The following is a 57671-nucleotide window of genomic DNA, read 5'->3' as shown; positions in this document are numbered from 1 at the left end:
CAGGAGACGGTTTTGCGGTCGGCGTTGTAAGCGGAATGCTGGAAGGACTGGAGTTGTCTGACTGCATTGCTAGAGGAGCTGCAATTGGTGCTCTGGCAGTTATGTCCCCAGGAGACAATGATGGTTTGCCAAACCGAGAAGAACTGCGGCAATTCATGAAACGGGAGCCAATTGGCTGATATGAAGACCTTCCGCTTGGAAGGTCTTCATATCAACCAGTATAACCTAAGGCGTGAGAAATCGCTTGGCTGCAGTTTTTCATCTTTTTGATCAACTCGTCATTCACACGCTCCATCGTCACACGGTTACTCGGACCGGAAATGCTAAAGCTCGCTACGATGCGGTGTTCATGGCTGTAAATCGGGGCTGCGATACACCGGATGCCTTCTTCATTCTCGATGTCATCAAGCGCATAGCCTTGCTGCCGTACTCTTATCACTTCTTCTTTAAGTGCTTCTTTTGAAGTGATGGTACGGGGTGTTCGTACTGAAAATGTTGTAGCATCAGCAATTTCATCCAATCGTGCAGGGGTCATACCGGACAAAAGCACCTTACCGACAGCTGTACAGTACATGGGTGCTCTGTTGCCAATCCGGGAGTACATGCGAATGGTTTGATTGCTTTCTAGCTTATCAATATAAACAATCTCACCTTTATCTTCCAAGCAAAGATGCACGGTCTCATTCACGTCAGTGCATAGCTGCTTTAGAAATGGTTTTGCTACAGTAGCAATATTATTGTTATTCAAAACACTGCGTGCGACATACAGTGTCTGCAAGCCAATTTTGTAACGGTCATTTTCCAGATCCTTTGCCACATAATTCAAATTAACAAGTGTAGCAAGAAGCCGATGTGTGGTGCTCTTTGATAAATCTACAAGTTTAGAAAGCTTGGCAATAGTCAGACCGTCAGGATAATCAGAAAGCGTATTCAAAATAGTTAAAGCGCGTTCTAGTGATTGCACATTAGACATAGGTATTACTCCGTTTCTATTGCGATCATTACTTATATCTTATGATACGGGAACGGTTAACGTTTGTAAAACGCCTTATATAAAATAGGAGGAATACAAATGGAAAAAGCAAGTGTTCTAACCAAGCTCAGCGAACAAGGAATTGTAGCTGTTGTTCGCGCTGATTCGCCAGAAGAGGCAATTCAGATCTCAGAAGCCTGTATCGAAGGTGGTATTACAGGAATTGAAGTGACGTTTACAGTCCGTGATGCAGATCAGGTGATAAAAGAACTTTCTTCGCAATATAAAGCGAATGATAATGTCATAATCGGAGCGGGAACAGTGCTGGATAGTACAACAGCTCGTCTGGCGATCCTGGCAGGAGCTCGCTTTATCGTCAGCCCGGCCTTCGATGCCGAAACAGCCAGGATGTGCAACCTCTACCAAGTTCCTTACTTGCCAGGCTGTATGACAATTGCTGAAATCAAACACGCAATGGAGGCGGGAGTGGATATTGTGAAGCTTTTCCCTGGAAGTGTTTACGGACCAAGCTTTATTAAGGCTGTTAAAGCTCCATTGCCACAAGTTAATATAATGCCTACAGGTGGAGTGGACTTGGATAATATTGGACTGTGGCTGCAAAACGGGGCAGTGGCAGTTGGGGTTGGCGGGAATCTTGTGGCACCAGCAGCAACAGGTGACTTTGCTAAAATCACTTCTATTGCACAGCAATACGTTCAAAAAGTTAGCGAAGCAAGAGCAGAACGTGTGAATATTTGAACATGAGTCAAGCTTTCCTTGGCATACACTGGACATTGTGAAGGGGGCTTGCTTTATGGCGGTAAAGAAGAAAGAAATTGTCATCATTGTTGTAAACGCGACTGCTATTTATTCATTTCTTCTTATTGATATCGCAGCTGGTTCAGGACTTTATATGACAGCGAAGTTATTGGGCGCAGGAATAATTATTGCTTCTGTTTGCAGTATGGCAGGTGTAGAGGGAATCAAAAGAGGACCAAAGCTTGTTCGGAATGTAAAGCAAATGCGAAAGTAATAAAGCAGGAAATGTGATTGTAGCACTTCCTGCTTATTTTGTTTGTACATCTTTTACCCGCAGATTACCGACAGTAAAATAGAATGGTGCGGGGAATGGCGGTTTCTTTCCTTGCTTAAGTTTGGCTCCAGCTTCGTTAAGCCAATAAATTGATTTGTTGATAGCAGAAAAGAAGATCACCATTTCGCCATTATCATCCACGCATAAGCATGAGCCGAATATGCCGTTTTGGTACCAATCCTCTCCCGTATCAGCCTTAATCAGCAATTTTGGCGCTTCTGACCAATCCGCTCTGGTAAAGCTAGCACTATCACTTTTAAATAACCAGAGATCTTGCGGTTTATACGTATCTTCACCAAAAGCATTGCCGCAGCGGCTGACAAGCAAGTAGTACGTATTGTTAATTTTCTTTGGCCGAGCATGTGTAAAGGCATCTTCTCGGGTGAAAAATAAGCGCGGCTTCGACCAGGTATCCAAGCCATTCTCACTTTCAGCGGCATACACTTCATGCATTGGGATATCGCCTTTGCCTGGTTCGTGCGGCGTTGCAGCAAACCACATTTTCCATTTTCCTTCATCGTAAATCACTTTTGGCGCAAGGACACTGTCATTCCGCACTGTTCCGATCATTACTGGATTTGGATGCCGGAACCATCTGCCATGCCTTAATTCCAGACAGCCTATGCTGTAAGGAGATTCATTTCCCAACACATTGCTGGCGCTTCGTCCTGTGTAATAGATACGGCGGACAGGTGCTCCGTCCGCTTTCCCCTCCACATAACAAGGTTCATGCAATCCATAACGATCCCAAGCAGCTTCTTTCGGCTGCGGCAGTAATGGCTTTGCTTTATGTGGTTTACCAGGATAAGTTGAGATACGCCATCTATTTTCTGTTGTCAGAGGTTCACCTTTTGGGAGACTGGCACTGAATAAGTTATTTCTAAAATTGCGTTGAAAACCACCAAAAAACATCCACCACTGATCTTCAATCTTCTCTACACATGGATCACCTAATCCTAGTAAATTACGGATTGGCTTATATCCATCCAGCATGGAATATAATAGATTTGGTTTTGCCTCCATCGTTACCACCTCACTAGCAAGCAGTATGGACGGAAGACCGGCTAATCATACTATGGTGATAGTGACTCTAGCTTCTTGCTTCTTGCACTACGTTTCTTCCCCATAAAAAGATCGGTATCGAGATGGAGAAAAACAGTGCCAATCATTCCCGGGGAAGAGGGGTGAATTTAATTTACGATTCTACGTTATTACCTAAAATGGAGATGCACAGAGTTTAGATCATACCTAATAAGATAAAAAGACTGAATTATTAGATTTTAATCACAATAAGAAAGAGCAAGAAAATCAGCGAGAAACTACGATAATTTAAGCAGCGGTTGATTTTGGTCGACTATTTTCTGTTATTTGGGGTTATTTGGTTATGTTTCTGGTCTTAATCCGTTTTATGAGCGTTTTACTATTCTGAAAGCCAGGCGTAAAATAAGTTCATCTTCAGAGATTGAACAAAAAACTTCATAGTTATCTTAATCGCTTAATTCCTTTAACAGGAAGCGGGGGAACCAACCGTAACAGATATGTTACATGGGGTGAATCTCTAAATGAGTAGGGCTACTCTCTGGCCCGAATCCGTCAGCTAACTTCGCAAGCGTTCGAGAGGAAGCCAAAAATGTGATAGGCACACGTTTATTTTGTTATGCCCAGAAGTCACAGAAGAGGGCCCTCTTCTGTGACTTCTTTTTTATGTACTTTTTTAGGGTGTAGATCAAAAGGAGAAAGGAGATAACCATGGATCTTATAATGATTAGTTTAATTACGCTTTTATTTGCTGGATTATCAGTATTGCTTAGGGCTGCAGTCCAATTAATTGAGAAGGGAGGAACACGATGATGGTGCAAGCGGGATTGCTTGTTATTGGTGCTGCTGTCATTCTTTATCTTGTTTATGCTTTGTTCCATCCTGAAAAATTTTAAAGAAGGAAGGTCTTCTAGATGATGGTTTCACTGCTTGTCTTGGCTGTAATCCTAATCTTGATTGGATGTACGTTAAAGCCAATGGGTTTGTACATGGCTGCTGCATTTTCGGATTCTCGAATGGATAGAATATTTCTTCCAGTTGAAAATTTCTTATACCGATTAGCTGGTTTGAGGAAAGAACAGCAAAACTGGAAGCAGTTTTTAACTGCCATGCTGCTGTTAAATTTTGTGATTTTGTTGTTTGTTTATGCTATCTTCCGTTTTCAAGGTGTGCTGCCATTAAATCCATTACATATAGCAGGAATGGATCCGGCGCTAGCATTTAATACAGCAGTGAGCTTTATGACAAATACCGATTTGCAGCACTATAGCGGAGAATCTGGACTATCACTCTTTTCTCAAACAGCAGCTGTTTTGTTCATGATGTTTATTGCTCCGGCTACTGCATTGTCTAGTGCAATCGGTTTTATCCGGCTGCTTGGCGGCAAACCAATCGGAAATTTTTATGAGACATTTTTGCGTTCGCTTACACGATTATTTGTACCTTTAGCTTTCGTGATGGCTGTAATATTTATCGCTCTCGGTGTGCCGCAGACATTTTCAGCAGTTGTACATGCGACGGGTCTAAATGGAGCAGAACAAACTATTCTTCGCGGACCTGTTAGTTCTTTTCTAGTTATAAAAGAGCTGGGCAACAATGGCGGTGGATTTTTCGGAGTTAACTCTGCGCATCCTTTTGAGAATCCAAATGCTTATACAAATATGCTGCAGTATTGGCTGATGCTGCTTCTGCCAGCATCGCTTCCATTCACATATGGAAAAATGATTAATAAGCCAAAGCAAGGTGCCATGCTCTTTTGGGCTATGACGGTTGTATTCTTCATCATGGGAATAGCAAGCTTAATTACAGAAATTCAAGTAAATCCGCTAATCCAACAAGCTGTCATGGAAGGGAAAGAAACTCGTTTCGGAGTAATCGGCAGTGTGATGTACGCGGTGATTACAACTGCGACGGAGACGGGGGCAGTCAACACGATGCATGATACATTAAGCCCAATTACAGGCATGCTGGCACTTGGGAATATGCTGTTGAATACAGTCTTTGGCGGTGTTGGGGCAGGGTTTATGAATGTCATGCTGTATGTAATGATTGCGGTTTTCCTTGCTGGTTTAATGGTGGGCCGTACACCTGCACTTCTGGGTAAGAAACTGGAGGGTAAAGAAATGAAGCTGCTGGCGGCTGCACTGCTGATCCAGCCAGTACTTATTTTGATTGGTACTGCACTGGCTATTTATCTTCCAGCAGGTAATGGAGCTATATCAAATCCTGGATATCACGGCCTGACGCAGGTTTTGTATGAGATTACGTCATCTGCTGCAAATAATGGATCTGGTTTTGAAGGACTCGGAGATGCAACGGTATTCTGGAACATCTTAACAGGAGTTGTAATGTTTTTGGGACGCTATTTATCTATCATTTTATTACTAGCAGTGGCTGCGTCCCTCGCTGGCAAACCAGCAGTTCGAGAAAGCATCGGCAGCTTGCGAACTGACCAGCCATTGTTTGCAAGTCTTTTAGTCGGCACTTTCTTTCTAGTGGGTGCACTAACATTCCTGCCTGTTCTTGTTTTAGGACCAATAGCAGAATACGTAACTTTATAGGAGAGTGAATGATAATGACAATGCAAGCTGCTAGGGAGGAAAGCACTTCTCCTACCCGTTTATTCACAAAGAACATGATAAAGAATGCTTTTGTAGGAGCAGTAGTAAAGCTCAACCCTGTTTATATGGTGAAAAATCCAATCCTTTTCATTGTAGAGCTTGGATTTATTATCACAGTGCTGCTGGCGATTTTACCTGATAATCCATCAAGAACGATGAGCAGTTCATTTTATTGGAGTGTTTCGTTCATTCTCCTTCTAACAGTGTTATTTGCAAATGCAGCGGAATCAGTAGCAGAAGGAAGAGGAAAAGCCCAAGCAGACACGTTGAAGCACACAAAACAGGAAACGCAGGCAAGGCGTGTATCGCGTGGAAAAGAAGTGATGATAGCTTCTGCTGCTTTACGGAAAGGTGATATAGTACGTGTCAAAGAAGGAGAAGTAATTCCTGGGGACGGTACCATAATAGCCGGTATTGCAAGTGTCGATGAATCAGCTATCACAGGAGAATCAGCACCTGTTTTGAAGGAAGCAGGAGGCGATTTTAACTCTGTTACAGGCGGTACGACAATTATAAGCGACGAGCTGACTATTGAGATAACGAGCCAGCCGGGAGAGAGCTTCTTAGATCGTATGATTGCACTCGTGGAAGGTGCGGATCGAAAGAAGACACCGAATGAAATTGCATTAAATACTGTATTGATCAGTTTGACTATCATTTTTATGTTCGTTGTTATTACGTTGCCGTTCTTTACAAATTATATTGGCTTTGCGCTGGATACAGGAATGCTTGTTGCACTGCTGGTTTGTTTAATTCCAACTACTATTGGCGGTCTGCTCAGTGCAATCGGAATCGCAGGGATGGATCGAGTCACGCGTTTTAACGTACTTGCGAAGTCTGGCCGTGCAGTGGAAGCAGCGGGAGATATTGATACGATCATTTTGGATAAAACCGGGACGATCACTTTTGGAAATCGGATGGCAGCAGCTTTCATTCCATTACAATCAGTCTCTGCGTACAGCTTAATGCAAGCTTCTGTCATTACTTCCTGGAAAGATGAGACACCGGAGGGGCGCTCTGTCATCAGTTTAGCGAATGCAAGGGGTGTAACAATAGAAGAGAGAGGATGGGATGCAGCCACATTTGTTCCTTTCCAAGCTGAAACTAAGATGAGCGGAATAGATTTGGCAGAAGGGGGCAGTTATCGCAAAGGGGCAGTTGCTGCTGTGCAGACTTGGGTAACAGAACGAGGTGGAAGTGTACCGGCCGATTTGAAAGATAAAGCAGAAAGCATTGCCAAAGAAGGCGGTACTCCATTAGCAGTTGCGGTGGATACAGAACTGCTAGGGTTAATATATTTGAAAGATACTGTTAAGCCTGGCATGCGTGAACGCTTCGATGAACTGCGGCAGATGGGTATTAAAACGGTTATGTGTACGGGTGACAATCCCCTCACTGCAGCCACAATTGCAAAAGAAGCAGGTGTCGATGACTATATTGCAGAGAGTACGCCAGAAGATAAGATTGAAGTAATTAAGAGGGAACAGGCACAAGGGAAGCTGGTGGCTATGACAGGGGACGGAACAAATGATGCACCAGCATTAGCTCAGGCCGATGTTGGAATTGCGATGAATAGTGGGACAACTGCAGCTAAGGAAGCGGCAAATATGATCGACTTAGATTCAGATCCAACGAAAATGATAGAAGTTGTTGCCATTGGGAAGCAGCTGTTAATGACGCGAGGTGCATTAACAACTTTTAGTATTGCTAATGACTTAGCAAAATACTTTGCAATTATTCCCGCACTGTTTATGTTAGCTATCCCGGAAATGAACGCTTTAAATATTATGCAGCTGGAATCACCTGCTTCAGCAATCTTATCGGCTTTGTTATTCAATGGCCTGATCATACCTGCACTAGTTCCACTCGCGATCAAGGGTGTTGCATACAAACCTGTCTCTGCTGACAAGCTGCTGCGTAAGAATTTGTTTATTTATGGTTTGGGCGGCGTATTGATACCGTTTCTCGGAATTAAAGTGATTGATTTAATATTGAGTTCGTTTCTTTAGGAGGAGACAATATGACTAACCATATGAACCAGCTTCTGCCTGTCCTAAGATTAAGTGCCGTATGCTTGGTTGTTTGTGCTGTGATTTATCCTTTGCTAGTTACGGGAATCGGTATGTTGTTTTTCCCTCACCAAGCAAATGGAAGTCTGATAGAAGATGAGAATGGGAGAGTTATAGGTTCTTCGTTGATTGGGCAGTCCTTCTCTGACGAGGGCTTATTTCACGGAAGGATTTCCAGTATCGCATATGATGCATCCGGTTCTGGAAGCCCAAACTATGCCCCGTCGAATCCAGAACTAGCAGCAAGAACAGCGGAAGCAAACCAAGAACAGCAGCTATTAAATCCTGATGGAGAATCAGTTCCTGCTGATTTAATTACAAATTCAGCATCTGGATTAGATCCGCACATATCTGTCGAAGCAGCGATATATCAGGTGCCGCGTATCGCGGAAGCCAGCGGTATTACCCACAAAGAACTATACCATTTAATTGAACAAAATCGGACAACGACAATGGAAGAGCTGGTAGGTTCTCCGGCAGTAAATGTCTTGCAGTTAAATATGGATATAGAAGCGGCGCGATGAAGATAAATGAAGAGGCGGTATCCAATTCAAAGAGAGGGCGTTTGACGTTATATATAGGCGCTGCACCTGGCGTTGGAAAGACGTATAAGATGCTGATTGATGCAAAGCAAATGCTGGAAGAAAATGTAGATGTTGTGATTGGTTTAATTGAGACACACGGGAGAATGGAAACGGAAGCCCAATTGTCAGGACTGGAGCAAGTTGCATTACAGACAGTTCATTACAAGGGACGCTCCTATCAAGAATTACATGTAGACGCAATCTTATTGCGTCAGCCGAAAGTGGTTCTGATTGACGAATTGGCACATACGAACATTCCTGGCAGTAAACATGCCAAACGTTATCAAGATGTAACGGAGCTTTTGGATGCAGGCATCGATGTGCTTGCTGCAGTTAATATTCAGCATCTGGAAAGCGTATACGATATCGTACAAAACATTACGAATGTCCGGGTGAATGAACGTGTACCGGATTTATTTATTCAGACAGCAGACGAAATCCAACTGATTGATACAACACCAGAAACATTACAAAAACGATTGAGAGAGGGAAAAATTTATCCGGCCGAGCGTATTGAAAAGAGTTTGCTGCATTATTTTAAGCTGACAAATCTTTCAGCACTGCGTGAGCTGGCGCTTCGGGAAATAGCTGATGAGGTAGATGAGAAACTAGAACGCCAGAGCGGGGCAGACTTTAAAGGTCCAATAGGCGTGCATGAAAAGATTCTAATTTGTGTACAGCATCTGAATACAGCAGAGAGGCTCGTACGACGCGGATACAGAATGGCAAATCGTTTAAGAGCCGAACTCTATGTATTGCATATAAGCTGCAGTAAAGAGACAGATGAAGAGAAAATCACATATATACGCGGACTTTGTGCAAAGTTTAACGCGCATTTTTTATTAAAAATAACCAACAAGCGTGTGGCGCATGCAATAGTAGCAGAAGCAAAAAAATACTACATTACACAGGTATTGCTTGGACAATCAGCTCGGACGAGGTGGGAGGAAATTTGGAAAGGGTCCATTGTGAATACGATTATGCGGCAGACGCGTAACATTGATGTGCATGTTGTTGCAGACCAGCAGTTAAACAGGTAACGAACATATAGAGGCTGAGACATAACTGTTTAAGCTATATAAAAATCCAAACAATACTGCAATTAATCGCAGCGTTGCTTGGATTTTTTGCCTTGGATATTTAGATGAGAGCATCGCTTCGGAAATACACTACGCTGATTTTTGTTATGGGTAACCTTCACTAGTGTAGGCAGAATACGCAGACTCCTCGAAAATAAGAAGCGATTTTCTTGTCGGTCCCTACTTCTTGTCCGACGATAACTTCTAGAGTTGGAGAGAAAGCAGCTGTCAGCTGGCTGCATTAAATAGGTAACAATCTAGTAATCGTTCGCTTTTCGGATGAATTAATCTTGTTTTGTCCCGGGCTTTTTTGTCTTGTCTTTTTAGGAAAATAGCAATCTATAACCGTTCCGTATATATGAAATTGTGCATAAGCTGTGAGCAGTGAGAAATTATGGAGGTGTAATAAATTGGCTCCTCTGAATAATGGAGAGGGATGTAACAGGGGTACAATCTATTCTAATAGGGCTATTGTCACTGCAACCGGAGCTACCGGGCCAACAGGACCAACTGGAGCTACCGGAGAACAAGGTATCGGGCTCCAAGGTGTCGTACCATTCAATCCGGCAGCTGCCCCGTTTTATCCGGTTTGGCAAATTGTTACTTATAACGGAAGTCTTTATATTTCAAACGTTGCTTCCCCAAGCGGTGTACCAGGCACTTCGCCTGATTACACACTTTTAGCAGCTGCTGGAGCCACTGGATTCCCTGGTCCAATTGGTCCAACTGGTCCTACAGGAGCCACTGGAATTGGGCTTGGAGGAGTTGTGCCATATAGTGCTGCAGCAGCGCCGACTTATCCTGCTGGGCAAGTTGTCACCTATAATGGCGGTTTATACATTGCTAATGTTGCTTCGCCAACCGGGATACCAGGAACGTCGGCAGATTATACGCTGTTAGCGTCTGCGGGTGCAACAGGAGCAACAGGTCCAGCTGGTGTTACGGGCGTGACAGGGGTCACTGGAGCAACAGGAGCAGGCTTAAGCGGAGTTGTTCCATTTAATCCAGCGGCAGCACCTTTTTATCCGGCGGGTCAGGCTGTTAGTTATAACGGTGGGCTATATATAACGAACGTTGCCGGACCAACCGGCTTACCAGGAACATCCCCGGACTATACGTTACTTCTTTCGGGAATCACTGGGGCAACAGGGCTAACTGGTGCAACGGGAGCCACAGGAATTGGGCTTGGAGGAGTTGTTCCATTTGATCCGGCAGCAGCGCCAACATATCCATCAGGTCAGGTAGTGAGCTACGAAGGCGGATTGTATATAGCTGATGTTGCGGGACCAACTGGAGTACCAGGAACATCGCCAGACTATACATTACTGCTTTCAGGAATCACTGGTGTAACAGGAGCAACAGGTCTTACGGGAGCAACCGGTGCTACAGGAGTTGGTTTAGGCGGAGTAGTGCCGTTTGATCCAGCAGCAGCGCCATTTTATCCGGCGGGCCAAGTAGTAAGTTATGAAGGTGGACTGTATATTACAAATGTAGCCGGTCCAACCGGGTTACCAGGAACTTCACCTGATTACACAACACTTTTGACCGGAGTTACAGGAGTTACAGGTTCGACCGGTGCTGCCGGACCAACCGGCGTTACAGGTGCAACTGGAATTGGACTAGGCGGAGTGGTTCCATTTAGTGCTGCAGCAGCACCGTTTTATCCTGCAGGTCAAGTAGTAAGTTATGAAGGCGGATTGTATATAGCGGATGTAGCTGCTCCAACTGGACTGCCATCAACTTCTCCAGATTATACACTACTTCTAGGAGGAATTACGGGAGCAACGGGAATCACCGGAGCGACCGGAATAACAGGAGCAACGGGAATTACGGGAGCAACCGGAATAACAGGAGAGACCGGAATTACGGGAGCAACGGGAACTACAGGAGCAACAGGAATCACGGGAGCAACGGGAATCACGGGAGTAACGGGAACAACTGGGGCAACAGGAATCACGGGAGTAACTGGAATCACGGGAGTAACTGGAATAACAGGAGTAACTGGAACAACAGGGGCTACGGGAACTACAGGAGCAACAGGAATAACAGGAGAGACCGGGATCACTGGAGCAACGGGAATCACGGGAGTAACTGGGGCAACAGGAATCACGGGAGCAACTGGAATCACTGGAATCACTGGAGTAACCGGAATAACAGGAGTAACTGGAACAACAGGGGCTACGGGAACTACAGGAGCAACAGGAATAACAGGAGAGACCGGAATCACGGGAGCAACAGGAACAACTGGGGCAACAGGAACGACTGGTGCTACAGGAATAACGGGAGCAACAGGAATAACGGGAGCAACAGGAATAACGGGAGCAACGGGAATCACGGGAGCAACAGGAACAACTGGGGCAACAGGAACAACTGGAACAACAGGGGCAACAGGAACGACTGGTGCTACAGGAATCACGGGAGTAACCGGAATAACAGGAGAGACCGGAATAACGGGAGTAACCGGAATAACAGGAGAGACCGGAATAACGGGAATCACGGGAGTAACTGGAATTACCGGAGTAACCGGACCAACAGGGGCCGCCGGAATCACTGGAATAACAGGAGTAACCGGAACAACTGGGGCTACAGGAATCACCGGAGCCACGGGAACTACAGGAGAGACCGGAATAACGGGAGTAACCGGAATAACGGGAGTAACCGGAATTACAGGAGTAACCGGAATTACAGGAGCAACGGGAACTACAGGAGCAACAGGAATAACGGGAGCAACGGGAATCACGGGAGTAACTGGGGCAACAGGAATAACGGGAGCAACTGGGGCAACAGGAATAACGGGAGCAACTGGGGCAACAGGAATCACGGGAGTAACTGGGGCAACAGGAATAACGGGAGCAACTGGGGCAACAGGAATAACGGGAGCAACTGGGGCAACAGGAATCACGGGAGCAACGGGAATCACGGGAGTAACCGGAATAACAGGAGTAACTGGAACAACTGGGGCTACGGGAACTACAGGAGCAACAGGAATAACAGGAGAGACCGGAATCACGGGAGCAACGGGAATCACGGGAGCAACAGGAACAACTGGGGCAACAGGAACAACTGGGGCAACAGGAACGACTGGTGCTACAGGAATAACGGGAGCAACAGGAATAACGGGAGCAACAGGAATCACGGGAGCAACGGGAATAACGGGAGCAACAGGAACAACTGGGGCAACAGGAACAACTGGGGCAACAGGAATCACCGGAGCCACGGGAACTACAGGAGCAACAGGAATCACGGGAGTAACCGGAATTACAGGAGTAACCGGAATTACAGGAGAGACCGGAATCACTGGAGTAACGGGAACTACTGGGTCAACGGGAATCACGGGAGTAACTGGAATAACAGGAGTAACGGGAACTACAGGAGCAACGGGAATCACGGGAGTAACAGGAGAGACCGGGATCACTGGAGCAACGGGAACTACAGGAGCAACGGGAACTACAGGAGCAACAGGAATTACGGGAGTAACCGGAACAACTGGGGCTACGGGAATCACGGGAGTAACAGGAGAGACCGGGATCACTGGAGCAACGGGAACTACAGGAGCAACGGGAACTACAGGAGCAACGGGAACTACAGGAGCAACGGGAACTACAGGAGCAACGGGAACTACAGGAGCAACGGGAACTACAGGAGCAACGGGAACTACAGGAGCAACAGGAATTACGGGAGTAACCGGAACAACTGGGGCTACGGGAATCACGGGAGTAACAGGAGAGACCGGGATCACTGGAGCAACGGGAACTACAGGAGCAACGGGAACTACAGGAGTAACTGGAATTACGGGAGTAACCGGAACAACTGGGTCAACGGGAATCACGGGAGTAACTGGGGCAACAGGAATAACGGGAGCAACAGGAATAACGGGAGTAACCGGAATAACGGGAGCAACGGGAATAACGGGAGCAACCGGACCAACAGGGGCAACGGGAACTACAGGGGCAACCGGAATCACTGGAATAACAGGAGTAACCGGAACAACTGGTGCTACAGGAATCACCGGAGTAACTGGAATAACAGGAGGGACCGGAATAACGGGGGCAACCGGAATCACTGGAGCAACTGGAATAACGGGAGTAACCGGAACGACTGGTGCTACAGGAATCACCGGAGTAACCGGAATCACCGGAGAGACCGGAATCACTGGAGCAACGGGAACTACAGGAGAGACCGGGATCACTGGAGCAACGGGAATCACGGGAAACACGGGAGTAACCGGACCAACAGGGGCAACGGGAACTACAGGGGCTACGGGAATCACGGGAGTAACCGGAATAACAGGAGAGACCGGAATCACGGGAGCAACGGGAACTACTGGGTCAACGGGAATCACGGGAGTAACTGGAATTACAGGAGTCACGGGAACTACAGGAGCAACGGGAATAACGGGAGCAACGGGAACTACAGGGGCCACCGGAATCACTGGAATAACAGGAGTAACCGGAACAACTGGGGTAACAGGAATCACCGGAGCAACGGGAATCACCGGAGCAACCGGAACGACTGGGGCTACAGGAATCACCGGAGCAACGGGAACTTCTGTTACAGCAAACTCTATGTATGCCGCAAATACAGTGGGTAGTACAGTGCTAGTTATTCTTGGTGGTACGAACGTGACTTTGCCGAATGCGCAGAACCTGGATGGCTTTACAGCGAATGGTGGGTCTACGGTATTTACGGTACCGGCAACCGGAAGGTACTATATTACGTATCAACTCGTTACGACAGCTGCGTTATTAATTTCGTCTCGTATTGTTGTAAATGGAGCACAGGTAGCAGGCACAGTGGTAGCTCCAGCAGTTTCTATCTCCAACTATGAAGGAAATGTAATTGTAAATCTTACAGCTGGAGATACGGTCGCGCTTCAGTTGTTTGGCTTAGTTGGGACTGCGGTATTAGTTGGTGGTGGGTCAACGGGTGCATCACTTACAATCATTCGCTTGAGCTAAAAGAAAGAGGAGTAGCCAATTTAATTTGGCAGCTCCTCTACTTTTTTTGTTCACGGATCACTTCATTTATTCGAAGCATGGTTTCCGTCATTTGCTGTAATGCTTCTATCTCAATCTTTGAATAATACTTGTCGATTAGTATGTCATCCAGCTGCAGCAGACTTTCCATATATTTATGACCATTAACACCAAGGGCTAGGAAATACTCTCGTTTGTTTGAAGGGTTTGCTTTCTTGGTAATCATTTCTCGTTTTTCTAATTTAGATAGCACTTGACTAACCGCACTTTTAGAAATGTCGAATACCGCCGCGATATCGTTGGCTGTAATCTGCTCATTTTTAGAAATATAAGAAAGAATGAACTCTTGTTGAACAGTCAGATTTAGATCATCTAATTTACTAGTTTCTCTTGAGATAAGAATACCGAACTCTTCATACGCTTCATTCATTTTTCGAATAATTTCTTTATAGGAATTGTTCACGTACATCGTTTCCTTCCGTTAATGGCTTCTTTATTGCATATTACGCCATTTTTTTGCTTTTGCAAACACGACGATTGCTAGAATTAGCCCGCTGCTAGCGAATACAGCTAGTAAGAAACGAGCGGAGAACCCAAGGGTCATCAGAGAACTGAATAAAGTCTGTGAGATGGGATCAAAGGCAGTAGAAGCTAAAAATACAATACTCATGACTCTTCCCATCATGGCTGGGTCCGTTTTTTCTTGAATGATGACATCCGTTGGAATATAAGTGAAGAAGCCAAAGAAGCCAATCAGAGCTGCGACGGGAATTAACCAGCCTAAACTAGGGATTTGACTGAATAATCCAAGCGATAGGACACTAGCAAGGAGGAATACGAGCACCATTTTCCCGCGGTTCTTCCTAAATGAAATGAAAAGCAGCAAGGCCGTAGCTGATAAAGAGCCAACCGAAAAACCAGCCTCTAAAAAGCTAAGATCAAGCGCATTGCCCCCGAGTTGTTCTGCCAGAATAGGCAGGCTAAGGAACATTGGGCCGAACACAAAGAAATTTACAATGATGATAATACTAATAGCAGAGATATAGATTGAGGAAGACCGTAAGTAACGATAGCCTTCTTTGAGTTCTGTCATAAAGGTAACTTTTACTTCTGGTTTTTCCGGCTTTTTATCCTTAATAAATCCTGGATAAACAAAACACGCACTGATTATTGCAGCGACAATACTAACAGTAAAGGTAGCGCTGAAACTGAAATAATGCAAGATAGCTCCTGCGGCAATTGGTCCAATTAGAAAGAACAGCTCTTGTGAACTGTGAATAAGTGTATTGGCAGACTGCAGTTGCTTCTGAGACACAATGGTCGTAACTAAGGATGAAAGAGCAGGGAAAAATAACCCATCAAAACATCCGATAAAGAAAGAAACAATTAGCAATAACCAAATAGAAAGTGCATCTTGAGAATGTCCAACTAGCAAGATTCCAATTAAGAGCCCGTGAATCAGTCGAGTGCCAAAAAGTATTTTGGATTTTTGTATACGATCAGCGAGCACGCCGCCGATAAGCATCGTGAACATTCTCGGGATGGAAGCAGCAGCCATTATTAACCCTAGATATTGCGGATGATGCAGCACATCTACAACATACCAGGAGATAGTAATCATAAACATAGAAAAACTTAGAACAGAAAATAACTCCGATTGCAGAACGAAGACGAATTGTTTGTTTTTAAGTAATTGCTTCACAGAACACACCTCTAATAATTAAGTTAACTAAACTAAACTATATAGATAATTATCTTTCGGGTCAATACATGTAGATGCAATTGGTATATAATGGTTTAAAGTGATCGGCAGGAGGATGAGTATGAAAGAAGTTCGTGTAGCTTATGCACTGATTCATAATGAAGAAACAAAACAAATTCTTATGGTATCTAATAAGAAGAACGGCAGCTGGACGTTGCCTGGTGGTTTGGTGGAAACAGGTGAATCACTTGCAGAAGCTGCTGTCAGGGAAGCGAAGGAAGAGACCGGGCTAGACATCCAAGTAACAACAATCTTGGCAGTCAATGAAGCTAAGATGTTAGCCAATAACGAGCACGCTGTCTTTGTGACATTCCGTGCAGAGCAAATTAGTAATGAAATTAAAATTCAAGATGCGGATAAGATAGCTGAAGCCAAGTGGATGTCCTATGAAGAAGTTGATCGTGTAATGACCTATTATCCAGGTGGAATTCTCTGTATTATTGGTGCGGGTATTCCATATATAGACGAAGGTCTTTTATAGAGTGGGAAACGTGAAAAATCACCGTTACTTGCTGAAACGCTACTGTTTACTTGGTACGGCATTTTTTATGTTTTGGCTATACGAGAATCTAATGCAGAAAGAAATCATAAATATAGGTTTCCCTCTGCTGTTCTGCAGTATTTACATGCTTTTCGATTTAATGGTAATTTTGGTTAAATGGGAACTAAAGAAAATGAGCGAGAAATAAGCCGACGGCGATTGTTGGCTTATTTTATTAGTTGTGTGTGGCTAAAAGAAAATTAACAGAATAATACTACATATATATAATGTAATATTACCTGTATCTATATATAGGTTTCTCTGCTATTATAGGGGGAATGTAGTTTTAAAACGGATTATGTTAAAAATAAGCCCTTATGTTAAAATGATGAACAGATTGGACTGATTACAAGTGCATTCTGAAAAAGGAATCTCTACAATGCCGAAGCCTATCCAAACAAAAACCTTTCTCATCGCCTATGCTTCTGTCAGCGGCAACACCGAAGAAGTTGCAGAGCTGATTGCGAAAGAACTGTCACATATGGAACACGACGTTACGCTTTACTGTGTAAGCGGCAGTGAGCCATTTCCGCATGTGCCGGATTATGATGCGATGCTAATTGGAACGTATACATGGGGTTCAGGAGATACGCCGTTTGCTGTGAAGGATTTTGTGGCGGATGTCGGATATAAGCCGGAGCAAGTATTTGTGTTCGGCACAGGTGATACCCAGTTTGGCGGCGAGGATATGTTTTGTATGGCAGCGGACAAGCTGGTGAAATTTTATCATTCGCCGCTTGCACCGCTCAAGATTGAGCAGTCACCAAGAGGATCACAAGAACAAGAAGTAGTGGAATGGACGAGAGGAGTAGTAGAATGGCTAAATTGATGAAAGCAACGGTACTTGAACCGAAGCATCCAAATAAAGCAACTGCATTATTCAATGGCGAAGCGAGCGGTATCCTGCATTGGGATAACGTGGCTTACCCGCATTTTTATGACTTGCGTAAAACAATTCGCGGTCTATTTTGGACTGCAAATGAAGTAAATATGGTGGCCGACACGAAGCAATTCGCGAGTCTATCAGATGAAGAACGAACAGCATTTTTGAAAATTATCGGTTTGCTTGCGACATTAGATGGTCCGCAAACGGATATCGCCTCCAAAGTCGCTGCCTATTCGACAGATCCAAGTGTCAAATCGATTTTGGCAACAATAGCTGACCAGGAGAGCGAGCATAACCATAGCTATACGTATGTACTAGCATCGGTTACGAATTACGATAATCAAATTGCTTCCTTTAATGAAGGACGTACAGATGAAGTACTGCTGGAGCGCAATAAGCGCATTGCTACAGTGTATAACGAATTTGCTGAAAACCCGACAATTGAGACTGTGCTGAAGGCCATGGTATATTCCGCGTTATTAGAAGGTCTATTCTTCTACAGCGGTTTTGCATTTTTTTACAATTTAGCACGAAATCAAAAAATGGTCGGTACATCGACGATGATCTCGTATATCAACCGGGACGAGCTGCATCATGGCCGCTTTATTAGTGAATTGTTCCGTGCGACGTTAGCGGAGAATCCAGAATACAATAACGAGCAGTTCATCGAGTGGGTATATAAAGAATTCCGTCATTCTGTCGAGCAAGAGACAAAATGGAGCCGCTACGTACTAGCTGGTATTGATGGCATCGACTTAGATGACATGGAAGGCTACGTGAAGTATCGTGCGAATAAAATGCTTCGCATGCTCGGACTAAGTGAAATTTATGAAGGCTATGAGAAGAATCCGATGAAGTGGATCCGTGCGTATACAGATAACTTCAACGGGACAAAATCAGACTTCTTCGAACAAAAATCCCGTCAGTATACGAAGACAAGCGACTTAAACGGATTTGATGATCTGTAAAAAAGCAATAGAGCCAGCCGGTGACGGCAGGCTCTATTTCTTTTCTTCTTTTTTCTGGACAATCCGGTGGATATGGATTGTCAGGTAAAGCATATCCTCATTCGTAAGCTGCTCGTGGTACATCTTTTGAATATAAGACTGTACTTTCTGGGCACATGCATAAGCCCTGCTGTAGTTAGTTTTCACCATTTCAAAGAGACTATTATCGTCTTCTTTCTGTGTGCGGTGATTTAGAATTCGCTGGGCAAAGAATTTTAGGTGTGTGACAAAACGGTAATAAGCCAATGATTCTTCTTCATACTCAATACCAAAGTGGAACTTCACAATATGAAGCACATCCTGAATAAACTTTGTAATATTAATCATTACGGGCATATCTTCGTTCATTTGCGCATTAACGATGTGCAAGGCGATAAAGCCAGCTTCGTCCTCTGGCAGAATAATACCGACCTTCTCTGCGATGATGGACAAGGCGTGCTGGCCAATCCGATATTCTTCCGGATAAAACCGTTTTGTCTCCCAAAGCAGTGCGTTTTTAATATCTATACCCTGCTGAAATCTTTCCACAGCATAATAAATATGATCTGTCAGACTAACATAGATATTGTCATGTATTTTTTTATTTGTGTGCTTTTTGGCATATTGGATGATCTCTTCGGATACTTCTACAAATGATAGAGGAATTTCCGCTAATAATTCCAATAACCGTTTATTCATTTCTTTATCGTCCAGCTTAAACGTTTTCTCAATCCGTGATTTATCTACTTCGTCGCCAGCTTTGCGACCAAAGGCAATGCCCCGTCCCATGATAACCAGTTCTTGGTCCTGTTCATCCAAGACGGTGATGACGTTGTTATTCAGCACTTGCTTGATCTGCATCAGGATCACCTATTTCTTATGAGGGTTAAACTATCTAGGTCTATAGTATAAGAAAATGATAACGATTACAATCAATGGTGATTAAATAATGTGAAACTTCTATGTACATAACTAATTTCTCAAATCTTCTCATCTAATTTTCTCAAGAAAAGAAAAAGAAGCTGGCTCCCTATAATAAAGGAGACCAACTTCTTTATAACAAATGGCTTTTATTTTACCCATTCGTTAACCAAATCCTGATTTTCTTCCACCCATTTTTCAGCGCCTTCAATAGGTGTATTAGCACCTTCTACATATTCAATCAGCTCACCAATTTGCTGATCATTCATCTTCCAATTCTTAAACCACTGGCTTACTTGAGGGTAATCTTCTTCAAATCCTTGTCTTGTGGCATGGTGAATTTTTTCAACACCGCCATATGTATTTTGCGGATCCTCCAAAAATTTCAGATCATATTTTGAGAAAATCCAGTGCGGGCTCCAAAGTGGTGCTACTATTGGTTCTTTATCTTTTACTGCTTTCCTAATTTCAGCTAACATCGCAGATTCTGAACTTTTTAGCAGTTCGTAATTCAGGTCATAATCCTTCAGCAGTTGTTCTGTGACTTCCATTGTACCTGCACCTGGGTCAAAACCAACTATTTTGCCATTGAAAAGTTCTTTATGGTCGTTTAAGTCTTCTATACTATTAACATTCTCTACGTAGGAAGGGACAACAAGTCCAACTTTCGCATTGTCATACCAAGTAGCATCCGAGAAGTTAACGGAATCCTTATATTGCTTCAAATAATTAGCATCCTGTACTGGCAGCCATATCTCTAAACTAGCATCTAAGTCGCCGCCTTTTAACGCCTTCATCGTCACACCCATATTCAAGTTGTTTAGCTTTACGTCATAGCCTTCGTCTTCTAAAATTACTTTCCACATATTTGTGATAGCAACATTTTCAGCCCAGTTAACTTGGCCAATCGTTATTTCTCCTGAGTCTGCATCAGCACTGCTGTTGTTTCCGCATGCTGCCAGTGCTGCGACCATTAAAATTGCTGCAATAAGACTAAGTGGTTTTCTCCATTTGTTCATGTAATAAAACTCCCTTTATCTATTTGTATAGTAATGAAAATACATCCTAAATTAAATATATTAAGAAAATTTTTAACGAAAATACAAAGTAATAGTATCTTTCTGCAGAAAACTGAGATATTTATTTGATTGGGCAGTCTATAGCAGTTGCTTTCTATAGACCACCTTATCACTTCTGGCCATTTAATCTGGCTGGTCTTTCGGTAAGAATTCAAATATCTTTCCGCTTCTTATACTTGCTACTAAATCGTCCAGCCAATGGTAGTACGTCTTCGATTCTTCTAATTGATCATAGTATTGCTGTGCTTCAGCTGCAACTTCTGGTGTGTTGGCAGCGTCTTTTATAATATCGATAAAATCTTTTTGAGATTCCTCAATAGCTTCCATATTCATTTTGACTTCTCGTTCCCACATCTGACAATAAAAGCCCATAAAGGAACGGAAGAAATTTTTCTCCGCTATATAAGTATGTTTCCTGGAGCCGCGTGTAAAAGTTCTTTTTACCATCTTTATCTCTTGAAGCCTGCGTACACTAGTACTCATACTCGGCTTGCTCATCTCGAGTTCGGTACGCATTTCATCAAGCGTCATCTGATCTTTAAAGTACATCATCGCATATAAATTGGCTGTAGCTGGTGTAACCCCATACAAATCCATCGTCTCTGCAATGGTGCCGATGACTTTATCTTTCGCCTGTTCTAGTCTGCTGTTAGATCCTTCAGTAGATTCACTCATAAGGTCGCTCCTTCAATATATAAAGTAAATCCCATTAAATATATTTCAAATGTTATTTACGGACTATATGTTAACGTACTCAGATGAAATGTCAAATCGAGGCAGTCATTTTCTCAGGTGAAAACAATCGTAATCCCATAAATCCTAACGATCTGCATCAATTGTAATTCTTTTTAATCTTTCAAATGGCTTTGACAGCCCTAGAAAGACATGGTATTGTTTAAAACGTTAAATAAATTCTTAACAAAATTAACACTCTTTGAAATTGGAGTTGATACATATGAATCTAAAACTGCAGCAATACATAAATGGTGAATGGGTGAATGCGATCTCCGGAAACACTCGTGAGATTATAAATCCATTTAACCAAGAAATCATCGCCACTGTTCCAGAAGGTGATGAAGCAGATACGAAGGCAGCCATCACGGCAGCAAGAGAAGCATTTGATAAAGGAGAATGGTCATCACTTCCTGCGATTGAGCGAGGAACTATGGTAAAGAAGATAGCTGATTTAATTGAAAGAGACAAAGAAGAGCTTGCTTATCTTGAATCATTGGATACAGGAAAAACAATGGATGAAAGCCGCGGAGACATGGATGACATCGCGGGTGTATTTCGCTACTATGGTGAACTTGCTGATAAAGATGGCGGAGAATTAATAAATTCCCCAGTACCAAACGCTATTAGTAAAGTAGTGCATGAACCTGTTGGCGTTTGCGGTCAAATTACACCTTGGAATTATCCATTGCTGCAAGCATCTTGGAAACTTGCTCCGGCACTTGCGACAGGAAATGCACTAATCATGAAGCCAAGTGAAATTACACCGCTGACTACGATAAAAGTGTTTGAACTAATGGAAGAGGCAGGCGTACCTGCTGGTGTTGCAAATCTAGTTCTTGGAGCTGGCGATACAGTTGGAGCAGAGCTTTCTAATAATACAGATGTAGACCTTATCTCATTTACAGGCGGCATTGCGACCGGAAAGAAAATCATGCAAGCAGCAAGCGTGAACGTGAAAAAGCTTGCACTAGAGCTTGGCGGAAAAAATCCGAATATTATATTTGCTGATGCAGATTTTGAAGTAGCTGTTGATCAAGCATTAAACGGTGTGTTTTTCCACGCAGGACAGATTTGTTCTGCTGGTACCAGATTGATTGTCGAAGAAAGCATACACGATAAGTTTGTGAACGCACTCGTGGAGCGAGTGAAGAAATTCAAGCTTGGAAACGGTTTTGACGAAGATACGCAAATGGGACCGCTTATTTCAGCAGAACATCTTGCGAAAGTAGAGAAATATGTAGAAACAGGGATGGAAGAAGGAGCTACCTTAGCGGTTGGCGGCAAACGTCCAGAAGATCCGGAACTGCAAAAAGGATTCTTCTACCTGCCTACTATTTTTACAGACTGCACAACAGACATGCGCATTGTGCAAGATGAAGCTTTTGGTCCAATTATCACGGTTGAAAAGTTCACAACAGAAGAGGAAGCGATAAAGCTTTCTAATGACTCCATTTACGGACTTGCTGGCGGTGTTTGGACCAATGATATTGCCAAAGCCGAGCGCTGTGTAGCGAAAATGCGCATGGGAACTGTTTGGATTAATGATTTCAACCTGTATTTTCCGCATGCTCCATGGGGCGGATTTAAGCAGTCTGGTATTGGACGCGAGCTAGGCAGACTAGGAATGGAAGAATATACAGAAACAAAGCATATCTTCCAAAATCTTAAGCCTGAATCTATTAATTGGTTCTAAAGTGATTATCTTAAAAAAACATAACTGCTAACTAGATTAAATAAATGAAGAAGGGTATATTCCTTCCTTCCAATTCCAACTTTCAAGGAGGAACAGTATATGAGTGAAACATATGATATTGTCATCGTAGGAGGCGGGAGTGCTGGTTCTGTACTCGGCGGCCGTTTAAGTGAAGATGGGACGAAAAGTGTACTTGTTTTAGAGGCAGGGCGCAGTGACTATGCATGGGATTTATTAATTCAAATGCCGGCAGCATTGCCATTCCCAGCAGGTAAAAGCCTTTATGATTGGAAATACGAATCTGATCCTGAACCATATATGAATGGACGCCGAATTAAGCATGCAAGAGGAAAACTGCTCGGCGGCTCAAGTTCCATTAACGGAATGATTTATCAGCGCGGAAATCCGATGGACTATGAACGCTGGGGTGCGGATGAAGGGATGGAAACATGGAACTTTGCGCATTGTCTTCCTTATTTCAAACGCTTAGAAAACGCATTAGGATCACCAAATGATAATCTTCGCGGCCATGACGGACCAATTAAATTAGAACGCGGACCAGCGACGAATCCGCTATTCCAAGCATTCTTTAATGCAGGTGTAGAAGCCGGTTATTCAAGAACCCCTGATGTAAACGGTTTTCGTCAGGAAGGATTTGGACCCTTTGATAAACATGTATACAAAGGACGCCGCCTGTCAGCTTCCCGTGCTTACCTGCATCCGGCAATGAAACGTGAAAACTTAACAGTAAGAACACGTGCTTTTGTGAAGCATATTGATTTTGACGGTAAAAAAGCGACAGGATTAACATATGAGCGAAATGGAAAGACACATCAAGTAAAAGCTGGCGAGGTTATTCTCTCAGGCGGTGCTATTAATACGCCGCAGCTGCTTCAACTGTCAGGCGTTGGAGATGCTGAACATCTTCGCTCACTTGGTATTAAGCCAGTAGCACATCTTCCGGGTGTAGGAGAGAATCTTCAGGATCACTTGGAAGTCTATATCCAACATGCATGTCCGCTTCCTGTATCCGAACAGCCTAGTTTAAATAAAGCACGCATGCCTTGGATTGGTTTGCAATGGCTGCTTGGGCGTACAGGCCCGGCTGCGACTAACCATTTTGAAGGCGGGGGGTTCGTTCGTTCCAATGAAGATGTTGACTATCCGAATTTGATGTATCACTTCCTTCCATTGGCGGTACGGTATGATGGCCAAAAAGCACCAACGGATCACGGTTTCCAAGTGCATGTAGGGCCAATGTACTCTGATGCTCGAGGATCATTGAAAATCCGCTCAAAAGATCCAAAAGAGTATCCAAGCATGGTCTACAATTATCTTTCTACGGAACAGGACAGACGAGAGTGGGTAGAAGCGATACGAGTGACCCGTAGGATTATGTCTCAACCAGCAATGAAGCGTTACAATGCAGCAGAACTGTCACCAGGTCCTTCTGTTCAGACAGACGAAGAAATTTTAGATTGGGTAAAAGAAGATGCAGAAACAGCTCTTCATCCATCTTGTACAGCTAAAATGGGACCTGCTTCAGATCCAATGTCTGTTGTTGATCCGAAAACGATGAAAGTACACGGACTTGAAAATCTTCGAGTAGTCGATGCATCGGCTATGCCTTATGTTACAAACGGCAATATCCATGCACCAGTATTAATGCTGGCAGAAAAAGCAGCCGATCTTATCCTTGGCCGTAAGCCGCTGGATCCGATTGATGCCGATTTCTATCGCCATGGCGTCCATCCAGCTGATGCGGGAACAGTAACACAATAACAATATGCTTAAGAAGGCCTCTTTCAGATGTAATTGCGTAAAGGCAATGCATCTGGTTAGAGTGCCTTCTTTTTCTATGGAGAAAACAGTGTATTCTCCTTTTATCCATAATGTGGAAATGTTAGGGTGGTGTTATCGGATTATGAAGGGAGGTATACATTATCGCTCCAGGAGTGCTGCCAATATTCATCGTTGCTGGCCTGATAGAATTCGTCAGTATTTTATTGTTTGTATTTCTACGAGATAGCGGCATGGACATGGGTTCTATTCTTCTCATTTTCATACCGGTAACCTTATTGTCGACGGTCTTATTTCTTGTAGGGATAAGACGGAATAATCATTACCGAGGGTAAGTGTGCCGTATCTCATAAAACCTATCTCTTAGCTTTTCAAAGTGATAGGCAAAGCAGTTTGCAGCTATGATTTACATATAAGCAGATGTGGTAAAGGTACTGAGTGAAATCAGTACCTTTTTTGTTCATAGATATGCTATAGTTTACTGTACCGTCTGGACGGTTAGGGGTGGAGATGTGAATACAAAGGGAAAAATATTAGATGCTACGGCTGAACTTATATTGGAAGAAGGCGTGAGTAATGTCACATTAGCGAAAATTGCCAAGAAGGCAGCTGTAAGTAAGGGTGGCTTGTTATATCACTACCATACAAAAGAAGCATTATTTCAGGAACTTAATTTCGCGGCAATTCGTGAATTTGAAGAAGCAATGGCCCGTCATCTTGCAGAGCAAAATGGCAAGGGAGCTTTTACCAGAGCGTATGCGCTGGCGACACTAGAAGATATTAAGAAAGAGGGTTCCCCGCGCAGCACAGCACTTATTTCTATCTTTAGTGATTATCCGGAAATTATGGCAGTTTGGCAGGAAGGTTATACAAGATGGCAGCAGCGGTTTGAACAAGACGGCTTAACGTGGGAAGCTGCTGCCACCATTCGCTTTGTCTGTGATGGACTTTGGTTTAACGAAGTGGCTGGAACGATGCGTGTATCTGATTTTGCAGCCGACTTATTACACAAGCTGCTTGCGCGTATAGATAAAGAAGAGGAGTGAGGATGTGGGCTATCTATTTTTAGCAGCTTCTATTCTTTTTGAGGTATTAAGCTCGACGATGCTGAAATTATCGAACGGTTTTAAGAACATAATTCCTATAGTTGTATTAGTTGCAGGATATGGCGTCAGCTTCTATGCACTATCCAAAACGCTGCAAGTATTGCCGCTTGGTATCGTCTATGCAACTTGGAGCGGGGTAGGGACCGTACTGACGGTCATAATTGGTATGCTGCTGTTTAAAGAAAAAATTAATAAAAAAGGTGTCTTAGGGATTGCTGTTTTACTTGTGGGCCTTGTGCTAATGAACATTTCAAAATAAGGGGGGAAGGAAAATGAGGGCAGCTTTATACTTAGCAGCAGCAATCATATTAGAGACAATTGCTTCATCCATGCTGAAGGTGTCAGATGGATTTTCTGTTTTGCTTCCATCCATCATTGTCGTCATTGGATATCTTGGAGCGTTCGTCCTCCTATCGCTTACATTGAAGTCCATGTCCTTGTCCACAGCTTATGCGACATGGTCTGGTGCAGGTACAGCTTTAACAGCTATGATTGGCGTCACAATCTTCGGGGAAGCTGTGTCTCTAATGAAGTTTGGCGGACTGCTGCTTGTTATCATCGGGTTGGTGCTTTTAAATACACAACATAAAGCAGAAAAGGAAAAGGAATCTTCTGCTTCCCAATAAAAGAGGTACTGCGCAGGCGCAGTACCTCTTATTTTTTCAACAGTAAATACAGAAAATAGGGAGCGCCGATAAAGGCTACGATAATTCCAGCTGGCAGCCCGTCTGCCGTTGTAATATTACGGCCAATTGTATCGGCTACCAATAGCAGCCAACCGCCGATTAGAGCAGCAACCGGAATCACGAGCTGGTGTCTAGCTCCGACAAGTGCCCGGGCAAGATGCGGTGCCATCAAGCCAACAAAGCTAATACCGCCCGCAACCGATACAGCAGCGGCGGCAATTGCTACAGCGGCTACCAATAGAATGATGCGGTCCCGATTAAGCTGCACACCAATCCCAACACCGACTTCCTCACTAAGAGCTAACACATTCAGGCGATTGGCCATATAAAGCGTGAGCGGCAGAATAATAATAATCCACGGAAGCAAAGCCAGGATAAAGGGCCAATCCGTTCCCCAAATATTCCCTGCCAGCCACTGCGCAATAAAATCAACTTTTGTTTGCTCGGCTGAAGAAATCAACACAATCATCGCACCAGATAACGCCATGGAGAAGCCCACTCCAACTAATACGAGGCGAACCGGCTGCAAGCCATGGCGCTTGCTGTAAGAGAATAGGTAAATGAGGATAGCTGTAACGAATGCACTTGCAAAACCAACAATCGGCAGGGCATAAGCAAAGCTTCCTGCATCAATTGGCATGAACAAGAAGAATAGCGCAATACCTAGTCCAGCTCCGGCATTAATACCGATAATACCAGGGTCAGCTAAATCATTCCTCGTAATCCCCTGCAGGATGGTTCCGGCAATAGCTAAGGCCATTCCCGCTAGCAAAGTAATAACAATACGCGGAAGCCGCACATCAAATAACACAAAAGACTCTGGAAAAGTTCCGTTACCTACTATTGTCGGCAGCAAGCGCGAATAAGAAAGGGAAGCCGGACCGAGCCCCATGCCGATGATAATAGTAAGAATAATTAAAGCGGTCAGAGCAATCATCACAATAGCTTGTCTGCTTTTCTTTGCTGTTTTCATGAGTAAGCTCGACCTCCTCGATGCACGATGAATAAAAAGAACGGCAAACCGAGTGCTGCTACAATTGCCACAAGTGGTGTCTCAAATGGTGCATTGATTGTTCGCGCCGCTGTATCAGCGAGAAGCATGAAAGTCCCGCCGGCAAAAAAGGATAGCGGTAAAATGTAGCGGTAATCCGTTCCAGCAAAAAAGCGGACAATATGCGGAATCATTAAGCCAATGAAGGTCATGTTTCCAACTAAAGCAACAGATGCTCCGGCCAGAAGAATGGTCACTAGAAATAACAACGCTTTAATAACAAAGGTTTTCTGTCCAAGACCAACAGCCACTTCATCACTTAAGCTTAGCAATGTCAGCTGGTGGGAAAGAAATAGGGAAAGAATCGTGCCTGCTAACAGAATTGGAATAACAAGCTGCAGCTGCGTCCAATTCACGCCGACTAAACCGCCGGCAGTCCACGCAGATACTTGCTTAGAGAGCTCGAAGCTTAAGCCGATTGCTTCTGAGACCGCATATAACAATGCCGACACAGCAGCCCCTGCTAAGACTACTTTGACTGGAGATAGTCCGCCAAGGCGGAGAGAACCAATGCCAAAGACGAGCCCAGCTCCAATTGCTGCTCCGATAAAGCAAGCTATAATGATGACGATGTAGTTTGCGCTCGGAATAAACGCCATAGCGGCTGCCAATGCTGCATTGGCACCAGCTGTCAAGCCGAGCAGGCCCGGATCTGCTAACGGATTACGCGTTAAGCCTTGCATAATAGCCCCTGCTACAGCTAAGGCGGCTCCGACAAAGAAAGCACCTACTTCCCGCGGCAGTCTATTCTCCCGAATAATCAGCATATCTTCATTTGTAGGACTGCTGAACAGCGCACCCCATACATCACGTAAAGAAACATCTGCAGCACCGAATGATAAAGCCACAAAGAATGCGGCCAGTGATAATAAAACACCAGCAATAAGTTTTAATGGAAACGATATGTTCTTCATCAGCCACGCATCTTTCTATGTAAGATAAGGTAAAAAAGCTTCCTAAGATGCTAGGAAGCTATCATTAAATATAAATTCAACTAGTGATTCTGTGGAACAGAGTCATCAGTCTGAAGTTTAAGTATGGCTTCAAGTTATTTTAAAAGTCTTAAATATTACGTCCATAGGATTCTTCAACAAGAATAAGCGACGCTGTCTCTGCTGGTCAATCCATAGATTTGTAATACTGTATTTTATTTCCGCAATTCAATGACTGCTTTCATTATATATAAGTTATTACATTATATGAAGGGGGGTGCCCTGTTAGGGGGACAGGGCACTAAGGCAATACGATGAGAATGAGAATGATTATCAATCTCGCTTAATTCCATCATAAAGGCAGAAAAAGTTCATGTCAACATTGATTTTCAGAAAACTTTGCGATATATTATAATGAGAATGATTATCACTATCGGGTGAAGGAGGAATTAGTATGCAGGAAGAGTGGCTGTATGACGTTACGATCATTGGTGGAGGTCCGGCGGGATTGTATTCTGCTTTTTATAGTGGGTTAAGGCAAATGAAAACAAAAATTATTGAGTTTCAGCCTTATCTTGGCGGCAAGCTGCATGTGTATCCGGAGAAGATGGTCTGGGATGTAGGCGGAATGCCACCGCTTCCGGCAGGTAAGCTAATTGATCAGCTGACAGAACAAGCGATGACCTTTGATCCTGAAGTGGTATTGAACGAGAAGGTAACAAGCATTAAACGAAATGATGATGGAATCTTTGAACTGCACGCAGCAAGCGGAGTAAAGCATTACTCCAAGACAATCATCGTTTCTGTTGGCGGAGGTATCCTCAATCCGCAGAAGCTGTCTATTGAAGGCTGTGAAAAGTTCGAAGTAGCGAACCTTAATTATACGGTAAAAGATATGCAGCGATTTAAGGACAAAACTGTCATTATTTCTGGCGGCGGAAACTCAGCTGTTGATTGGGCAAATGAGCTGGAGTCGGTTGCTAAAAAGGTATATGTGACGTATCGAAACGAAGCGTTAAAAGGGCATGAAGCATCTGTAGAACGCCTTATGTGCGGCGGAGCTAAGTGTTTCCTTTGCACCTCTATTACAAAGTTGGTAGCTTGTCCAAATCAGCATAATATTGAACGTGTTGAGCTGACAAATCACGAAACGAACGAAATTGTACAGCTGCCTATCGATGAAGTCATCATTAACCACGGCTATGAGCGTGATATGAATCTGATTGAAAATAGTGAAGTAGATATTAAGCTGCTTGATAACTATTATATTGCAGGAACACCGTGCGGCGAGTCGTCCGTTCCAGGATTGTTTGCGGCAGGAGATATCCTGAAACACGATGGCAAGGTTAACCTGATTGCGGGCTGTTTCCAAGATGCAGCAAACGCGGTTAATAAAGCGAAACAGTATGTGGAACCTACAGCAGAAAAAATCGGCATGGTTTCATCTCACAATGTATTATTCCAGCAGCGGAACCGCGAGCTGTCGAAGAAGTTAGTATAGATTGATTAAATCACATATCAAAGTTATAAGACCAGAAGGATAGTTCATATTCCTTCTGGTCTTTTTGTATAAGAATGCTATATAGAAACCCAACTAACTCCAACCGGATAACCGAAAGAACCAGAAGCATACGGGCTGTGTGAAAATGTTCAGAAATTGTACAGGCTAGAGACATATAGTAAATGATAACAGGACTCTATGCTTGAAAGGTTGGAAGAGATGATTCGTATCTTGATAGTTGATAACAATGGCGTACTTGGTCAGGGAATCCAAGCAATTTTAAATGGAGAAATAGATATGGAAGTTGTCGGAATCTCTAATTGTGTGGACGAAATTGTGCAGCTTATTGCAGAGAATAATCCACAGGTAATGTTAGTAGATACAAGTAAACTTAGTTTGCATGCATTTACCACAATTGAATATATAAAATACCGATTTCCAGCTATCAAAATTGTCTTTATGCTTCCTGAAATTAATCGGGATATGCTTTTGAAGGGTTGGCAATTAGGAACTTCTAGTTTCCTCTTATATGAATCTGATCCAGCTTACTTTATAGACAGCATCCGCAATATTTTTAGAGAAGAACTGGTCTTATCAGGAAAGTTGGCAAGATTCCTTCTGGATGAGGTATATAGGGATGAAAGAAAGAACGTTGTATTTGGATTTCAAAATCATTTAGAAGATGTAATTAACTGAATTGGCTAATGAAGACGTTGGTTTTAGCTAGCATATTAAGAAACCCTAGGCTGGATATAAGTCTAGGGTTTCTTAACCTATTCTACAATTCTTTTATTTTCTTCAGAATGGCTCCAGTAACATCGTCCGTTCCATATTTTCCGCCAAGATCAGGCGTCAGGATTCCTGCTGCAGTCACTTCCTCGATAATATCCAGCAGCTTCTCACCAAGTTCTTCCTCAGCAAAATGATCCAGCATAAGTTTCGCTGTCCATATTTGACCGAGCGGATTGGCAATGCCTTTTCCCACAATATCCGGTGCAGAGCCGTGTACAGGCTCAAACATGGAAGGATATTTGCCGTTCACATTAATATTGGCAGCAGGCGCAATACCGATACTGCCCATAATAGCAGCACCAATGTCTGTTAGAACATCCCCAAATAGATTACTCGCAACAATCACATCAAAGCGCTGCGGCTGGGTGACAAAGAAGGCAGCAAGAGCATCAATATGCTGGCTGTCTGTGTTTATGGACGGATAATCCTGACTAACAGATTGAAAGACTTCATCCCAGAATGGCATCGAATGGACAATACCATTAGACTTTGTGGCACTCGTCACATGTTTTTGGCGCTTGGCAGCCAAGTCAAAAGCATAGCGCATCACTCTTTCTGTACCTCGTCTCGAGAAAACAGCATTTTGAATCGCTACTTCATCTTCTCCGCGGAATATTCTCCCGCCAACTTCACTGTATTCTCCCTCACTGTTTTCCCGCACAACTAACAAATCAAAGTTCTTTGGGCTGACAAGTGGAGACGTAATTCCTTTCAGCAGCTTAGCGGGTCGGATATTAATAACCTGTTCGAATTCGCGGCGTATCTTAATCAGCATACCCCAAAGCGATATATGGTCTGGAACGAGTTTCTGGTTTCCGACTGCACCAAGAAAGATAGCGTCAGCATCCTGCAGGCGATCCAATGCATCGTCCGGCATCATTTGGTCATGTTCCAGATAATATTCACAGCTCCAAGGATAGGCTGTGAAATCAAATTGCAAACCGCCATGCACCTCGGCAATCGCTTTCAAAACTGTCTGCGCAGCTGGTACAACCTCCTTGCCAACACCGTCACCTGGTAAACTGGCAATCTTCAGCTTTTTCATACGTCTCCTCCTTGTTTTGCTTTAGTAATTGTTTCCTGTATTTCTTCATGGAACGCATCCTGTGAAACAGAGGTAATGTAATTAAAGTTGTATAGCTGTTTGGTACTGCTTTAGGGCAAAGTAGCTTAATCAGACTGAGGCAAATCAACGCACGACACCTAAACTGCATCTAATGATTACAATAAAACAGGCATGTAGTTCACCTCTGAAAAGTCTTACTGCTATTTTACCTAAATAGTATATAATTCCAAAATGAAATAATAAGCCAGAGCCAAAGAAAGCAAGGTATCCCTCTATTAATAAAATCCAGTCTATGAAAGGCTGACGGAAACAAGTTAATCTCACGAAAGATGACAAGGAAGGAAACCGATACTATAGGAGACAGAACCTGGTATAATCTGCTATCGCAAATATGGTTTCCATAAGACTATTGCCATTTTATATGTTATGCAATGGGTAAACTATAGAAAGGGGTATTAACTTCTCATTGCTTTACATATTGCTGGATCCCGCGAATCATCAACTGAAATGAAATTATGGACAATACAATAGCCAGTAAAGGTACCCATAACAGCCAAGTTGCTCCGGTAAGAAAGGAATCATAATAATTTCCCATATAAGAGAACCACTCATTTGTAATAGGTGCAGGAGGGGATGGAGAAAAAGGATCGTAACTAACTTTCGTTCCGCCAAAAAAAAGCTTGAAAATACTCAAATGTCCAATAATGAGAAATGCTTGGACCAAGCAGTTGAACAAAAGCTGCAGCAGAGTTGAGAATATACCAGGAAGTACATGAACGCGAAAAAGGTGCCGTCGGGTTGCGCCGAGTGTTTTACTAACGAGAGCGTATTCTCTCATTAAAATATCTTGTACAGTATCAGCAACTAACAAGGTTGCGGGAGGTGCAAGTAAGACACCAATAACTACTATCTGAATTATGATCCGCTCAGCCAGGGAGTAATGAAAACCCTCGAAAGGTTCCCATAAAATTGGCTTTAAGATAAGATAAGCAAGCAAAGAGCCAGGGATGAAATAGAAAGCAAACAAACTATTTTTAATCAGAATCCGCAACTGATCAATTTTATAAAAGCCAAGGACAGTACCAGATACAAAAGCCATGAGTATACCAATTAGAGCAATAGCAATAACACCGCCAATTGTATACTTAGCTCCCATTAACAGTGTAGGAGCAAGATGATTACCAAAATGATCAGTGCCTAGAAAGGAAAACTCAAACGGAGCGAAAGGGGGTCCTTGCAGTTCACCAGCATCGTTGTATGCAAATGAAGTCTGTGCAATATACGAATCAAAAAGAAGGCTGTATAGTATACTGCCTAGCAGTAAGCTTGCGAGTATGAGACTACCAATAAGAAAAGAAGGAATCCAAAGAATTCTCATAGTTCTACTCCTTTCCCTAACATAAAGTAAAGTGCAATCTCCATTAGCTTCAGCAGTATGTAAATGGGGATAAATAGCAAAAAGGCACTAATGAAAAATATTGCAGGTTGGGTGTAGGAAAGCAGGAATGTTGTCAGGCCGAAATTGTTGAATAAAACTTCTACAATGAACAGATTACCTAGTAAAGTGGCAATTATAAATTTTAAATTGTAGGACAGCTGAACGAATACATTCCTTAGTAAATGCTTACGAAGAACTTCAGAATGAGATAAACCTTTCCCTTTTGCCACCTCTATGTATGGTTTTTTCCACTCAATCTCTATTAAACGGGATAACGTTTGGAATAAAAAGAGTGTAGGAACAATACTGAGTACTAGAACTGGTAAAGCGACTGCTTCTGCGTCTCCTGCTCCTGTAAAATGAAAGATTTGAATTCTGGTAAGCTGATAAGCAGCTACAACCAATAACTGTGCTGAAATAATATATACAATATCCGGGATTGAGTGCAGAGTAGAAACAAATATTTGCAAGAGTCTGTTTACACGATGAGGTATAAATAGCTGTGTATAGGAAAGAAGAAATGCAAGCCCGAGTGATAATAGGAACGATAGGAAAAATATAGTGAAGCTCGAACGGAATGCAATGAATATAAGAGGAAATAATGGGCGTTCGATATCAGAGATATTATTGCTGTAGGTTAATGACTGAGGAGTAAGAAGACTGCGGACAAACTGAATTGTTGCATCTACATTTGGCAATTGTGTTCCGGAAGAATTAATAAATAAAGGAATCATACTTATAAAAAGTATAATTAATAAGAAGATAATCAATTTTGTAAGTTCATTCACAAGCACCTTCATATACCAAATCTCCTGTTTTATTTACTTAGATAAGAGGTGTAATATACATCAAATTTTATGTTAACCAATATTAACAATATTCCGAATTATATTCAATATATTTCTATACAAGTGATATCAAGAAATTACAAGCTACAGACAGGGAAATTTTAATCGTTTCATATATCGGAGAAGAAGATGTGGATATCATTTTCAGAAGTAGCATTTCATAGCAAGTCTTTGTGGTTCTGTTTTAGCTTTGGATAGATAATAATACCGGCAAGCATATGCTTTGCCGGTATTATTACCCTCTACAATAGAAACAGCGTAATAATTGCTATCACTAAACAGTAAATAGCAAAATACACGAGCTTCCCTTTCTTCATCACATCAATGAACCACTTCAAAGCAAAGAAGCTCGCAACAAGGGAAGCGATGAACGCTAAAGCGTAAGCGATTAGCAAATCGTTTGAGAAGTCTTTCTGAAGCATATCCGGAATCTCAAGCACACTTGCTCCTAAACTTACTGGTATGTATAGCAAGAAAGAAAACATGAGCGCTGTGTCGCGCTTCATGCCGATTAGCATGGCTGTAACAACCGTAGCTCCGGAACGGCTTACACCTGGAGTCAGGGCAACTGCCTGGCCAATACCGATGAGTAAGGCTTCTTTCCACGTCATTGCATGTCTGCCTTTTGTTCCTTTCAAATTGCGAATAAAGAATAAGAAAAAAGCTGTGACCAAAAGGGCAATGCCAACAGTGAACGTGCTTTTGAGATGTTCTCCAATGAAATCATTAAAGAGTACGCCTAATAGACCTGCAGGAATGGTCCCAATTATAAGGTAGATAACCAGTTTAAAATCATCTTTCACATCTTTTGTAGATGCTTCTCGCTTACGTAGGTACTGCATGGTCGATGAAATCAACCTGATAATATCTTTTCTGTAAACAAGAATAACAGCTAATAAAGAAGCAGTGTTCACAACTACTTCAAAGCTAAGATCATCAAGGCCTAATCCGAACAGATTCTGAGCTAAAATGAGATGCCCGCTGGAACTGATAGGAATGGGTTCTGAGATACCTTGAATAAGACCTAAGATAAAATACTTTGCTAGTAAAATCCAATCCATTTTTTATATCCTCTCTGGATTATCACCAGTTTTTTGCTACTTGGATACCATATATAACTGCAGTTTAATTGTCAATGAGAGGAGAAGAGTCTAACAGCCTGCCAGGCAAGATAAAAGTAATAGAGAAATAAGAAAAAGCCTGCTTTATACACACGTGTACAAGCAGGCTTATAATAATTTAGTTATTGTGCTAAGTAACCGCCATCAATTACAAGTGTTTCGCCAGTTACGAAGTCATTTTCCGTTAAGAATACAATGGCATGTGCGATTTCTTCCGCTTTACCTAGTCTTCCGATTGGGTGTTTTGCTACAAGTGTGTCGTAGAAATCACCCAGTGCTTCTTTGTTCATCATACCAGATTCAACGAAACCTGGATTGACGGCATTAACACGAATACCTTTATCAGCATATTCCACAGCTAAAGATTTAGTTAGTGTATTGGCTGCGCCTTTGCTAGCGTTATATGCAAATGCACCAGGCTGCGCTACAAAGCCTAAGATAGAAGACGTGTTGATAATAACACCGCTGCCTGTTTTCAGCATATTTTTAATAGCGTATTTAGACGCTAAGAACATACCGTCCTGGTTCACCGCGATAACTTTGCGATAGTCTTCATAAGATAGCTCATCAGTCGGGCCCATTTCATTACCAATGCCAGCATTGTTAACCAGAATATCAACTTGACCATAATGGGAAACAGTTTTATCGATTAAGCTCTTAATTGATTCTTCATCCGCAGCATTGAACTCGATAAACAATGCATCAGCACCAGATTGTTTCAGTTTATCTGTTTCTTTTTGACCAGCTTCCGCATTGAAATCTGCAATAACTACTTTTGCACCTTTTTTTGCATATGCTTCTGCTGTTGCTAGTCCGATTCCGGATGCCGCTCCTGTTACAATTGCTACTTTACCGTCTATTGCTGTCATAAATACTACCTCCAATGTAATGGGTAATTTGTACTTCAATTCAATAATGAACTTTATTTTTAGACTTATCAAATTTTAAGACTTATAAGTAAATAATCATCATTTCCTGTACTTATACACAACTGCTTCAAAAGGTCTTAGAATATTATTATTATTATCCACATGTGGATAATTTCTAACCATACATTGCTTTTTATCCCAATCTTCCACACACTCTTTGGGGATATCGTATAAGGCCTCTTTATCGGTCATGTTTAGCAGGATAACCCATTCTTCATTACCCAATCGGCGAATGTAGCCGAATAGCTGATCATGATCATTTAGAATAATATCTAATTCACCGTAGACCATGATGGGGTTCTCTTTTCGCATTTGAATAAGCTTTCGGTAAAACTGCAATACAGAATTGGAATTATTTATACCTGCCTGAACATTAATTTCACTGTAATTTGGATTAACTGGCAGCCATGGATTTCCACTTGTAAAACCTGCGTGAGGGGAGGTATCCCATTGCATTGGTGTTCTGGCGTGATCCCGGGTTTTCTTTTTAATCCTTTTCATAATCATGGTCTTCGATGCACCTTGCTCTGTTACTTTGAGGTTATAGTAGCTGCGGGCTTCTTGTTCCTCTATGGAATCAATCGAGTCAAAGTGAGGATAATTCGTCATCCCCAACTCTTCCCCTTGAAAGATAAATGGCGTACCGCGCAAGGTGTGCAGTAAAGTAGCCAGCAGTTTTGCTGAAGTTATACGATACTTGCCATCATCTGCAAATGTAGAAACCATTCTTGGAGCATCGTGATGACTCAAATATAAGCCGAACCAGCCTTCGTTGTCACCGACGTCTTTTTGCCATTTGCGCAGTACTTCACGGAAATCGTGAACAGACCACGTTTTAGTTTTATATTTATCCTTTTCTTGATTAGCAAGCTCAGCTGCCTCACTGGATAACACCATATTTAATTCTTCTCGGTCGGGCTTCGTATAGTTAAGTACATCATGATCATGAACAGCAGAAGTTTCCCCAGCTGTAAAAAATTCAAAATCCTGTTTCAGTTCACTTATCATCTCATGCAGATAATCATGAACATAGGGACCATTTTTAAAATATTCTTCGCCTTTGGCTTGCAGCTTATCCTTATTTGAATCAGGAAATCGGCGATCTTTAGAAATAACGTTCACCGCATCAATGCGGAAACCGTCTATATCTTTTTCGAGCCAGAAACGCATAATTGCATACATTTCTCGACGTACCATAGGGTTGTCCCAATTTAAATCCGGTTGTTTGTCACTATATAAGTGTAAGTAGTACTCTTCTGTTTGCTCATTCCAAGTCCAAGCAGAGTGACCGAGATGGGAAGTCCAATTAGATGGCGGACTGCCGTCAGACTTTGCTTGCTGCCATATATAATAATCATGGTACGGGTTATCTTTGGATGTTTTAGCTTGCTGGAACCATTCGTGTTCTTGGGAGGTATGATTGGGAATAAAATCTAGAACAAGTTTGATATTACGCTGGTGAAAAGCAGTCAATACAGAATGAAAGTCGTCCATTGTTCCGTACTCGGGCTGAATTGCACGATAATCCTTTACGTCATAGCCATGGTCAATGTTAGGGGAAGCATAGATTGGCGGCAGCCAGACAGCATCAATCCCGAGATAATCGAGGTAATCTATCTTTTCTAAGATTCCTTCTAAGTCGCCAATTCCATCGCCGTTACTATCTTTAAAACTGCGCGTATATAATTCGTAAATAATGCTTTCCTTCCAATACGTTCTCTCCATTTCATCACCTATCTTTCAGTGCCTTTTGCAGGACTATTCCCTTCCTTCCGTAAAAGCATGCAAATAAAACCCGCTTTGCTAAACAGCAAAGCGGGTCAGTTTCGGATTTTCTTGAAGATAAGAATACATGCGGCTGCTGCAAGTCCTGCCGCAACATATGGGGAGATTTCCAGCTTTACTTTAATAGAAAGTTTCATTAGTTTTACCTCCAGCTAAAGTCGGTCGCATTTCTCTCAAGAGCTTATTGCTCGGATTGTTCTTTTATTGTTTCGGATTCTTTCTTTTTTACTCGGTGATATAGCAGAATGCCTGCTAAGCCATAAATGAGACCGAGTGCAGCAAAAGCAATACCTAAGTAAAATTTATCACTAGCCCAAATCATAATTCCTATTCCTGCAAGGATACAGATTGTGCCGAGGAAAATAATATAAAGGGAGTTTTTCTTTAACATAAACAGCCTCCTAAACACGGTTAAACTTATATTATTATAACAGAAAGGAGGCGTCTTTTTCGGCATTATCTAAGAATCTCTCTCGCTTTCCGATAAAATGGAAAGCAATAGAATTCGGGAGAAGCTGTACATCATGCTCAGCTTAGAATCTTGTGACCGCAATGGACCTACCCATCATCTTGTAATGTGCAAAGCGCATTCGAGCAATACTAACGAAGGAGGAGAGAGCAGGCTATGAAGGAGATTTCAGAGGCAATCGCACAACGGGAAGCGGGTAATCTTACAGAAGCTAATAAGCAATTGGTCAAACTAGCAGCTGCTAATCCAGATCATGCGGAGACACATTATCAATGTGCGTGGAGTTTTGATGTGCTGGGACAGGAAAGAGCTGCAGTTCCTTATTATAAACGGGCAATTGCGCTAGGGTTACCAGATGAGCAAGCAGAAGGAGCCTACCTTGGCTTAGGAAGTACATACCGAACACTAGGAGAATATGAGGAGGCGAAGAAAACGTTGTGGAATGCCATAACGTTATTTCCGGAAAATAAAGCACTTCAGGTTTTTATGCCATGGTGCAGTATGATCGCAAGCAGTACGGAGAAGCTATCCAGATTCTCCTGAATTTGCTGGCGAAAACAAGTTCAGATGAAGAAATTCGAACATATCAAAAGGCAATTCGTTTTTATGCAGACAACCTAGATACTGTTTGGTGATAAAAAGAAAGCTCATCTCCACTTTAGGAGATGAGCTGCATTCATGTGTTATTGAGCTGTATAACCACCATCAACAATTAAGCTGTTGCCGGTCATATAAGAAGAATCATCAGAAGCTAGGAATAAAACAGCTTTGGCCATTTCTTCCGCTTTTCCAAGACGCTTCATTGGTGTCATTGTCGAAAGTGTTACTTTATCATCTTCTGGGATGATTGGCGTATCAATAAAGCCTGGGCATAGCGCGTTGATACGGATGTTTTTCTCTGCATATTCCAATGCAAGCGAGCGAGTCAGGTTCACAACACCGCCTTTAGCTGCGTTGTAAGCCGCGGAACCAGGTGAGCCAACCCATCCATACATAGAAGCGGTATTTACGATTGTGCCGCTGCCATTCACAAGCATGCTGCGAAGTGCTTCGCGCGCTACAAGGAAGACACCGTCCAAGTCTACATTTACTGTGTTACGCCATTCCGCATAATCTAAATCATGGGTTGGATGGACACGGCCAATTCCGGCATTATTGAAGACGATATCAACCTTGCCGAATGTCTCTGCTGCTTGCTTGAACAAAGCTGTTACTTCTTCTTCTTTTGTGATATTAGTCTTAATAAAGATTGCTTCGGCGTTATTCGCCTTTAGCTCTGCTTCGACTTCTTTTCCTTTTTCCTCGTTCAAGTCAACAAGGACAAGCTTTGCGCCTTCTGATGCGAAAAGGCGAGCCGTAGCGGCACCAATTCCAGATGCTCCCCCTGTGATTAGTGCTACTTTGTTTTGTAATTTCCCCATTGTTAATTCCCCCAGTATAATTGAATTAAATCGGTTACAATTAAATTGTAATACTTTGCTTAAATATCTCAATCAGTAGCTGAACGGCATATGTCTGCTTATTAGACAGATTAATCAATATTGTTGGACGAATGGAGGACTTTCTTAATGGAACATGTACAAGATTCGACATCCAAGCGGCGTAATCGGACAAAAAAGCATTTTCACGAAGCTTTAATCAAGCTAATTAAGAAAAAAGGATATCAGGCGGTAACGGTAAAGGATATTGTCGAAGAAGCAGCCTATAACCGAAGTACGTTTTATTTTCACTATCAAGATAAGATCGATTTGGCGGAAGATATTCTCGACAAGATGTTTACTGGATTAGAGAAGTCAGCAGGCATGAATTACACGCCAGGCAAAAAGACATATACAAAAGCATTGGATGTGCCATCTTTCGCACTTATCGCGTATATTTATGAACACAAGGAATTTTTCGAGTTAGTCAAATATGATGATACACTTCCAAGCATGCATACACGGTTTCCTAACGCGATTCTTAGCATTTACGAAAAGCAATTTGAGTTCATGACTATCAATGACATGCATGTGAATATGTCATACTTTAAAGTGTATACGGCTTATGGATTTTACGGACTTGTGCGCAACTTAATTGCGAAGGACTTTCAAATTTCAGAAGAACAATTTACTAAAGACGTAATTGAATTATCACAAACACATATCCAGTCATTTAAATACATTGGAGAATAGTGCTTGCTGACCTTGCGCCTTTTCGATAAAGTAAATAAGCAGAACTAGCAAACAGAGGTGTGAAGATGAGATTTAGCGAATTTGAAGTAGGTCAGCGTTATGAAACAAAATCAATCAAGTTATCGAAAGATGCGATTATAGAATTTGCGAAGGTTTATGATCCGCAATATATGCATATAGATGAAGAGAAAGCGAAGCAAGGACGTTTTGGCGACCTTATTGCGTCTGGTATGCAGACGATGAGTGTTTCTTTTAAGTTGTGGGTAGAAGAAGGAATCTATGGAGAAGATGTTGTGGCAGGTACCGGCATGAACAATATCCAATTCATTAAGCCGGTTTATCCGGATGATGAACTGCACGTCGTAGTGGAAGTGATTGAGATCCAGCCCAAACGACGCGGCAACGGAATTGTGACGATCCAGCTTAACACATACAATCAAAATGACGTAAAAGTATTCCAAGCGGAACTGAGTGCTCTAATAGATAATTAAGGAAAAGGGAGGTATCAATAGCGATACCTCCTTTTTTATGGTACTAAATTACCTTGCTTTTAGATCATCAGATGAGTTCGTGGCAGCAGAAGAAGAGCGGAACTCGTTTTGCAGCAGGCTGAAGAGGATGACATCTTGAAATGTTCCTTCCCATTTGCGCCCTTGACGGATAATACCTTCTTGGTAGAAGCCAGCTTGTTGCACGAGTCGTTGGGAAGGGATATTATCTGTATTAACCTTTACTTCAAGCCGATTCAGCTGAATCCTGTCAAAGCCGATATGCAGCAGCTCCTGAAGTGCAGCTGTCATAAAGCCTTGACGCCAAAAGGCGCTGCCAAGTTCGAATTCAATCTCCGCTGATTCATGTAAAAAGTTCAAGCGCTTAAATCCGCACGTGCCCATAATTGCTTTTGTTTCTTGATTCCGGATTGTGTATCGGCTTGCGTGCTTCGTTTCTTCCAGCCGCTTAATCCTTGCTTTTGTTTCTGTCATTGTTTGCAAGGTTTGATACCGTGTCCATTTTGTTACTTCTCGGTCTGACCAAATTGGCAGTAACGCTTCCGCATCCTCAAGTGCAATAGGCTTTAAGAAAACGAACTTGTGAGACATATGCTCCTCCTTGTCAGGATAATTTCTGCGGCCTCTTGTTGTCGTTTTATTATATCGAAAATTAGTAGGAAAGACGAAGACAAGCTATCTGCTAGCACTGTAAGGAAAGCTTGTAATAATACACAGCCAATTCGTCTTGGTCAGTCTCATTAAAGTGTGCTGCTAACTCACTTGCATATGTCCGGACGTTATACTTGTCGCCTGTTGCTTTAAAAAATTCAATGCCTTCCATCCAAACCGATTCAAAATTAGCAGGATCTGCATGCTTTTTATGCAGCATAGCAAACTCCCATTTGTATATATCGTCGTTTTGCTCCATGCTTAACTGAAAACCTTCTTGATAAGCTTCAAATGCCAGCTCCTGCTGACCAGTCTTCCAGCATGAATCAGCTAGAAGATACAAAGTCTTCAAATAGCCAGGAAATGTGCGATCTCTTCTAGCTGCTGACAAATAAGGAATCGCAGCAAGCGGCATTTCCTGTTCTGTATAGAGGTAGCCGATATTATGCTGGATGAGTGTCACAAGGGAATTCTCTCGAGCAACGTCAGTATGGGCAAGCGCATCATTTAGTGCTTGCTCAGCCTGCGGGAAATCTTTTTGTTCAATAAAATTTAAACCGCGCATTAATTCACTGCGGGCTAACAGGTAGCGGTAATCGGGGTATTTCTCAAATACTTTTACGGCGTACTCTGTATGGTAAACAGACAGAGAGCTAATGTCCAAATAATAATATACGGCTGCTTTTCGGAAATGAAAATCTCCGTGCTCCACTTCATCATCGATAGAAACTAGATATTCCTCTGCTTTCTCGTAAGCTGCTAATGCACAGGTATAAGACCTTTCTGCGAAGAGGCGCATTCCTTCCGCTAAATGATAATAATAATGAAGAGCGGGAACAAAGGCATGCTGATACTTGGCGGCCTCTTCGTGAAATTCGCCGCTCTTATCCAAGTCTGAGATAAGCAAGTGGAATCGGCAAGAAAGCAGTAAATACACGATGTATAGCGTCTCTTGCTGTTTCAATTCCTCTTTTCGCTGTTTTAATTCAAGATACAAATCCATTGCAGCTTGCTGCTGTCCGAGCCGAATTTGCATATACCAATCTTCTAAAGCTGTCGTCACGTCTTGATTTAATACGAGCAAACTCCTGTCCATACGCGTCCCCTTTGTAATAGTCTGTCGTTATATATTACCATTTCCGCCGATTTTTGTAGAAGAAGAAGCATCAGATCGAGAATAATTATAATGGATATTCTCTAATGTCGATAGAGCGTGTATAATACATATAGCAATTCTGGCAATGAAAATTTTAACTAAGGTGATGAGTAAGATAGCTACTATAGAACAACTGCAGCAGGAGATAGAGCAGCTTAAGACAAAAGTGGCAAAGTACGAAACAATTATTAAAGAGCTAGCCGCACCTATGATACCCTCGATTGTTCCGAATACGATGCTGGTACCGCTGACTGGAACATTTACGGTGGAGCGGTTCATTCATATACAAAATACAATCGTTAACAGCGTTGTGAAGACGGATACAGACACGGTTGTGATTGATCTGACAGGCATCAATTATCTGGATATTGATGCAACTGGTTATCAGGAGCTAAGTACCAATATTAAGAACCTAACGGATGCGCTAAAGTTAATGGGAATAGATACGATTTTTGTCGGATTCTCAGCCAAATTAGTTCAGAAACTGGTACTGTCCAACTCCGGTTTCCAAGGTTTTGAGTCTTATGCGAACTTCCGGCTTGGATTAAGAAGTCTTTTGAAGAAAAAAGGCTTGGAGATAAAAGAGAGAGAGGAATAGTTACGGAATGAGTTTTCACACACGTGGAAACTCTTTTTCTATCCTTTTCCATCAATATGGCAGAATTCCAACAGTTTAAGATTATCGTGGAAAACGGAGGGCGAACGTGTTACTTCCAATCTGTATCATTTGTTATAATGCGAGTAAATACAAGAAAATGAATAAAGGGTGATTATCATAAAAAAGCTGAAGAGCATCCTGTTTTTCCTGTTGGGAACCATTGCTTTAGGCTTTGGTATAGCGGGAATCGTACTCCCCGTATTGCCAGGGGGACCATTTCTATTAATCGCTTCTTTCTGTTATGCGAAAAGTTCTAAACGAATCGAAGCTTGGTTTCAAAGCACCACTTTTTATAAAAAGTACGTGCTTGCTTTAAAAGAAAACAGAGGTATGACCTTAAAAGAAAAGATCCGTATCAATATTATTGCGGATGCGTTTATTTTGTTTTCGGTATTTTATATAGATATTTTACTAGTGAAGATTGTTTTAATCGTACTTGGTCTCATTAAGCATTATTATTTCATAAAGAAAATTAAAACAATCACCCCTGAACAAGCGCAAGAACAAGCACAAGAACTGAAAAACCAAGCATAGTTCAGTATAGATAGAGAGAAAGGTCGTTTCCTGTGCGGATACGGCCTTTCTTATTGCTTGTTTCCAATGGCAATCCATCTTTCATCGATATCCTCAAAGACAAACAGTTTATTGCCGTATTCCGTCACAATTAATGGCTGTACAATGGCAACACCCTTCTCAACCAGTTCCTGCTGCATCGCAGCTTGTTGATCTGTGATGAAATAAGCATCATACCCATACCCATACTGCTTTCGATTCGGAAAAATCCGTTTTAAAGCAGACTGTGTCAGCATCAGTTCAATTTGATCGCGATAGAGCCATATATGGGGTTCCGAGCCTCCTAAAAAAGCTACAGCACGAAAACCAAGTTTCTCATAATAAGCAGCTGTTGCCTGCATATTCGGACAAGGAAAAATCGGCATTGAATGAGAAAAAGATGGCTGCTTCATCGTAATGTACCTTTCGTGGGAAGATAATCAGGCAGTACGATAAGGCTATATTGGTAGTGGAGTATGGTCTTCATTGTGGTTTCCCCCTTGTTTTCTCTAATACTGCCTGAAGCGTCGTTTTTCCTTCTTGTGAATGAAAAAACGACGAGGATAGGGATCTTCTATGTTCCTACCTTTTGCAGGCGTCATAGTTAAGTAAGAAGAGAAAATAAACCCTTTGCTAACTCAAAGTGTACAGCGTAGAAGGAGGGTGCAGTTGAAAGTCATTTCTATCTTACATCGTTTTGAGGGCTTGGAGTTTATTAACGTTGTGGCTGATCGCTCAATCTTATCTTGAATTGAAGTGTACCAGTCTATATTCTGATAAGAAGCTGTTGACATGACAATTTGTTATGGTATATAATTATCTCGAATTAGAGATAATTGAAAGGCAAAGCAGGATTATATTTTTTTTAGACGAATACCTCGAATTAGAGATAAAATAGAAATTCTATATTTTTTGAATATATATCTCTAATTCGAGATAATTAAAGGAGTGTACATTATGACCAAACAAACGCAAGGTATTCACCATATTACAGCTATTGTCGGGCATCCGCAGGAGAACGCTGATTTTTATGCTGGTGTGTTAGGACTTCGTCTCGTTAAGAAAACGGTGAATTTCGATGATCCAGGTACTTACCATCTTTACTTTGGTGATGAAAAAGGAAAACCAGGCACAATCATTACGTTCTTTCCTTGGCCCAATGCTTATCAAGGCAAGATAGGTGACGGACAGGTTGGTGTCACTTCTTATGCAGTTCCAATTGGGGCTTTGACTTTCTGGGAACATCGTCTCGAAAAATTTGATATTGCTTATACGAAGACGGAACGATTTGGCGAAACATACTTGCAGTTTGATGATGTACACGGACTGCATATAGAGATTGTTGAAAGAGAAGCTGGCGAACTAAACACCTGGACATTTGGTGATGTGACTGCTGATGTTGCCATTAAAGGTTTTGGTGGCGCAACACTTTATTCCAGAAGACCAGGAAACACAGGAGAGCTCCTCGAAAACATGGGATTAGAGAAGGTTGGCGAGGAAGGCGGCTATGTTCGCTATCGTGCAGTTGGTGAGATTGGAAATATCATTGATATTAAACAGACAACAAGCGGTCGCAGCTCAATGGGGGTAGGCACCGTTCATCATATTGCATGGCGTGCAAACGATGATCAAGATCAGCTGAGCTGGAGTGATTATGTGACGAAGTTGGGGTATGGTGTGACACCGGTACAGGACCGAAACTACTTCAATGCTATTTATTTCCGTGAGCATGGGGAAATTTTATTTGAGATTGCAACAGATCCACCAGGTTTCGCGATTGATGAAGAGCAGCATGCAATGGGCGAGAAACTAATGCTGCCGCCGCAATATGAGCAGAACCGCGAGAAAATAGAAAATCATGTGGTGCCGTTTAAAGTGAGAGAACTAGATTAAAGTTACAGAAGGAAAACACCTGTATATCTCGAATTAAAGATAAGGATTCCGATAAAAACTGTTGAAGTATTTTACAGAGGTGGTTTTTATCGCGTGTTGAGCGGGTGGATTGGCAGAAGGAGTGAACGTATAAATGGGATTTCTAAATAGATTATTCGGAAAAACAAAGGAGAATGAAACAATGGAAAACGTAAAAGTAGCAGTCGTATATTACAGCATGGGCGGTACTAACTATCAGATGGCAAAATGGGCAGCAGAGGCAGCGAAAGAAGCAGGTGCAGAAGCAAAAGTACTACAAGTACAAGAACTAGCGCCGCAATCTGTAATTGATGGCAATCCAGCTTGGAAAGCACAAGTAGAAGCAACACAAGATGTACCTGTCGCTTCATCGGCTGATATTGAATGGGCAGATGCCATCATTTTCAGCGTGCCAACGCGCTTCGGTAACATGCCATCCCAAATGAAGCAATTCCTTGATCTGCAAGGCGGCCTATGGGCAACAGGCAAAACTGTAAACAAAGTAGTCAGCGCCATGACATCCGCTCAAAACCCGCACGGCGGACAAGAAGCAACGCTACTATCTCTCTACACATCCATGATGCATTGGGGTGCTATCATCGCAACACCAGGCTACACAGATCCAGTTTTATTCGCAGCCGGCGGTAACCCATACGGCACTAGTGTAACAGTAGGTCAGGACGGTAAAATGATCGAAGACGTAGAAGCTGCCGTGAAACACCAAGCAAAACGCACAGTTTCTGTTGCGGAATGGGTTAAAAAAGGGAATCAGTAAGACATAGTATAAGGTTTACAACCCTGCGTTTAAGAGCGCAGGGTTTTTCATTATGTCCACAAGACATCCTTGCAAAGACGAACGCTTCTCCCTATAAAATGTGCGTGCTATACTAGATGAGTTGAATGGAGTACCCGGAGTTGAGGTGAGCTTTCTGAGTAAAATAAGACTTCTCATTGCAGCTGTCTTGTCTATTGCATTGGCAGTATTGTTCTTTATTAATGACAGAAATGTATTTGGTTATGCAATGTGTATCGTTGCTGTAGCAGTTACAATTGAATACATCAGACAACTTAAAAAGCAGCATGCATCAAAGTAGGGATTCCGCTAGCGGGTCCCTTTCTTTGTATCAGAAAGGAATTCATTTCTTCCTGCTTTAAAATAACATCATGGAGCGACTGTTATATAGCAGCTAAAGAATAAGACATAATAGAGTACGATAATATCCTCTATGGAATCTATCAAAATTAGCATCATCAGGTAGATGGAAAGATGTTGAACCAGTATACTAGAAAATAGGCGGGTTCAGGTGATCGATGAGCAGTCTTATAAAATTTAAGATGAATTTCGCTAGTTCTTACCGAAGTTTTTGTCAGTTTTAGTAAGAGATACATATATTTTTGTCAAAAAGGAGAAGAAGAACTTGTTTCAATGGCGTAATATATTTAAAGGCATGGCAATGGGAGTCAGTGATCTTATTCCGGGCGTAAGCGGGGGAACCATTGCGTTATTGCTTGGGATTTATCAGCAGTTTATCGCATCTATTAACGGTATATTTTCAAAGCGGTGGAAGCAGAGCTTGCTGTTTTTAATCCCAATAGGAATTGGCATTGTGCTTGCGCTTTTGCTGGTGAGCCGTTTAGTAGAATGGCTGATTGAGGCGTATCCTCAGCCAACGTTCATTTTCTTCCTGGGGCTTATTATCGGGATTATCCCTACGTTGCTGAAGGAGATTGATTATAAGAAGTCCTTTACACCGGTCCATTATATCTTGCTTTTACTTGGAGCGGTTTTGGTTGCCAGTACTGCTTTTGTAAAAGATGATAACATGGCTGCAGTGATCAATCATCTTAGTCAAAGTGATTACATATTGTTATTTTTTGCTGGATGGCTGGCGAGTTCTGCCATGATTCTGCCTGGAATCAGTGGTTCGTTTGTGTTGCTGCTGTTGGGCGTTTATCCAACCGTGATCAATGCGGTTTCCAATCTTAATTTCGCGGTTATTCTAACAGTTGGAGCCGGTGTTTTAATTGGTGTGCTCATTACAAGTAAGCTGATTACCATCCTGCTAGCTAAGTTTAAAGCAGGGACTTATGCGGTTATGATTGGCTTTATTGTTGGATCTATCGTTATCATTTATCCAGGTTTGCCAGGCAATGCAATGTTAATCATTGTGAGCATCATTGCATTTATAATTGGTGTGATTAGTGCCTATCTATTAAGTGGAATAGACGTAAAGAAATAATAAGCAAAACAGCCGGCATTTCCGTAAGAGGAAGAGCCGGCTGTTTTGTTTTTGTTTGGGCGTCCAGCTAGAATACTTGTTAATTAAACAAGCCAAGTATCTTATCTAGAAATCCTAATACATCTAAAAAGACAATAATAATTGCAATTGGTGTCACGTATTTCAGGAGATAATACCAAACATTGAAGAACATTTTACCACTCTTAGAACCGAGGGAAATCTCCTCATACAGTGCAATTTTTGATATTTTCAGCGGAACAAAAATTGAAATCAGCAATGCACCTAAAGGCATTAATACATTACTAACTGTAAAATCGAACAGATCAAATATCGTTTTGTCGAACACCAAAACATCTGACAATACACCATACGACAGACAAGATGGGATACCGAGTACGAAGATTAGCAGTCCAAGCGTCCAAGCGCGTTTTTTGCGTTTTGTTTTGTCGCGTTTTGTAGTAGCTGCCACGAATATTTCCAGCATAGAAAAGGCGGAAGTTAATGCTGCAAATAAGAACAATAGTAAAAAGATGATAAAGAAAATCACACCGAACTGCATCTGACTAAATACAGCAGGTAATACCGCGAATATTAGTACAGGTCCAGCGTCTGGCTCCATTCCAAATGAAAATACCCCAGGGAAAATAGCCAATCCAGCCAATAACGCAACCAAAATATTAATGACAATAATAGAGATGGCTGAGAACGGCAGGTTCTGCGTTTTCGGCAAGTAAGACGCGTACGTTACCATTACCGATACACCTAATGATAAGGTGAAAAACGCCTGGCCAAGTGCCAATAGAATGGATTCAGATGTTAGTTTTGTGAAATCAGGAACGAGTAAAAACTCAATTCCTTCAATGGATTGATCTAAAGTGACAGAGCGGATAACTAATATAAGAAATAAGATAAAAAGTGCAGGTATCATAATCTTACTAGCTTTTTCTATGCCCTTTTGTACACCCTTCGCTACAACAACAATCGCCATTAACATGAAGACAAGCTGTGCTAGGAGCGTCGACCAAGGTTTGGCGATCAATTCACCAAACAAAGCACCATACTGATCCTGAGATAGACCGTTTAATCCACCACGTATTGCTTCAAACAAATAGATAATAATCCAGCCGCCAACTACACTATAAAAGGATAACAGGATAAAACACGTTACAATTCCTAACTTTCCGATTAAGCTCCAAGAAGAGTTGGGGGCAAACTTTTTATAAGCTGTGACAGCATCGCTTTGGGCTCTGCGGCCAACAACAAATTCCCCTAATAATAGCGGGGCTCCTAATAATACTGTAAAAAATAAAAAGATCAGAAAGAAAGCACCGCCCCCTCCTGTTCCGGCGATATATGGAAACTTCCAAATAGCACCTAAGCCAATAGCAGACCCAGCTGCTGCAAAAATAAAACCAAGTTTAGACTTCCATTGTTCTTGGGACATACATGACTCCTTTCTGAATGTGTAATTCAGGCATAATAAAGATATTAACATATACAGCAAAGGAATAGTTTGATTTTTTAAATATTTAGTTAATTTATAGGTGAGGATCTGATTTTATTTTACATACCTAGTATAAAAAGGGTGATTGTGTGGCAGCAAACAGTTTTCAGAAACAATAGGGAAAAACGTTATACTGCTAAGAGAAAAGGATATTTTGTTACAGTAAGAGAACTATGTATTGAATAATCTTATCTATTGGGAGTTGGTGGCATTGAGTTACAAAGTTAACAAGGAATGGCTTTATGAACAGTTACATAATCCGCAAGTTAGAATCGTAGACTGTCGATTTGAATTAAGTGAGCCTGATAAAGGAGAAAACCTTTATAATGAAAGCCATATCCCTGGCTCTGTCTATTTTGATTTAGACAAGCAGTTATCGGGTTCTGTAGAAAAGCATGGCGGCCGGCACCCGCTTCCTGATATGAAACATTTTCAAGCTGCTATCGAAAAAGCCGGAATTGATAACACAACGACAGTCATAGCTTATGACGACAATGGTGGTCAGTTTGCAGCTCGCTTTTGGTGGCTGCTGATGTACGCAGGGCATGAAAGAGTGTATATACTGGACGGAGGTTTAAAAGCTGGACTGGAGCTGGGTACAGCACGACCAAGGAAGTGCCTGAATATCAACCAGCATTGTTTGAAGTGACGATTCAAGACGACATGTTAGCTTCTTATGAGGAAGTAAAAGAGATTGTAAATCAAAAGACGAAATCTGCAGTATTAATTGATGCAAGAGACGAGCGACGCTACTTAGGCGAAGTCGAACCTATTGATAAAATAGCCGGACATATACCAGGTGCGATTAATAAATTCTGGGCAGACGGGTTAGAGCAAGGTTCATTTAAGGACCAGGAAGCACAGAGAAAACGATTTGCCGAGCTGAATCCAGCTAATCCTGTCATCGTGTATTGCGGATCGGGTGTAACAGCTGCGCCTAACTATATTGCTTTAAAGATGGCCGGATTTGAAAATGTAAAACTGTATGCAGGTAGTTATAGTGATTGGGTGTCTTATGAGCAAAACCCGGTGGCAAAAGGGAAAGAGTCTTAAGATTAAATGGAAGAGGAACATAACTTAAGCGGATTGTTCTTCTTCCTCATTTAAACGTCTATGCTTCTTTCTTTTTACTGTTATAAGGTAGAAAGCAACTAGCACGATAGCTGACGATATTGTACTAATATAAGGAGACTGTTCTGAAACGATAAATAGAGACGGAATATCTCCTACTACGCTGTTATCACTTACAATAAACAATACAAGAAATACGTTATTAGCAGCATGAGCTCCAATAGATAATTCCGCAGAATTACTTTTGACTGCAATATACGTGAACATAAAGCCAATGAATACATAATGGAAGCCTACAACTATAGCTCCTCTATTCATCTCTGGATTTACAAAATGCAGAGAACCGAATATTAAGCCTACTATGATAGACAATAAGATAGGGTTTCTCAACCATTTTCCTGCCCACTGCAAGATAAATCCCCTAAACATCAACTCCTCACAAGTAGTTTGGATTGGCACGAGTAAGACTGCAACCAATACCAGCCACATATAGTTTAAGAAATCGAACGGATGTAATGAATACGATTGTGGAAAGATGATAAATTCCACGATACTCTCCACTGCCATAAGGCCGAAGAAAACTAGAAATCCATAAAGTATCTTCTTCCAATTGATTTTTGAATATGGTGTAATCAGGGTTCTTAATGATCTTTTATGGATGACAGCAATGCTGAACCATATACCTAATACCCAAGCAAACATTGGTATATGAGATAAAGCAAGATCTGCTATTGGTCTTCCTAAGATTAATTCGGGTGTATCTAATGCAGCTGGGTCTATTAGAGATAATGCAAGTGCATAGAAGAAACCGCTTATTAGAATAAAAAATATAATGGTTAGGAGAGATAGTAAATAGCGCCAAAAACTATTCTTTCCTTGTTCAATACTTGTAAATGATTTTTTCATCACAATGTTCCTTTCATATTATTAGGATTATTACTTGTAAGACTAATAATCTTTACAGCGACTTCTTTAATTACATATGCTCATTCTCCAAATCAGGGAGCATTCGGTTTAAATTCTACCTTTTATTTCCACTTTGTACAAATAGATCTTCCAATGCAACATCTACCTGCTGATTTCAGCTACAAAGGAAATGTAGAATCTTTTCTTATTGCAATCAAGATAAGCATGAATAAATAACAGTTATGGTAAAGCATGCTTGTTTACAAAATGTGCTCGACATATTATAGTTATTAAAGATTTATTATATCTATAATTAAAGGGGCTAATTAGATGAATCTTAAATTACAGAAAAAAATCACCACAGTAGATAGTATTGAGAGATTGCCGGCAGAAGAAATGTTCGAGTTATTGTCTATGAAGGAAGGTGATAACGTATTAGACCTTGGAGCTGGTACAGGTTATGTTTCGCTGGCCATTGCAAAGCGAGTTAATACGGTACATGCATTCGATATGGATCAAGACATACTTGCCTACTTGGATACACAGGCAAAGGAAAGGGGCATATCGAACATTAACACAGTTGAAGGAGATTTCCGCAAGATACCATTAGATGACAAGCTGATAAATATCACGATTGCCTCGATTTCTTTGCATGAAGTGCAGCCCCTTTCAACGGCTCTAAAGGAAATCAACAGAGTTCTGGATGATAAGGGCTTGCTTTTGTGTATTGATTTTGAGGAGACAGCGTCTACATCAGGACGCAGAGTGTCATCGAAAGATATGGCAGCAGAGATGCAGAATGCGGGCTTTACAATCGTTGATACAATCTTCCCCACAACCAAAATCATGAATCAGTCTATATACATGATTCTTGCTCAAAAATAACCAAAAAGCCTTGTGCCAATCATATTGGCACAAGGCTTCTATTTTACTTCGTTGCTTTCGGTTTTGGTCTTCTAATTTGACCGATTCCTAATTCTTTCGCTTCTTTATTTAATGATTTAAGTAAACTGATTACCATGAAGCCCATTATCACCGAGAACGGGAGGGCTACGATAATCATCGTGTTTTGCAGGGCCTGCAATCCACCTGAATAAAGCAAAGCAAGTGCCGTAATGGCTAGGAACACACCCCATATTACTTTGATTTGGGTACTTGGGTTTTGAGAACCGTTTGTTGTCATCATACCCAAAACAAATGTACCGGAGTCAGCAGAAGTAACAAAGAACGTTACGATAATTAGAATAGCTAGAATAGATAGCGCCATGCTTAATGGAAATCCTTCTAGTACACCGAATAGCGATTGCTCATTTGATAGTGACGAAATAGAGACCATTCCTGCTAATTCAGCTTTGATTGCCGCACCACCCATAGTAGTGAACCATAAGAAACTAATGAGAGATGGAACAATTAGAACATACGTAACAAACTCACGGATGGTTCTTCCTTTTGATACACGAGCGATAAAGATACCAACAAATGGGGACCAAGCAATCCACCAAGACCAATAGAAAATTGTCCAGCCGTTGATCCAGCTGCGGGATTCTTCACTTAATGGTGCGATACGTAAGCTCATATTAACGAATTGCTGTATGTAACCGCCTAACGTATCAATAAACAAGTTAAGTGTAAATATCGTTGAGCCGAAGAAGAATACCATGATGAATAGCAGAGCAGTAAGCCCCATATTCAGGTTACTCAAGATTTTAATTCCTTTGCTCAAACCAGTTAAAGCGGAGATCATAAATAAAATGGTAACAATAACTACAATAATCGTTTGCGTCGTCATATTACTTGGAACGTCGAACAAATAAGACAGTCCGCCATTTATTTGCGCTGCACCAAACCCTAATGTAGTTGCAACCCCAATTACAGTCGAAATAACTGCTATCGTATCAATTACTTTACCGAGTGGCCCATCTACATGCTTACCAAGTAATGGACGCAAGGTTTTACTGATTAAGGCACGCTCACCTTTTCTAAATGTAAAATAACCCAGTACTAAAGCAACAGTACCGTAGATTGCCCATGCATGAATTCCCCAGTGGAAGAATGTAAAACGCATAGCATCTTTAATACCTTGATCAGTTCCAAGCTCCCCTGTAGGTGAACTAATTGCATAGTGACTGATCGGTTCAGCCGTTCCGTAGAAAATTAAACCAATTCCCACACCAGCGCTAAATAGCATGGCAAGCCACGTTGGCTTAGAGAATTCAGGCTTATCATCTGGTTTACCAAGTTTGATACGTCCAACTGGACTTACTAATAAATAGAAACATACTAATACAAACACAGCTACTATACCTAAGTAATACCAGCCAAAGGTATCCGTAATAAAAGCTTGTGTGTTCGTTGTGGCACTCTCTAGCGTATCAGGAATGGTGACTCCCATAATAACAAGAGCTGCCACAATCGCTATTGATGCATAAAACACTGCTGAGGCATTCTTCATATGTTATGTATAACTCCTATCGTTGTATTTTTCGTGGTTTATTACTTTAGTGGAGAACATGTAGAAATGAAAAACCAGTAAAATAAATTGTACAGAAGCAATTATTATCATCCATACATACTCTTTTTAAAACTAACAAATAATCAGAAGTGATAACAAATTTTTTAACTCTAGCCCCGCTAAGCTACAGATAAAAAATCTGGTAAGAGGTATGTATACTAAGATAATGGGACTTTTTGGGGTACTTATATAGCTTAACAAAGAGAAAACTATAAAGCACATGCGATATACACGATTTATTTGAGTTCTAGAGCCGTTAATCAGTATTAGAGTAATCTGACCGTCTTAATACTCCATAATGCTCTAGATTATGGACTATATGACGCGCAAGTCCACCTTATTTCACGAAATAAGCAGCTAATAGACATATTATTACCGTCAAGAGCAGCAATGATACAGTGGTCAGACTAACTAAAAATTACTTTTTATGGTTACGAAGGAGGGTGATAATAAATTTTGGTTTTCCTTTTCTTCTTTCTTGAGAAATCGCTAAGACTTGAGCGAATATTCTGATTTGGGATATACTTGGTTGCAGCAGAGAGATGTTTGAGGAGGATCTTGTTGAAAACATATACAGTTCTATTTATTTTTATTTTACTCATGCATACGATGACGCTAGTAAATGTAACGCTGTTCGACGGAGAATGGAATGGTATTGTAATATGGGCTTCAAGTATTCTGTTTCTGGCGGCGGTATTTTTTCATGCTGCGGAATACCAGGCACATAGAAAACACAAAAAGAAGAATCAATAGTGATACGGTAGTAGTTCAGAAATCAGATACTATAGCAGTAATTTTTATTTTCACTGATGTTGGACTGGTTAATTCTTTGAATAGGTAGGAGAGGCACTCTTTATAGGGGTACCTCTCTTTTTTTTGTCGTATCAGCAGGGGGAATTTGTCTTGAAAGTTCAATAAAGAAGCAAGATACAACAGCAATCTACAAAAGATTTACGAGTTTCATCGATATTAATTTTTGTTTAATAAATTTTAACAATAACCAAACAGCTATAACGGCTAATGTTTGCTACATTTTATAGAGAGTGGAGGTTTGCGGATTGCCTAATCATTAGAGGAATAAGAAGCAGATAACTGTCCTAAGGGAGCAAATCGGCTGCCTACTGCAGAGCAGCAGGGAAAGGAGTGAGCCTTAAACGCCTATTACACGTGTAGTCTTTGTAAAATATCGTGAAAAATTCATTACTAATATAGGAAATGAAGCCAGGAATAACAACAAGACTGTCAGGCTATTAATCTGAGATATGAGGTGCGTCATGATCAGAGATATGTTAGAGGTTTTGAGTCACTTTATTTTCTATATAGGGATTTTATTTACACTGTTATTTGTATATAAGATGATCTATGTAGTTGTTGCGTTTAAGGCAAGAAGAGAGGAATCTCCAAAGGAACAAGATGTCCCTCTGTCTAAGTACGCTTTCTTAATCCCGGCACGAAATGAAGAGCTGGTAATCGGTCAGCTGATCCAGAGCATAAAGGATCAAGATTACCCAAAAGAATTATATGACATCTTTGTCGTGGCCGATAACTGTACTGATAATACAGCCAAGATTGCCAGAGAGGCAGGAGCAATTGTTACAGAACGCTTTAATGAGAATCAAATTGGAAAAGGATATGCACTAAAGCATGTACTAAACGTCATAGATGTGAATTATGCCGCTGCTAATTATGATGGCTACTTTGTCTTTGATGCGGACAATCTTCTTGATAAGAACTATATTGCAGAGATGAATAAAACCTTTAACGAGGGATACAGAATCGTAACCAGTTATCGAAATTCCAAAAACCACGATGAGAATTGGATTACCTCTGGTTACGCACTTTGGTTTCTGTATGAAGCGGAATTCCTTAACCGCCCAAGAATGTTCCTCAAGACAAGTTGTGCTGTTTCGGGAACAGGCTTCTTAATCCATTCGGATGTAATAAAAGAGAACGGAGGCTGGGTGCATCATCTGCTCACAGAGGACATTGAATTCACAGTCTCTCAAATCATTCAAGGTGACAAAATCGGATATTGCGGCAGCGCCGTGTTTTATGACGAACAGCCGTCTACATTCAGTCAGTCTTGGAAGCAGCGATTACGCTGGGCAAAAGGGTTTTACCAAGTGTTTATGAATTACGGAAAAGGACTGTCCCATGGAGTGGTTCGAGGTAAAGGAAATAAACTTTCCTGCTTTGACATGATGATGACAGTCATGCCAATTATGATCTTAACAGTACTCAGTCTGCTCACTAATATATTGATACTGGTACTTGTGGCGATAGAAGGCCGAGGACTTGCCGAGACTTATACGACAGGAGTAGCAATTGGCATTCTAACTATGTATGGTTCTTTGTTTCTGCTGGGATTGATCACAACCATTGCCGAGTGGAATAAGATTCGCTGTCCGAACTGGAAAAAGATCTTCTATTTATTCACGTTTCCGCTCTTTATGTTTACATATCTGCCTATATCCTTGTTTGCTCTATTCAAGAGAATTGAATGGAAACCGATCAGGCATACAGTCGTCAAATCCCTTGATGACCTGCGGGAGAGTTAAATAGGAAAGCTTAGAAAAGCAGGCAGATGAAGAAGCTTCACAAATGAGAGCGAAGAGAAACTTCTTTCGCTCTCATTTTTAGTGGGAGAAGTCCCCCTTGCACCTGCTGCAGAGGGTGTACACGTTTATTTGCCGATCATTCTAGAAACAATAAAGAGAATTCTCCTCCATCATTCTTCATAAAACCCCGTGTAAACTCTCCCAAACCGCTATATAATGACAGATAGATACAAAACTGGACGGAAAGAAGGCAAGCAAATGAAAATTACCATCATCAGCGTCGGCAAATTAAAAGAAAAATACCTCAAGCAAGGCATAGAAGAATACACCAAACGCCTCGGCGCTTACGCCAAGGTAGATCTAATCGAAGTACCGGACGAAAAAGCCCCTGAAAACTTAAGTGAAGCCGACATGCAAATCGTCAAACAAAAAGAAGGCGACCGCATATTGTCGAAAATTGGCCCCGACGACCACGTCATTTCCCTGGAAATAAAAGGCCAAATGATCACATCTGAACAACTCGCGTCGAAAATTGACAGTCTAGCGACATATGGCAAAAGTAAAATTGCCTTTGTTATAGGCGGATCCCTAGGTTTGAGCGAAGAAGTGATGCAGCGGAGTGATTATGCGCTGTCGTTCTCGAAAATGACATTCCCGCATCAGTTGATGAAGCTGGTGTTGGTGGAGCAGGTTTATCGGGCGTTTCGGATTA

General features: G+C 41.8%; 57 protein-coding genes and 1 riboswitch (2 of these 58 only partly in view). Of the genes, 34 read left to right on the top strand and 23 right to left on the bottom strand.

The genetic code is table 11. The annotated features are described in order from the left end of the window. Positions 1–179: the 3' end of a sugar kinase gene (locus KS242_RS16715; protein WP_217322371.1), read on the top strand. Its footprint begins 772 nt before the window's first position; only the last 179 of its 951 coding nucleotides appear in the window; the start codon falls outside the window, past its left edge; the stop codon is at positions 177–179. Between the two features lie 32 nt (positions 180–211). On the opposite strand, the gene KS242_RS16710 is transcribed toward KS242_RS16715, so the two are convergent. Continuing rightward, a complete protein-coding gene (locus tag KS242_RS16710; RefSeq protein ID WP_217322370.1) occupies positions 212–973 on the bottom strand; it encodes an IclR family transcriptional regulator in 762 nt (253 codons plus the stop codon). Between the two features lie 99 nt (positions 974–1072). On the opposite strand from KS242_RS16710, the gene KS242_RS16705 reads away from it, so the two are divergent. Both KS242_RS16705 and KS242_RS16700 read left to right on the top strand, forming a co-directional pair. Continuing rightward, a complete protein-coding gene (locus KS242_RS16705) occupies positions 1073–1732 on the top strand; it encodes a bifunctional 4-hydroxy-2-oxoglutarate aldolase/2-dehydro-3-deoxy-phosphogluconate aldolase (RefSeq protein WP_217322369.1) in 660 nt (219 codons plus the stop codon). 55 nt (positions 1733–1787) lie between these two features. Then, positions 1788–2006, top strand: a complete 219-nt coding sequence (locus tag KS242_RS16700; RefSeq protein WP_217322368.1) for a hypothetical protein — start codon at positions 1788–1790, stop codon at positions 2004–2006. 33 nt (positions 2007–2039) lie between these two features. Here the strand turns inward: KS242_RS16700 and KS242_RS16695 are convergent, their stop codons facing one another. After that, a complete protein-coding gene (locus tag KS242_RS16695) occupies positions 2040–3089 on the bottom strand; it encodes a glycoside hydrolase family protein (protein ID WP_217322367.1) in 1050 nt (349 codons plus the stop codon). Between the two features lie 459 nt (positions 3090–3548). Continuing rightward, positions 3549–3693: riboswitch (cyclic di-AMP (ydaO/yuaA leader) on the top strand. A gap of 220 nt (positions 3694–3913) precedes the next feature. On the opposite strand from KS242_RS16695, the gene KS242_RS18350 reads away from it, so the two are divergent. From KS242_RS18350 to KS242_RS16665, 6 genes are all read left to right on the top strand, one after another. Continuing rightward, positions 3914–4000, top strand: a complete 87-nt coding sequence (locus KS242_RS18350) for a potassium-transporting ATPase subunit F (RefSeq protein ID WP_217324213.1) — start codon at positions 3914–3916, stop codon at positions 3998–4000. Positions 4001–4021: 21 nt separating this feature from the next. After that, positions 4022–5665: a potassium-transporting ATPase subunit KdpA gene (kdpA, locus tag KS242_RS16685; protein ID WP_217324212.1), complete on the top strand. Its 1644-nt coding sequence runs from the start codon at positions 4022–4024 to the stop codon at positions 5663–5665. A gap of 14 nt (positions 5666–5679) precedes the next feature. Beyond that, positions 5680–7734: a potassium-transporting ATPase subunit KdpB gene (gene kdpB, locus KS242_RS16680; protein ID WP_371747567.1), complete on the top strand. Its 2055-nt coding sequence runs from the start codon at positions 5680–5682 to the stop codon at positions 7732–7734. An 11-nt stretch (positions 7735–7745) separates the two neighbouring features. After that, a complete protein-coding gene (gene kdpC, locus KS242_RS16675) occupies positions 7746–8318 on the top strand; it encodes a potassium-transporting ATPase subunit KdpC (protein WP_254391752.1) in 573 nt (190 codons plus the stop codon). Then, complete coding sequence (locus KS242_RS16670; protein WP_217322365.1) at positions 8315–9418, top strand: sensor histidine kinase KdpD; 1104 nt, start codon at positions 8315–8317, stop codon at positions 9416–9418. Before kdpC ends, KS242_RS16670 begins: the two co-directional genes overlap by 4 nt. A 449-nt stretch (positions 9419–9867) precedes the next feature. Continuing rightward, positions 9868–14415, top strand: a complete 4548-nt coding sequence (locus KS242_RS16665) for a collagen-like protein (RefSeq protein WP_305852596.1) — start codon at positions 9868–9870, stop codon at positions 14413–14415. 37 nt (positions 14416–14452) lie between these two features. On the opposite strand, the gene KS242_RS16660 is transcribed toward KS242_RS16665, so the two are convergent. Next, the gene (locus tag KS242_RS16660; RefSeq protein ID WP_217322363.1) at positions 14453–14896 is read right to left on the bottom strand and encodes a MarR family winged helix-turn-helix transcriptional regulator; all 444 of its coding nucleotides are present in this window, start codon (positions 14894–14896) and stop codon (positions 14453–14455) included. Between the two features lie 30 nt (positions 14897–14926). Further along, positions 14927–16135, bottom strand: a complete 1209-nt coding sequence (locus KS242_RS16655; RefSeq protein ID WP_217322362.1) for an MFS transporter — start codon at positions 16133–16135, stop codon at positions 14927–14929. A 121-nt stretch (positions 16136–16256) separates the two neighbouring features. On the opposite strand from KS242_RS16655, the gene KS242_RS16650 reads away from it, so the two are divergent. The 3 genes from KS242_RS16650 to KS242_RS16640 all read left to right on the top strand — a co-directional run bounded on the left by KS242_RS16650 (position 16257) and on the right by KS242_RS16640 (position 18590). Further along, positions 16257–16676, top strand: coding sequence for an NUDIX hydrolase (locus tag KS242_RS16650; protein ID WP_217322361.1), 420 nt, complete (start codon positions 16257–16259; stop codon positions 16674–16676). A 439-nt stretch (positions 16677–17115) separates the two neighbouring features. Further along, positions 17116–17565 (top strand): flavodoxin, encoded by a 450-nt coding sequence (locus tag KS242_RS16645; protein WP_217322360.1) that lies wholly within the window; start codon positions 17116–17118, stop codon positions 17563–17565. After that, positions 17553–18590, top strand: coding sequence for a ribonucleotide-diphosphate reductase subunit beta (locus tag KS242_RS16640; protein ID WP_217322359.1), 1038 nt, complete (start codon positions 17553–17555; stop codon positions 18588–18590). The genes KS242_RS16645 and KS242_RS16640 overlap by 13 nt, the downstream gene beginning before the upstream one ends. Before the next feature lie 33 nt (positions 18591–18623). Here KS242_RS16640 and licT read toward each other — a convergent pair whose 3' ends face one another. The 3 genes from licT to KS242_RS16625 form a co-directional block, all read right to left on the bottom strand. Then, a complete protein-coding gene (licT, locus tag KS242_RS16635; protein ID WP_217322358.1) occupies positions 18624–19469 on the bottom strand; it encodes a BglG family transcription antiterminator LicT in 846 nt (281 codons plus the stop codon). 209 nt (positions 19470–19678) lie between these two features. After that, a complete protein-coding gene (locus KS242_RS16630) occupies positions 19679–20548 on the bottom strand; it encodes a glycine betaine ABC transporter substrate-binding protein (protein ID WP_217322357.1) in 870 nt (289 codons plus the stop codon). A gap of 183 nt (positions 20549–20731) precedes the next feature. Beyond that, positions 20732–21283: a choline uptake/conversion transcriptional regulator CudC gene (locus KS242_RS16625; RefSeq protein WP_217322356.1), complete on the bottom strand. Its 552-nt coding sequence runs from the start codon at positions 21281–21283 to the stop codon at positions 20732–20734. A gap of 280 nt (positions 21284–21563) precedes the next feature. Between KS242_RS16625 and betB the strand changes: the two genes are divergently transcribed. The 5 genes from betB (at position 21564) to KS242_RS16600 (ending at position 26568) form a co-directional block, all read left to right on the top strand. Further along, complete coding sequence (betB, locus tag KS242_RS16620; RefSeq protein WP_217322355.1) at positions 21564–23036, top strand: betaine-aldehyde dehydrogenase; 1473 nt, start codon at positions 21564–21566, stop codon at positions 23034–23036. A gap of 99 nt (positions 23037–23135) precedes the next feature. After that, positions 23136–24818, top strand: a complete 1683-nt coding sequence (gene betA / locus KS242_RS16615; RefSeq protein WP_217322354.1) for a choline dehydrogenase — start codon at positions 23136–23138, stop codon at positions 24816–24818. A gap of 530 nt (positions 24819–25348) precedes the next feature. Beyond that, a complete protein-coding gene (locus KS242_RS16610; protein ID WP_217322353.1) occupies positions 25349–25882 on the top strand; it encodes a TetR/AcrR family transcriptional regulator in 534 nt (177 codons plus the stop codon). A gap of 4 nt (positions 25883–25886) precedes the next feature. Then, on the top strand, positions 25887–26201 hold the full coding sequence (locus tag KS242_RS16605; protein ID WP_217322352.1) for a DMT family transporter: 315 nt from the start codon (positions 25887–25889) through the stop codon (positions 26199–26201). A gap of 13 nt (positions 26202–26214) precedes the next feature. Further along, the gene (locus tag KS242_RS16600) at positions 26215–26568 is read left to right on the top strand and encodes a DMT family transporter (protein ID WP_217322351.1); all 354 of its coding nucleotides are present in this window, start codon (positions 26215–26217) and stop codon (positions 26566–26568) included. Positions 26569–26596: 28 nt separating this feature from the next. On the opposite strand, the gene KS242_RS16595 is transcribed toward KS242_RS16600, so the two are convergent. Together KS242_RS16595 and KS242_RS16590 are read right to left on the bottom strand one after the other, a co-directional pair. Beyond that, positions 26597–27601, bottom strand: coding sequence for a FecCD family ABC transporter permease (locus tag KS242_RS16595; RefSeq protein WP_217322350.1), 1005 nt, complete (start codon positions 27599–27601; stop codon positions 26597–26599). Beyond that, positions 27598–28593, bottom strand: a complete 996-nt coding sequence (locus KS242_RS16590; protein WP_217322349.1) for a FecCD family ABC transporter permease — start codon at positions 28591–28593, stop codon at positions 27598–27600. The genes KS242_RS16595 and KS242_RS16590 overlap by 4 nt, the downstream gene beginning before the upstream one ends. Positions 28594–29065: 472 nt before the next feature. Here KS242_RS16590 and KS242_RS16585 point away from each other — a divergent pair, with 472 nt between their 5' ends. Continuing rightward, positions 29066–30112, top strand: a complete 1047-nt coding sequence (locus KS242_RS16585) for an NAD(P)/FAD-dependent oxidoreductase (protein ID WP_217322348.1) — start codon at positions 29066–29068, stop codon at positions 30110–30112. A gap of 219 nt (positions 30113–30331) precedes the next feature. Beyond that, positions 30332–30808, top strand: coding sequence for a response regulator (locus KS242_RS16580; protein WP_217322347.1), 477 nt, complete (start codon positions 30332–30334; stop codon positions 30806–30808). 82 nt (positions 30809–30890) lie between these two features. Here the strand turns inward: KS242_RS16580 and KS242_RS16575 are convergent, their stop codons facing one another. The 7 genes from KS242_RS16575 to KS242_RS16545 all read right to left on the bottom strand — a co-directional run bounded on the left by KS242_RS16575 (position 30891) and on the right by KS242_RS16545 (position 38482). Next, complete coding sequence (locus tag KS242_RS16575) at positions 30891–31949, bottom strand: tartrate dehydrogenase (protein WP_217322346.1); 1059 nt, start codon at positions 31947–31949, stop codon at positions 30891–30893. A 484-nt stretch (positions 31950–32433) separates the two neighbouring features. Next, positions 32434–33348: an ABC transporter permease subunit gene (locus KS242_RS16570; protein WP_217322345.1), complete on the bottom strand. Its 915-nt coding sequence runs from the start codon at positions 33346–33348 to the stop codon at positions 32434–32436. Further along, positions 33345–34208 (bottom strand): ABC transporter permease subunit, encoded by an 864-nt coding sequence (locus KS242_RS16565; protein WP_217322344.1) that lies wholly within the window; start codon positions 34206–34208, stop codon positions 33345–33347. Before KS242_RS16565 ends, KS242_RS16570 begins: the two co-directional genes overlap by 4 nt. Positions 34209–34498: 290 nt before the next feature. Then, on the bottom strand, positions 34499–35317 hold the full coding sequence (locus tag KS242_RS16560; protein WP_217322343.1) for an undecaprenyl-diphosphate phosphatase: 819 nt from the start codon (positions 35315–35317) through the stop codon (positions 34499–34501). A 182-nt stretch (positions 35318–35499) separates the two neighbouring features. Then, a complete protein-coding gene (locus KS242_RS16555) occupies positions 35500–36246 on the bottom strand; it encodes an SDR family NAD(P)-dependent oxidoreductase (protein ID WP_217322342.1) in 747 nt (248 codons plus the stop codon). Positions 36247–36345: 99 nt separating this feature from the next. Further along, positions 36346–38031, bottom strand: a complete 1686-nt coding sequence (locus KS242_RS16550) for an alpha-glucosidase (protein ID WP_217322341.1) — start codon at positions 38029–38031, stop codon at positions 36346–36348. A gap of 241 nt (positions 38032–38272) precedes the next feature. Beyond that, positions 38273–38482 carry a TRADD-N-associated membrane domain-containing protein gene (locus tag KS242_RS16545; RefSeq protein WP_217322340.1) on the bottom strand — a complete coding sequence of 70 codons (210 nt, stop codon included), beginning with the start codon at positions 38480–38482 and terminating at the stop codon, positions 38273–38275. A 234-nt stretch (positions 38483–38716) separates the two neighbouring features. On the opposite strand from KS242_RS16545, the gene KS242_RS16540 reads away from it, so the two are divergent. Beyond that, entirely contained in the window at positions 38717–39103 is a 387-nt protein-coding gene (locus KS242_RS16540) for a tetratricopeptide repeat protein (RefSeq protein WP_371747566.1), read from the top strand. 140 nt (positions 39104–39243) lie between these two features. On the opposite strand, the gene KS242_RS16535 is transcribed toward KS242_RS16540, so the two are convergent. Then, entirely contained in the window at positions 39244–39981 is a 738-nt protein-coding gene (locus KS242_RS16535) for an SDR family NAD(P)-dependent oxidoreductase (RefSeq protein WP_217322339.1), read from the bottom strand. A 147-nt stretch (positions 39982–40128) separates the two neighbouring features. Between KS242_RS16535 and KS242_RS16530 the strand changes: the two genes are divergently transcribed. Together KS242_RS16530 and KS242_RS16525 are read left to right on the top strand one after the other, a co-directional pair. Next, complete coding sequence (locus KS242_RS16530) at positions 40129–40731, top strand: TetR/AcrR family transcriptional regulator (protein WP_217322338.1); 603 nt, start codon at positions 40129–40131, stop codon at positions 40729–40731. Positions 40732–40796: 65 nt separating this feature from the next. Next, positions 40797–41222 carry a MaoC family dehydratase gene (locus KS242_RS16525; protein WP_217322337.1) on the top strand — a complete coding sequence of 142 codons (426 nt, stop codon included), beginning with the start codon at positions 40797–40799 and terminating at the stop codon, positions 41220–41222. A 48-nt stretch (positions 41223–41270) separates the two neighbouring features. Here KS242_RS16525 and KS242_RS16520 read toward each other — a convergent pair whose 3' ends face one another. After that, positions 41271–41831 carry a GNAT family N-acetyltransferase gene (locus tag KS242_RS16520; RefSeq protein ID WP_217322336.1) on the bottom strand — a complete coding sequence of 187 codons (561 nt, stop codon included), beginning with the start codon at positions 41829–41831 and terminating at the stop codon, positions 41271–41273. Positions 41832–41922: 91 nt separating this feature from the next. Then, complete coding sequence (locus KS242_RS16515; RefSeq protein ID WP_217322335.1) at positions 41923–42987, bottom strand: response regulator aspartate phosphatase; 1065 nt, start codon at positions 42985–42987, stop codon at positions 41923–41925. A gap of 145 nt (positions 42988–43132) precedes the next feature. Between KS242_RS16515 and KS242_RS16510 the strand changes: the two genes are divergently transcribed. Then, on the top strand, positions 43133–43645 hold the full coding sequence (locus tag KS242_RS16510; RefSeq protein WP_217322334.1) for an STAS domain-containing protein: 513 nt from the start codon (positions 43133–43135) through the stop codon (positions 43643–43645). 168 nt (positions 43646–43813) lie between these two features. Then, positions 43814–44239: a YbaN family protein gene (locus KS242_RS16505; protein ID WP_254391751.1), complete on the top strand. Its 426-nt coding sequence runs from the start codon at positions 43814–43816 to the stop codon at positions 44237–44239. 50 nt (positions 44240–44289) lie between these two features. Here the strand turns inward: KS242_RS16505 and KS242_RS16500 are convergent, their stop codons facing one another. Continuing rightward, the gene (locus tag KS242_RS16500; RefSeq protein ID WP_217322333.1) at positions 44290–44670 is read right to left on the bottom strand and encodes a VOC family protein; all 381 of its coding nucleotides are present in this window, start codon (positions 44668–44670) and stop codon (positions 44290–44292) included. A 544-nt stretch (positions 44671–45214) separates the two neighbouring features. Between KS242_RS16500 and KS242_RS16495 the strand changes: the two genes are divergently transcribed. From KS242_RS16495 to KS242_RS16480, 4 genes are all read left to right on the top strand, one after another. Further along, positions 45215–46150, top strand: a complete 936-nt coding sequence (locus KS242_RS16495; RefSeq protein ID WP_217322332.1) for a ring-cleaving dioxygenase — start codon at positions 45215–45217, stop codon at positions 46148–46150. Positions 46151–46331: 181 nt separating this feature from the next. Continuing rightward, the gene (wrbA, locus tag KS242_RS16490) at positions 46332–46943 is read left to right on the top strand and encodes an NAD(P)H:quinone oxidoreductase (RefSeq protein WP_217324209.1); all 612 of its coding nucleotides are present in this window, start codon (positions 46332–46334) and stop codon (positions 46941–46943) included. Positions 46944–47088: 145 nt separating this feature from the next. Next, positions 47089–47262 (top strand): hypothetical protein, encoded by a 174-nt coding sequence (locus KS242_RS16485; RefSeq protein WP_217322331.1) that lies wholly within the window; start codon positions 47089–47091, stop codon positions 47260–47262. 324 nt (positions 47263–47586) lie between these two features. After that, a complete protein-coding gene (locus KS242_RS16480; protein ID WP_217322330.1) occupies positions 47587–48408 on the top strand; it encodes a DUF368 domain-containing protein in 822 nt (273 codons plus the stop codon). A gap of 79 nt (positions 48409–48487) precedes the next feature. Here KS242_RS16480 and KS242_RS16475 read toward each other — a convergent pair whose 3' ends face one another. Next, the gene (locus KS242_RS16475; RefSeq protein ID WP_217322329.1) at positions 48488–49852 is read right to left on the bottom strand and encodes a sodium-dependent transporter; all 1365 of its coding nucleotides are present in this window, start codon (positions 49850–49852) and stop codon (positions 48488–48490) included. Between the two features lie 271 nt (positions 49853–50123). Here KS242_RS16475 and KS242_RS18345 point away from each other — a divergent pair, with 271 nt between their 5' ends. Then, entirely contained in the window at positions 50124–50561 is a 438-nt protein-coding gene (locus KS242_RS18345) for a sulfurtransferase (protein ID WP_371747565.1), read from the top strand. Beyond that, positions 50528–50965 carry a sulfurtransferase gene (locus tag KS242_RS18340; RefSeq protein WP_371747564.1) on the top strand — a complete coding sequence of 146 codons (438 nt, stop codon included), beginning with the start codon at positions 50528–50530 and terminating at the stop codon, positions 50963–50965. The genes KS242_RS18345 and KS242_RS18340 overlap by 34 nt, the downstream gene beginning before the upstream one ends. A 24-nt stretch (positions 50966–50989) precedes the next feature. On the opposite strand, the gene KS242_RS16465 is transcribed toward KS242_RS18340, so the two are convergent. Beyond that, on the bottom strand, positions 50990–51889 hold the full coding sequence (locus KS242_RS16465) for a CPBP family intramembrane glutamic endopeptidase (protein WP_217322328.1): 900 nt from the start codon (positions 51887–51889) through the stop codon (positions 50990–50992). A 330-nt stretch (positions 51890–52219) separates the two neighbouring features. On the opposite strand from KS242_RS16465, the gene KS242_RS16460 reads away from it, so the two are divergent. Beyond that, on the top strand, positions 52220–52774 hold the full coding sequence (locus KS242_RS16460; RefSeq protein WP_217322327.1) for a class I SAM-dependent methyltransferase: 555 nt from the start codon (positions 52220–52222) through the stop codon (positions 52772–52774). Between the two features lie 43 nt (positions 52775–52817). On the opposite strand, the gene KS242_RS16455 is transcribed toward KS242_RS16460, so the two are convergent. Then, entirely contained in the window at positions 52818–54341 is a 1524-nt protein-coding gene (locus tag KS242_RS16455) for a glycine betaine uptake BCCT transporter (protein WP_217322326.1), read from the bottom strand. A 621-nt stretch (positions 54342–54962) separates the two neighbouring features. Between KS242_RS16455 and KS242_RS16450 the strand changes: the two genes are divergently transcribed. From KS242_RS16450 to rlmH, 3 genes are all read left to right on the top strand, one after another. Then, the gene (locus KS242_RS16450) at positions 54963–55154 is read left to right on the top strand and encodes a hypothetical protein (protein ID WP_217322325.1); all 192 of its coding nucleotides are present in this window, start codon (positions 54963–54965) and stop codon (positions 55152–55154) included. Between the two features lie 521 nt (positions 55155–55675). Beyond that, a complete protein-coding gene (locus tag KS242_RS16445) occupies positions 55676–56959 on the top strand; it encodes a glycosyltransferase family 2 protein (RefSeq protein WP_254391750.1) in 1284 nt (427 codons plus the stop codon). A 258-nt stretch (positions 56960–57217) separates the two neighbouring features. After that, positions 57218–57671: the 5' portion of a 23S rRNA (pseudouridine(1915)-N(3))-methyltransferase RlmH gene (rlmH, locus tag KS242_RS16440; RefSeq protein WP_217322324.1), read on the top strand. 26 nt of this gene lie beyond the right edge of the window; 454 of the gene's 480 nt are visible here — the first part of the coding sequence; the start codon lies at positions 57218–57220; the stop codon falls past the right edge of the window.

The sequence above is a fragment of the Terribacillus sp. DMT04 genome, from assembly GCF_019056395.1.
Classification (GTDB): Bacteria; Bacillota; Bacilli; order Bacillales; family Amphibacillaceae; genus Terribacillus; species Terribacillus aidingensis_A.
This window is presented reverse-complemented; position numbering and strand designations above follow the sequence as displayed.

Excerpts from the sequence above, each read along its gene's own strand:
- KS242_RS16710 (WP_217322370.1), bottom strand. The coding sequence starts at position 973 with ATGTCTAATGTGCAATCACTAGAACGCGCTTTAACTATTTTGAATACG.
- KS242_RS16705 (WP_217322369.1), top strand. The coding sequence starts at position 1,073 with ATGGAAAAAGCAAGTGTTCTAACCAAGCTCAGCGAACAAGGAATTGTA.
- KS242_RS16700 (WP_217322368.1), top strand. The coding sequence starts at position 1,788 with ATGGCGGTAAAGAAGAAAGAAATTGTCATCATTGTTGTAAACGCGACT.
- KS242_RS16695 (WP_217322367.1), bottom strand. The coding sequence starts at position 3,089 with ATGGAGGCAAAACCAAATCTATTATATTCCATGCTGGATGGATATAAG.
- KS242_RS18350 (WP_217324213.1), top strand. The coding sequence starts at position 3,914 with ATGATGGTGCAAGCGGGATTGCTTGTTATTGGTGCTGCTGTCATTCTT.
- kdpA (WP_217324212.1), top strand. The coding sequence starts at position 4,022 with ATGGTTTCACTGCTTGTCTTGGCTGTAATCCTAATCTTGATTGGATGT.
- kdpB (WP_371747567.1), top strand. The coding sequence starts at position 5,680 with ATGACAATGCAAGCTGCTAGGGAGGAAAGCACTTCTCCTACCCGTTTA.
- kdpC (WP_254391752.1), top strand. The coding sequence starts at position 7,746 with ATGACTAACCATATGAACCAGCTTCTGCCTGTCCTAAGATTAAGTGCC.
- KS242_RS16670 (WP_217322365.1), top strand. The coding sequence starts at position 8,315 with ATGAAGATAAATGAAGAGGCGGTATCCAATTCAAAGAGAGGGCGTTTG.
- KS242_RS16650 (WP_217322361.1), top strand. The coding sequence starts at position 16,257 with ATGAAAGAAGTTCGTGTAGCTTATGCACTGATTCATAATGAAGAAACA.
- KS242_RS16645 (WP_217322360.1), top strand. The coding sequence starts at position 17,116 with ATGCCGAAGCCTATCCAAACAAAAACCTTTCTCATCGCCTATGCTTCT.
- KS242_RS16640 (WP_217322359.1), top strand. The coding sequence starts at position 17,553 with ATGGCTAAATTGATGAAAGCAACGGTACTTGAACCGAAGCATCCAAAT.
- licT (WP_217322358.1), bottom strand. The coding sequence starts at position 19,469 with ATGCAGATCAAGCAAGTGCTGAATAACAACGTCATCACCGTCTTGGAT.
- KS242_RS16630 (WP_217322357.1), bottom strand. The coding sequence starts at position 20,548 with ATGAACAAATGGAGAAAACCACTTAGTCTTATTGCAGCAATTTTAATG.
- KS242_RS16625 (WP_217322356.1), bottom strand. The coding sequence starts at position 21,283 with ATGAGTGAATCTACTGAAGGATCTAACAGCAGACTAGAACAGGCGAAA.
- betB (WP_217322355.1), top strand. The coding sequence starts at position 21,564 with ATGAATCTAAAACTGCAGCAATACATAAATGGTGAATGGGTGAATGCG.
- betA (WP_217322354.1), top strand. The coding sequence starts at position 23,136 with ATGAGTGAAACATATGATATTGTCATCGTAGGAGGCGGGAGTGCTGGT.
- KS242_RS16600 (WP_217322351.1), top strand. The coding sequence starts at position 26,215 with ATGAGGGCAGCTTTATACTTAGCAGCAGCAATCATATTAGAGACAATT.
- KS242_RS16595 (WP_217322350.1), bottom strand. The coding sequence starts at position 27,601 with ATGAAAACAGCAAAGAAAAGCAGACAAGCTATTGTGATGATTGCTCTG.
- KS242_RS16590 (WP_217322349.1), bottom strand. The coding sequence starts at position 28,593 with ATGAAGAACATATCGTTTCCATTAAAACTTATTGCTGGTGTTTTATTA.
- KS242_RS16585 (WP_217322348.1), top strand. The coding sequence starts at position 29,066 with ATGCAGGAAGAGTGGCTGTATGACGTTACGATCATTGGTGGAGGTCCG.
- KS242_RS16580 (WP_217322347.1), top strand. The coding sequence starts at position 30,332 with ATGATTCGTATCTTGATAGTTGATAACAATGGCGTACTTGGTCAGGGA.
- KS242_RS16575 (WP_217322346.1), bottom strand. The coding sequence starts at position 31,949 with ATGAAAAAGCTGAAGATTGCCAGTTTACCAGGTGACGGTGTTGGCAAG.
- KS242_RS16570 (WP_217322345.1), bottom strand. The coding sequence starts at position 33,348 with ATGAGAATTCTTTGGATTCCTTCTTTTCTTATTGGTAGTCTCATACTC.
- KS242_RS16565 (WP_217322344.1), bottom strand. The coding sequence starts at position 34,208 with ATGAAGGTGCTTGTGAATGAACTTACAAAATTGATTATCTTCTTATTA.
- KS242_RS16560 (WP_217322343.1), bottom strand. The coding sequence starts at position 35,317 with ATGGATTGGATTTTACTAGCAAAGTATTTTATCTTAGGTCTTATTCAA.
- KS242_RS16555 (WP_217322342.1), bottom strand. The coding sequence starts at position 36,246 with ATGACAGCAATAGACGGTAAAGTAGCAATTGTAACAGGAGCGGCATCC.
- KS242_RS16550 (WP_217322341.1), bottom strand. The coding sequence starts at position 38,031 with ATGGAGAGAACGTATTGGAAGGAAAGCATTATTTACGAATTATATACG.
- KS242_RS16545 (WP_217322340.1), bottom strand. The coding sequence starts at position 38,482 with ATGTTAAAGAAAAACTCCCTTTATATTATTTTCCTCGGCACAATCTGT.
- KS242_RS16540 (WP_371747566.1), top strand. The coding sequence starts at position 38,717 with ATGAAGGAGATTTCAGAGGCAATCGCACAACGGGAAGCGGGTAATCTT.
- KS242_RS16535 (WP_217322339.1), bottom strand. The coding sequence starts at position 39,981 with ATGGGGAAATTACAAAACAAAGTAGCACTAATCACAGGGGGAGCATCT.
- KS242_RS16530 (WP_217322338.1), top strand. The coding sequence starts at position 40,129 with ATGGAACATGTACAAGATTCGACATCCAAGCGGCGTAATCGGACAAAA.
- KS242_RS16525 (WP_217322337.1), top strand. The coding sequence starts at position 40,797 with ATGAGATTTAGCGAATTTGAAGTAGGTCAGCGTTATGAAACAAAATCA.
- KS242_RS16520 (WP_217322336.1), bottom strand. The coding sequence starts at position 41,831 with ATGTCTCACAAGTTCGTTTTCTTAAAGCCTATTGCACTTGAGGATGCG.
- KS242_RS16515 (WP_217322335.1), bottom strand. The coding sequence starts at position 42,987 with ATGGACAGGAGTTTGCTCGTATTAAATCAAGACGTGACGACAGCTTTA.
- KS242_RS16510 (WP_217322334.1), top strand. The coding sequence starts at position 43,133 with ATGAAAATTTTAACTAAGGTGATGAGTAAGATAGCTACTATAGAACAA.
- KS242_RS16500 (WP_217322333.1), bottom strand. The coding sequence starts at position 44,670 with ATGAAGCAGCCATCTTTTTCTCATTCAATGCCGATTTTTCCTTGTCCG.
- KS242_RS16495 (WP_217322332.1), top strand. The coding sequence starts at position 45,215 with ATGACCAAACAAACGCAAGGTATTCACCATATTACAGCTATTGTCGGG.
- wrbA (WP_217324209.1), top strand. The coding sequence starts at position 46,332 with ATGGAAAACGTAAAAGTAGCAGTCGTATATTACAGCATGGGCGGTACT.
- KS242_RS16475 (WP_217322329.1), bottom strand. The coding sequence starts at position 49,852 with ATGTCCCAAGAACAATGGAAGTCTAAACTTGGTTTTATTTTTGCAGCA.
- KS242_RS16465 (WP_217322328.1), bottom strand. The coding sequence starts at position 51,889 with ATGAAAAAATCATTTACAAGTATTGAACAAGGAAAGAATAGTTTTTGG.
- KS242_RS16460 (WP_217322327.1), top strand. The coding sequence starts at position 52,220 with ATGAATCTTAAATTACAGAAAAAAATCACCACAGTAGATAGTATTGAG.
- KS242_RS16455 (WP_217322326.1), bottom strand. The coding sequence starts at position 54,341 with ATGAAGAATGCCTCAGCAGTGTTTTATGCATCAATAGCGATTGTGGCA.
- KS242_RS16445 (WP_254391750.1), top strand. The coding sequence starts at position 55,676 with ATGATCAGAGATATGTTAGAGGTTTTGAGTCACTTTATTTTCTATATA.